The organism is Nocardia nova, assembly GCF_002933465.1.
Taxonomy (GTDB): Bacteria; Actinomycetota; Actinomycetes; order Mycobacteriales; family Mycobacteriaceae; genus Nocardia; species Nocardia nova_B.
Window position 1 is genome coordinate 344,854 of the sequence record NZ_PSZE01000001.1, and the last position, 57,237, is coordinate 402,090.

56 protein-coding genes (2 of these 56 cut by a window edge) are annotated in these 57,237 nt (G+C 66.8%); 26 read left to right on the forward strand and 30 right to left on the reverse strand.

Annotation, left to right across the window (positions count from 1 at the left end; translation table 11 throughout):
• The 10 genes from C5E41_RS01440 to C5E41_RS01485 all read right to left on the reverse strand — a co-directional run.
• Positions 1-1,000 carry the 5' portion of an MCE family protein gene (locus tag C5E41_RS01440; RefSeq protein ID WP_104374001.1) on the reverse strand. 425 nt of this gene lie to the left of the window's left edge, so 1,000 of the gene's 1,425 nt are visible here — the first part of the coding sequence; the start codon lies at positions 998-1,000; its stop codon lies off the left edge, out of view.
• A complete protein-coding gene (locus tag C5E41_RS01445; RefSeq protein ID WP_104374002.1) occupies positions 997-2,244 on the reverse strand; it encodes an MCE family protein in 1,248 nt (415 codons plus the stop codon). The genes C5E41_RS01440 and C5E41_RS01445 overlap by 4 nt, the downstream gene beginning before the upstream one ends.
• On the reverse strand, positions 2,241-3,506 hold the full coding sequence (locus tag C5E41_RS01450; RefSeq protein ID WP_104374003.1) for an MCE family protein: 1,266 nt from the start codon (positions 3,504-3,506) through the stop codon (positions 2,241-2,243). Before C5E41_RS01450 ends, C5E41_RS01445 begins: the two co-directional genes overlap by 4 nt.
• Positions 3,503-4,564, reverse strand: coding sequence for an MCE family protein (locus C5E41_RS01455; RefSeq protein ID WP_104374188.1), 1,062 nt, complete (start codon positions 4,562-4,564; stop codon positions 3,503-3,505). The genes C5E41_RS01450 and C5E41_RS01455 overlap by 4 nt, the downstream gene beginning before the upstream one ends.
• Positions 4,561-5,592, reverse strand: coding sequence for an MCE family protein (locus C5E41_RS01460; RefSeq protein WP_104374004.1), 1,032 nt, complete (start codon positions 5,590-5,592; stop codon positions 4,561-4,563). The genes C5E41_RS01455 and C5E41_RS01460 overlap by 4 nt, the downstream gene beginning before the upstream one ends.
• On the reverse strand, positions 5,589-6,806 hold the full coding sequence (locus C5E41_RS01465; RefSeq protein WP_104374005.1) for an MCE family protein: 1,218 nt from the start codon (positions 6,804-6,806) through the stop codon (positions 5,589-5,591). Before C5E41_RS01465 ends, C5E41_RS01460 begins: the two co-directional genes overlap by 4 nt.
• 5 nt (positions 6,807-6,811) lie before the next feature.
• Positions 6,812-7,663, reverse strand: a complete 852-nt coding sequence (locus C5E41_RS01470; protein ID WP_104374006.1) for an ABC transporter permease — start codon at positions 7,661-7,663, stop codon at positions 6,812-6,814.
• A gap of 4 nt (positions 7,664-7,667) precedes the next feature.
• Positions 7,668-8,432 (reverse strand): MlaE family ABC transporter permease, encoded by a 765-nt coding sequence (locus C5E41_RS01475; RefSeq protein ID WP_104374007.1) that lies wholly within the window; start codon positions 8,430-8,432, stop codon positions 7,668-7,670.
• Positions 8,433-8,711: 279 nt separating this feature from the next.
• A complete protein-coding gene (locus C5E41_RS01480; RefSeq protein ID WP_104374008.1) occupies positions 8,712-9,629 on the reverse strand; it encodes a 3-oxoacyl-ACP reductase in 918 nt (305 codons plus the stop codon).
• Positions 9,630-9,673: 44 nt separating this feature from the next.
• Complete coding sequence (locus tag C5E41_RS01485; protein ID WP_104374009.1) at positions 9,674-9,862, reverse strand: ferredoxin; 189 nt, start codon at positions 9,860-9,862, stop codon at positions 9,674-9,676.
• Positions 9,863-10,071: 209 nt separating this feature from the next.
• On the opposite strand from C5E41_RS01485, the gene C5E41_RS01490 reads away from it, so the two are divergent.
• From C5E41_RS01490 to C5E41_RS33610, 5 genes are all read left to right on the forward strand, one after another.
• On the forward strand, positions 10,072-11,265 hold the full coding sequence (locus tag C5E41_RS01490) for an acyl-CoA dehydrogenase family protein (RefSeq protein ID WP_104374010.1): 1,194 nt from the start codon (positions 10,072-10,074) through the stop codon (positions 11,263-11,265).
• A 76-nt stretch (positions 11,266-11,341) separates the two neighbouring features.
• Positions 11,342-12,439, forward strand: a complete 1,098-nt coding sequence (locus tag C5E41_RS01495) for an acyl-CoA dehydrogenase family protein (RefSeq protein WP_104374011.1) — start codon at positions 11,342-11,344, stop codon at positions 12,437-12,439.
• 184 nt (positions 12,440-12,623) lie between these two features.
• Positions 12,624-13,043 (forward strand): VOC family protein, encoded by a 420-nt coding sequence (locus C5E41_RS01500; protein WP_104374012.1) that lies wholly within the window; start codon positions 12,624-12,626, stop codon positions 13,041-13,043.
• A gap of 185 nt (positions 13,044-13,228) precedes the next feature.
• Entirely contained in the window at positions 13,229-13,351 is a 123-nt protein-coding gene (locus C5E41_RS34710) for a hypothetical protein (RefSeq protein WP_258080656.1), read from the forward strand.
• 247 nt (positions 13,352-13,598) lie between these two features.
• A complete protein-coding gene (locus tag C5E41_RS33610) occupies positions 13,599-13,742 on the forward strand; it encodes a hypothetical protein (RefSeq protein ID WP_156055884.1) in 144 nt (47 codons plus the stop codon).
• 24 nt (positions 13,743-13,766) lie between these two features.
• Here C5E41_RS33610 and C5E41_RS01510 read toward each other — a convergent pair whose 3' ends face one another.
• From C5E41_RS01510 to C5E41_RS01525, 4 genes are all read right to left on the reverse strand, one after another.
• Positions 13,767-14,756, reverse strand: a complete 990-nt coding sequence (locus C5E41_RS01510; RefSeq protein WP_104374189.1) for a sigma-70 family RNA polymerase sigma factor — start codon at positions 14,754-14,756, stop codon at positions 13,767-13,769.
• 247 nt (positions 14,757-15,003) lie between these two features.
• Positions 15,004-16,653, reverse strand: a complete 1,650-nt coding sequence (locus C5E41_RS01515) for an acyl-CoA synthetase (protein WP_104374013.1) — start codon at positions 16,651-16,653, stop codon at positions 15,004-15,006.
• Between the two features lie 217 nt (positions 16,654-16,870).
• Positions 16,871-18,412 (reverse strand): acyl-CoA synthetase, encoded by a 1,542-nt coding sequence (locus tag C5E41_RS01520; protein WP_104374014.1) that lies wholly within the window; start codon positions 18,410-18,412, stop codon positions 16,871-16,873.
• 30 nt (positions 18,413-18,442) lie between these two features.
• Positions 18,443-19,480: an LLM class F420-dependent oxidoreductase gene (locus C5E41_RS01525; RefSeq protein ID WP_104374015.1), complete on the reverse strand. Its 1,038-nt coding sequence runs from the start codon at positions 19,478-19,480 to the stop codon at positions 18,443-18,445.
• A gap of 104 nt (positions 19,481-19,584) precedes the next feature.
• Here C5E41_RS01525 and C5E41_RS01530 point away from each other — a divergent pair, with 104 nt between their 5' ends.
• From C5E41_RS01530 to C5E41_RS01545, 4 genes are all read left to right on the forward strand, one after another.
• Positions 19,585-20,595, forward strand: a complete 1,011-nt coding sequence (locus tag C5E41_RS01530; protein ID WP_181063056.1) for a Zn-ribbon domain-containing OB-fold protein — start codon at positions 19,585-19,587, stop codon at positions 20,593-20,595.
• Positions 20,596-20,607: 12 nt separating this feature from the next.
• A complete protein-coding gene (locus C5E41_RS01535; protein ID WP_104374016.1) occupies positions 20,608-21,639 on the forward strand; it encodes a thiolase domain-containing protein in 1,032 nt (343 codons plus the stop codon).
• A gap of 70 nt (positions 21,640-21,709) precedes the next feature.
• Entirely contained in the window at positions 21,710-22,876 is a 1,167-nt protein-coding gene (locus tag C5E41_RS01540) for a thiolase domain-containing protein (RefSeq protein ID WP_104374017.1), read from the forward strand.
• Between the two features lie 103 nt (positions 22,877-22,979).
• Positions 22,980-23,399, forward strand: coding sequence for a nuclear transport factor 2 family protein (locus tag C5E41_RS01545; protein WP_104374018.1), 420 nt, complete (start codon positions 22,980-22,982; stop codon positions 23,397-23,399).
• An 85-nt stretch (positions 23,400-23,484) separates the two neighbouring features.
• Here the strand turns inward: C5E41_RS01545 and C5E41_RS01550 are convergent, their stop codons facing one another.
• Entirely contained in the window at positions 23,485-24,669 is a 1,185-nt protein-coding gene (locus tag C5E41_RS01550; RefSeq protein WP_258080675.1) for a cytochrome P450, read from the reverse strand.
• Positions 24,670-24,882: 213 nt separating this feature from the next.
• Between C5E41_RS01550 and C5E41_RS01555 the strand changes: the two genes are divergently transcribed.
• A complete protein-coding gene (locus tag C5E41_RS01555) occupies positions 24,883-26,049 on the forward strand; it encodes a steroid 3-ketoacyl-CoA thiolase (RefSeq protein ID WP_104374020.1) in 1,167 nt (388 codons plus the stop codon).
• A 358-nt stretch (positions 26,050-26,407) separates the two neighbouring features.
• Positions 26,408-26,824, forward strand: a complete 417-nt coding sequence (locus C5E41_RS01560) for a helix-turn-helix domain-containing protein (RefSeq protein WP_014348820.1) — start codon at positions 26,408-26,410, stop codon at positions 26,822-26,824.
• A gap of 136 nt (positions 26,825-26,960) precedes the next feature.
• Here C5E41_RS01560 and C5E41_RS01565 read toward each other — a convergent pair whose 3' ends face one another.
• The 5 genes from C5E41_RS01565 to C5E41_RS01590 all read right to left on the reverse strand — a co-directional run bounded on the left by C5E41_RS01565 (position 26,961) and on the right by C5E41_RS01590 (position 32,182).
• Positions 26,961-27,986: a hypothetical protein gene (locus C5E41_RS01565; protein ID WP_104374021.1), complete on the reverse strand. Its 1,026-nt coding sequence runs from the start codon at positions 27,984-27,986 to the stop codon at positions 26,961-26,963.
• A gap of 108 nt (positions 27,987-28,094) precedes the next feature.
• Complete coding sequence (locus C5E41_RS01570; protein WP_104374022.1) at positions 28,095-28,607, reverse strand: ImmA/IrrE family metallo-endopeptidase; 513 nt, start codon at positions 28,605-28,607, stop codon at positions 28,095-28,097.
• 11 nt (positions 28,608-28,618) lie between these two features.
• The gene (locus C5E41_RS33145; RefSeq protein WP_146097435.1) at positions 28,619-30,067 is read right to left on the reverse strand and encodes a hypothetical protein; all 1,449 of its coding nucleotides are present in this window, start codon (positions 30,065-30,067) and stop codon (positions 28,619-28,621) included.
• A gap of 327 nt (positions 30,068-30,394) precedes the next feature.
• Positions 30,395-31,312 (reverse strand): SDR family oxidoreductase, encoded by a 918-nt coding sequence (locus tag C5E41_RS01585; protein WP_104374025.1) that lies wholly within the window; start codon positions 31,310-31,312, stop codon positions 30,395-30,397.
• 75 nt (positions 31,313-31,387) lie between these two features.
• The gene (locus tag C5E41_RS01590) at positions 31,388-32,182 is read right to left on the reverse strand and encodes an SDR family oxidoreductase (protein WP_439956335.1); all 795 of its coding nucleotides are present in this window, start codon (positions 32,180-32,182) and stop codon (positions 31,388-31,390) included.
• Between the two features lie 50 nt (positions 32,183-32,232).
• Here C5E41_RS01590 and C5E41_RS01595 point away from each other — a divergent pair, with 50 nt between their 5' ends.
• The 4 genes from C5E41_RS01595 (at position 32,233) to C5E41_RS01610 (ending at position 35,898) form a co-directional block, all read left to right on the forward strand.
• On the forward strand, positions 32,233-32,997 hold the full coding sequence (locus C5E41_RS01595) for an enoyl-CoA hydratase family protein (RefSeq protein WP_104374192.1): 765 nt from the start codon (positions 32,233-32,235) through the stop codon (positions 32,995-32,997).
• A gap of 150 nt (positions 32,998-33,147) precedes the next feature.
• Positions 33,148-34,029: a CoA transferase subunit A gene (locus tag C5E41_RS01600; RefSeq protein ID WP_104374193.1), complete on the forward strand. Its 882-nt coding sequence runs from the start codon at positions 33,148-33,150 to the stop codon at positions 34,027-34,029.
• A 19-nt stretch (positions 34,030-34,048) separates the two neighbouring features.
• Positions 34,049-34,807 carry a CoA-transferase subunit beta gene (locus C5E41_RS01605; RefSeq protein WP_104374026.1) on the forward strand — a complete coding sequence of 253 codons (759 nt, stop codon included), beginning with the start codon at positions 34,049-34,051 and terminating at the stop codon, positions 34,805-34,807.
• Positions 34,804-35,898 carry an NAD(P)H-dependent flavin oxidoreductase gene (locus C5E41_RS01610; protein ID WP_104374027.1) on the forward strand — a complete coding sequence of 365 codons (1,095 nt, stop codon included), beginning with the start codon at positions 34,804-34,806 and terminating at the stop codon, positions 35,896-35,898. The genes C5E41_RS01605 and C5E41_RS01610 overlap by 4 nt, the downstream gene beginning before the upstream one ends.
• A 138-nt stretch (positions 35,899-36,036) precedes the next feature.
• Here the strand turns inward: C5E41_RS01610 and C5E41_RS01615 are convergent, their stop codons facing one another.
• From C5E41_RS01615 to C5E41_RS01635, 5 genes are all read right to left on the reverse strand, one after another.
• Positions 36,037-37,188, reverse strand: a complete 1,152-nt coding sequence (locus C5E41_RS01615) for an acetyl-CoA C-acetyltransferase (RefSeq protein ID WP_104374194.1) — start codon at positions 37,186-37,188, stop codon at positions 36,037-36,039.
• A 45-nt stretch (positions 37,189-37,233) separates the two neighbouring features.
• Positions 37,234-37,896, reverse strand: a complete 663-nt coding sequence (locus C5E41_RS01620; protein ID WP_104374028.1) for a TetR/AcrR family transcriptional regulator — start codon at positions 37,894-37,896, stop codon at positions 37,234-37,236.
• A gap of 43 nt (positions 37,897-37,939) precedes the next feature.
• Positions 37,940-38,674 (reverse strand): hypothetical protein, encoded by a 735-nt coding sequence (locus C5E41_RS01625; protein ID WP_104374029.1) that lies wholly within the window; start codon positions 38,672-38,674, stop codon positions 37,940-37,942.
• A gap of 160 nt (positions 38,675-38,834) precedes the next feature.
• Complete coding sequence (locus C5E41_RS01630) at positions 38,835-39,629, reverse strand: SDR family oxidoreductase (protein ID WP_104374030.1); 795 nt, start codon at positions 39,627-39,629, stop codon at positions 38,835-38,837.
• Between the two features lie 75 nt (positions 39,630-39,704).
• Positions 39,705-40,886: an acyl-CoA dehydrogenase family protein gene (locus tag C5E41_RS01635; protein ID WP_439956344.1), complete on the reverse strand. Its 1,182-nt coding sequence runs from the start codon at positions 40,884-40,886 to the stop codon at positions 39,705-39,707.
• Positions 40,887-41,128: 242 nt separating this feature from the next.
• Between C5E41_RS01635 and C5E41_RS01640 the strand changes: the two genes are divergently transcribed.
• From C5E41_RS01640 to C5E41_RS01685, 10 genes are all read left to right on the forward strand, one after another.
• Positions 41,129-42,676 carry a FadD3 family acyl-CoA ligase gene (locus C5E41_RS01640; protein ID WP_104374031.1) on the forward strand — a complete coding sequence of 516 codons (1,548 nt, stop codon included), beginning with the start codon at positions 41,129-41,131 and terminating at the stop codon, positions 42,674-42,676.
• Positions 42,673-43,638 carry an enoyl-CoA hydratase gene (locus C5E41_RS01645; protein ID WP_258080657.1) on the forward strand — a complete coding sequence of 322 codons (966 nt, stop codon included), beginning with the start codon at positions 42,673-42,675 and terminating at the stop codon, positions 43,636-43,638. Before C5E41_RS01640 ends, C5E41_RS01645 begins: the two co-directional genes overlap by 4 nt.
• On the forward strand, positions 43,639-44,769 hold the full coding sequence (locus C5E41_RS01650) for an acyl-CoA dehydrogenase family protein (protein ID WP_104374032.1): 1,131 nt from the start codon (positions 43,639-43,641) through the stop codon (positions 44,767-44,769).
• A gap of 55 nt (positions 44,770-44,824) precedes the next feature.
• Entirely contained in the window at positions 44,825-45,829 is a 1,005-nt protein-coding gene (locus C5E41_RS01655; protein ID WP_104374033.1) for an acyl-CoA dehydrogenase family protein, read from the forward strand.
• 31 nt (positions 45,830-45,860) lie between these two features.
• The gene (locus C5E41_RS01660) at positions 45,861-46,979 is read left to right on the forward strand and encodes an acyl-CoA dehydrogenase family protein (protein WP_104374034.1); all 1,119 of its coding nucleotides are present in this window, start codon (positions 45,861-45,863) and stop codon (positions 46,977-46,979) included.
• 139 nt (positions 46,980-47,118) lie between these two features.
• Complete coding sequence (locus C5E41_RS01665; RefSeq protein WP_258080658.1) at positions 47,119-47,619, forward strand: MarR family winged helix-turn-helix transcriptional regulator; 501 nt, start codon at positions 47,119-47,121, stop codon at positions 47,617-47,619.
• Positions 47,620-47,627: 8 nt separating this feature from the next.
• On the forward strand, positions 47,628-48,881 hold the full coding sequence (locus tag C5E41_RS01670) for an MFS transporter (RefSeq protein WP_104374035.1): 1,254 nt from the start codon (positions 47,628-47,630) through the stop codon (positions 48,879-48,881).
• Positions 48,882-49,537: 656 nt separating this feature from the next.
• Positions 49,538-50,056, forward strand: a complete 519-nt coding sequence (locus tag C5E41_RS01675; protein ID WP_104374036.1) for a DUF6879 family protein — start codon at positions 49,538-49,540, stop codon at positions 50,054-50,056.
• Positions 50,053-50,886, forward strand: a complete 834-nt coding sequence (locus C5E41_RS01680) for a helix-turn-helix domain-containing protein (protein ID WP_258080676.1) — start codon at positions 50,053-50,055, stop codon at positions 50,884-50,886. The genes C5E41_RS01675 and C5E41_RS01680 overlap by 4 nt, the downstream gene beginning before the upstream one ends.
• A gap of 174 nt (positions 50,887-51,060) precedes the next feature.
• Positions 51,061-51,810: a DUF427 domain-containing protein gene (locus tag C5E41_RS01685; protein WP_104374037.1), complete on the forward strand. Its 750-nt coding sequence runs from the start codon at positions 51,061-51,063 to the stop codon at positions 51,808-51,810.
• 57 nt (positions 51,811-51,867) lie between these two features.
• On the opposite strand, the gene C5E41_RS01690 is transcribed toward C5E41_RS01685, so the two are convergent.
• The 5 genes from C5E41_RS01690 to hsaA form a co-directional block, all read right to left on the reverse strand.
• Positions 51,868-52,776, reverse strand: a complete 909-nt coding sequence (locus tag C5E41_RS01690; RefSeq protein WP_104374199.1) for an AraC family transcriptional regulator — start codon at positions 52,774-52,776, stop codon at positions 51,868-51,870.
• A gap of 233 nt (positions 52,777-53,009) precedes the next feature.
• On the reverse strand, positions 53,010-53,600 hold the full coding sequence (gene hsaB / locus C5E41_RS01695) for a 3-hydroxy-9,10-secoandrosta-1,3,5(10)-triene-9,17-dione monooxygenase reductase subunit (protein WP_104374038.1): 591 nt from the start codon (positions 53,598-53,600) through the stop codon (positions 53,010-53,012).
• Positions 53,601-53,623: 23 nt separating this feature from the next.
• Positions 53,624-54,499 (reverse strand): iron-dependent extradiol dioxygenase HsaC, encoded by an 876-nt coding sequence (hsaC, locus tag C5E41_RS01700; protein WP_104374200.1) that lies wholly within the window; start codon positions 54,497-54,499, stop codon positions 53,624-53,626.
• Between the two features lie 20 nt (positions 54,500-54,519).
• A complete protein-coding gene (hsaD, locus tag C5E41_RS01705) occupies positions 54,520-55,401 on the reverse strand; it encodes a 4,5:9,10-diseco-3-hydroxy-5,9,17-trioxoandrosta-1(10),2-diene-4-oate hydrolase (protein WP_104374039.1) in 882 nt (293 codons plus the stop codon).
• Positions 55,401-56,570: a 3-hydroxy-9,10-secoandrosta-1,3,5(10)-triene-9,17-dione monooxygenase oxygenase subunit gene (hsaA, locus tag C5E41_RS01710; RefSeq protein ID WP_104374040.1), complete on the reverse strand. Its 1,170-nt coding sequence runs from the start codon at positions 56,568-56,570 to the stop codon at positions 55,401-55,403. Before hsaA ends, hsaD begins: the two co-directional genes overlap by 1 nt.
• Before the next feature lie 226 nt (positions 56,571-56,796).
• On the opposite strand from hsaA, the gene C5E41_RS01715 reads away from it, so the two are divergent.
• Positions 56,797-57,237 carry the start of a Rieske 2Fe-2S domain-containing protein gene (locus tag C5E41_RS01715; protein ID WP_104374041.1) on the forward strand. The gene runs 780 nt beyond the window's last position, so only the first 441 of its 1,221 coding nucleotides appear in the window; its start codon is at positions 56,797-56,799; its stop codon lies off the right edge, out of view.

Consider the following 57,237-nt stretch of genomic DNA (forward strand, 5'->3'; position numbering starts at 1 on the left):
CCGGCGGCAGGAAGCCGGTGGTGCAGCCGGGCGGGTCGTTGAGCCCGAGCATGAAGTCGACCATGGCGCCGTATTGCGTGGGTCCGCGGATGGATGTCAGCAGCGCCGCCACCAGCTGCGGGTAGATCACCAGGATCTGTTCCACACCGGCGTGGTAGGTCACCCCGACCTGGCCGACGCTGGTCAGATTCGACAGCAGCAGCGGCAGCGTCGGCCGTAGATCCTGGAATGTCTGCGACACCTTTTGCGCGGCCGCGGGTGTGCGGTCGAGCAGCTGTCCCAGCGAGGGGTCGTGCTGCCGCAACTGATCGGTGACGGTCGCCAAATCCTTTGTCCACGAACGAATGGCGGCGTCGGACTGGTTCTGGGTGTCGAGCAGCGGGCCGATCTTGTCGAGCAGATCCTTGGTCTCGTCGGTGTTCTTCTTCGCCTCCTGCACCAGCAACGAGGCGGAGTCGATGAACTTCTGCAGATCCGGGCCCGCGCCGTTGAACGCGGTGAAGGCATCGTCGATGACCTGGCGCAGTTTGGTGTCGGCGACACTGCTGAGCAGCCGGTCGGCCTGGTCGAGCATATCGCCGACGTCCTGCGGAAGTTTGGTGCGCTGCACCGGGATCACCGAACCGTCGTGCAGATTCCCGCCGTGCGGATTCTCGGCCGGGACCAGATCCACGTACTGTTCGCCGATCGCCGACACGCTCTTGACGTAGGCATCGACATCACTGGGGATCGTGAAATCGCTGTTGATCGACAGCTTGGCGTCAACCCCCTCGGGGGTGAGCTTCACATCCTCGACCTTGCCGATGTTGGTACCGCGGTAGGCCACGTTCGCGGTCGGGTACAGCCCGCCGGTGGCCTCCAGCTTCACGGTCACGCCGTAGCGGCCGATACCGAACATGGCCGGCAGGTGGACGTAGACGCCCGCCATCACGACCAGGCCGATCACGGTCACGATCGAGAAGATCACCAGCTGAATCCGGACGAATCTGGTGAGTTTCATCGCCCCGCACCCCCTTGTTGCGGCGCGGGCACCGTCAGCCCGGGAATGGCGGGCAGATTCGGAATCGGCGGCAGGCCGGGAATACTCGGCGGCGGGGCCGCCGTGCCCGGCGCGGGCGGTGGCGGCGGCTGCATCGGCCCGGTGACCGGGTCACCCTTGCCCATCGCGGTATCGGGAGCGATCGTGCCGAGCGCGCCCTCGACCCCGCCGAAGCGTCCACCCAGCGGCGTACCGGTGAGGAAGTTCGAATCCAGCCGCGCGCCGGTGAGATCGACGGTCATCAGCAGGTTGAGGTAGTCGCCCTTGAGCGCCTTGTTCAAGTTCCGCATGGGGAACGGGAAGGTGAGCAGGATCTGCAGGGCGTCGGCCAATTTCGTTCCGGTGTCGGCCAGCGATTCCAGGGCCGGATGGAGATTGGCCAGATCCGCCTTCAGGTTGTCACCGCTCTCGGCGATCACCCGGCTCACCACATCACTGAGATCACCCAGCGCGGTAATGGTTTTGGTGATGTTCTCGCGGCGGTCGGCCAGCACGGTGAGGGCCGGATGCAGCTGCGTGACGGCCCGGGTCACCTGTTGCTTCTGGTTGTTCAGCTGCCCGGCGAAACGGTCCAGCCCACCCATCGCGTCGATGATGTCCTTGGTCTGACCGTCGAGGGTGCTGGTCAGCTGCGCCAGCTGCGGCAGCAGGTCGCGAATGGCATCCGACCGCCCGGAGAAGGTCTTGTTCAGCTCGTGGGTGATGGTCTCGAGCTGGGAGATACCGCCACCGTTGAGCACCACCGACAGCGACGACAGTGTCTGCTCGGTGGTGGGATAGACACTCGCGCGCGACAGCGGGATCACATCGCCCGGCTTCAATCGACCTTCCGGCGCAACGTCTTTCGGTGCCGACAACTCGACGTGGTTACTGCCGAGCAGGCTGGTCTGCCCGATCGCGGCCACCGCGTTGGCCGGCAGGTGCACACCCTTCTCGAGGCTCACCGTGACCAGCGCGTGCCAATCCTCGACCTGGATGTTCTTCACCGTGCCGACCGTGACGTCGTCCACCTGCACCGGTGAATTGCGGGTCAGGGTGGTGACATTCGGCATCTGGATCTTGATCTGCCAGGCACCCTCACCCGTTCCGGCCGCCCCGGGCATCGGCAGGGTGTTCAGGCCGTCCCACTCGCATCCGGTGGCGCCCAACAGGATCACCAGACCGACGGCGGCGCCGGCGAGTCGCATTCGTCCGCGTCGCATCATCGTCCTCCTCCCGGAATCGCGAGGCCGGCAAGTCCGCTGGGCACCTCGGCCGGGGCCTCGCCGGGCGCCGGATATTCGACGCGGTCGGCCAGGCTCGGGGGCGAGAAGGTCAGCTGGCTCGGGAAGGCCTGCTGCCCGGACGCCGGGTTCACCAGCAGCGGTGGGTAATTCATCATCAGTGAGTTGATCACCGGCGCCACCTGTTGCTTGCACAGGTCGGCGGTCCGCTGCGAACCGTTGTCCTCGAGCGCCTCGACGGCGCCACACAGGAACGCGAACGGATTGCGGAAGTTCGGCAGCACCACGGCGCCGGTCAGCGTGCCCTGCGCGGGCTTGTAGATCTGATAGAAGTTCGACAGCGCGACCGGGCCGGAATGCAGCACCTGCTCGAGTTCCGGACGCTTGTCGGCCAGGATCTGGGTCACTTGCGCCAGATTCTGCACACTCTCGGTGAGCTGGCCGCCGCGTTCGTCCAGGAAGCGCTTGACGTCGGCCACCGCGGAATCGAGATTGTCCAATCCGGCGCCGAGGTCGTCGGAGACCCCCGACAGCACCGAGGACACCGAGGCCAGCCGACCACCGAACTGCACGATCTGATCGTTGCTCTTGGAGAGCACGTCGACGAACTGCTGCAGGTTGCGGACGGTGCCGAAGAGGTCGGTGCGACCGTCGGACAACGTATTCAGCGTGCTCGACAACTCGTGCAGCGTGTCCCGCAGCGCCTGGGCATTGCCGTTCGCGAGATTGTCGGACGCGGTGTTGACGAACCGTCCGAACGAGCCCTGCTGATCCGCACCGATCGGCCCCAGGGCCTTGGACAGTTTGGTCAGCTCGGCCTTGATGTCGTCCCACTCCACCGGCACGGCGGTGTGCTCGATCGGAATGACGCCGTCGTCGTGCATCTTCGGGCCGCCGGTGTAGACCGGCGCCAACTGCACGAAGCGTGCCGAGACCAGGTTCGGCGAGACCGTGACGGCCTTGGCGTCGGCGGGGATGTCGACGCCGCGGTCGACCGTCATCGTCACCTTGGTCTTGTCCCGGCCCGGCTCGATCGAATCGATCCGGCCGACCTTGACGCCCAGCACCCGCACGTCGTCACCGGCGTACAGCCCGGTGGTGGACGGGAAATAGGCGGTGATGTGGGTCTTGCCGATATTGTTCACCGCGCCGTAGACGATCCAGCCCGCCAGCGCCACCACCAGGACGGCGGCCACGACGCGGACCCATTTCGGCACCTTCGTGATCGTGCGAATCGCGTTCATCGCGGCGGCTCCTGGATCGCGGGCCCGATCGAGGGCGGCGGGGTGGTCAGGTACTTCCAGAACGATTCGGGCACATGCTGGGGCCAGACCAGCGCGTCCACCAGCGGCTGCAACGTCATACTCGTGGCGTTGGAGACGTAGGCCTGGAAGTACGGGCCGCTGCCGACCTGTTCACCGAGCGCCGCCTCGAACGGACCGAGGGCGTCCAATGCCTTGTTCAGGTTGTCCTTGTTCCGCTCGAGCAGTTGCAGCACCGAATTCAACTTGTCCAGTGTGGGTTTCAGGCTCTGCTCGTTGTCGTTGACGAAGCCGGTCAGCTGCTGCGCGAGTCCGTTGACGTAGACGATCAACTGGCTCAGCGCGGTGCGCCGGGCGTCCAGCTCGCCGAGTAGGTTGTTGCCGTCCAGCAGCAGGGCGTTGATCTGGTTCGACCGATCCGCGAGCACCTTGGTGACGTTCTGCGCGTGCGAGAGCAGTTCGGTCAGCGCCTTGTCGCGCGCGTTCAGGCTGCGCGAGAGCTGCGTGATGCCGTCCAGGGCGGAACGCATCGGCGCGGGTGTGTCGGCGAAGGCGTCCGACAGCGCGTCGAGGGTCTTGTTGACCTGGTCGGTGTCGAGCCCCTTCACGGTATTGCTCAGATCGCCCAAGGCGTCGTTGAGCGAATACGGAGAGGTGGTGCGCTCCAACGGAATCGGCTGATCACTGCGCAGCGCGCCGGAACCCTGCGGATCGACCTCGAGAGATCTACGCCCGAGCAGGGTGTTGGTCTTGATCGCGGCGGTCGTCTTCTTCCCCAGGACGATGGATTCGTCGAGGCTGAACCGGACCTTCACCTTGGGACCGTCGAGGCTGACATCCTCGACCTGCCCGGAGCGGACACCGGCGACCTGAACCTGGTCACCGGTCACCAGACCGCCGGCATCGGCGAAATACGCGGTGAATTCGGCGCCGCTGCGAATGAACGGAAGCCGGTCGAACTGCAAGGCGGACAACGCGATCGCGACCGCCAGCACGACGCCGACGAGGCCGTGTTTGATGAGCGGGGAGGTCTGGTTCACTTCGTCGAACACCTTCCGGTCGTCTGCAGACCGGGCAGATTCACATGCATCGGCTTACCGTCCGGGCCGTCCACGAGGAAGTTCGTTCCACACACGTACATGTTCAGGAACGATCCGTACGAACCGAGTCGCACCAGCTCCTTGTAGGTCGCGGGCAGGTTCTGCAGGACCCATTCGACATCGTCGGACTTCTGGTCGAGGCTGTCCGAGACCCGGCCCAGCTGGTCGAAGGTCGCCTCGAGGTCCGGGCGGGCCTGCTTCAGCAGGTCGGTGAGATCTCCGGTGGCGCCGGCGAGTCGCGGCAGCGCCGCGCCGATCGGATCCCGGTCCGCGGCAAGGCCGCTCACCAAGCGCTGCAATTCGGTCAGCGTGGTGTCGAATTCCTTGTTGTGGTCGTCGATGGTGGCCAGCACCGTCTTCAGGTTCTCGATGACACTGCCGATCAGGGCATCCCGGTCGGCCAGGGTCTTGGCGAACGAACCGGAACTGTTCAGCAACGCGACGAGCACGCCGCCCTGCCCCTGGAACACCTGCAGCAGCGCCTCGGTCAAGGAGTTGACCTGTTGCGGGTCCAGACCGCGCAGCAGCGGCTTGAAACCACCCAGCAGCATGTCCAGATCGAGGGCCGGCTTGGTCTTGTCCAGGCCGATGGTGCTTCCGGGGTGCAGCACCTGAGCCGTACCCGGAGCGTCCATCAATTCCAGGTACCGGTCACCGACCAGATTCTCGTAGCGGATGGCGGCATGGGTGCTGACGTAGAGCTTGTACTGCCGGTCGACGTCGAAATCGACATGGGCCAGATGGTCCTTGCCGACCTTGACACTTTTCACCGAACCGACGGGCACACCCGCGATGCGCACCTTGGCCCCGGGCAGCATGCCCGAGGAACTGGTGAACACCGCGTGGTAGCCGTTCTCCCGGGCGAAGCGCATCTGCGAGAAGATGACGACCAGCAGGGCCAGCACCAGCACCATCACGAGCGTGAAGATTCCGAGTTTGACGCTGGTGGCGTGTGGTTTGAGCCTCACGGATTACCCACCCCCGGCAGGCCGGCGAACAGCAACTGGAAGACCCGGGGCCCGTTCAGATGGGTGGACAGTTCCGGTGTGTACACCCGTCCCGCGCTGGTGTCGGTGACCAGGAAGTTCGAGTGGCTACCGGGTTTGCGGTCGAGGATGCCCTCGCAATGCGGGCCGCCGGTCGCATTCACCTTCGGCAGATCCTTCGGATAGGAGTAGGGCGTGCCGCCCGGCATGAAGCTGGCGTTCAACGTCACCCACGGACCGGTCCCGCCGAAGATCTCGTTGGCTCGCGGAATCGCGCCCGCGACACCTTCGACCAGGCAGTACAGCGCCGGGTTGTATTCGTTGAGCAGTTCGGCCGTCGGGCGCAGCAGATCCAGTGCCGTCGACAGGCCGTTCTCGTTCTCCTTCAGCACCGCGCCCGTGGTGTCGGCCAGGCCGATCAGATTCAGCAGCACGGCGTCGAGGCTGTCCTTGTGGTCGACGATGGTCTTGCTCGTCACGGCCGCATTGTCGGTCGTGCGCAACAGGTTCGGCGCGGTGTCGGCGTACAGATCGGTGACTCCCACCGACGTCCGCAGATCGCGTTGCAGATCCGGCAGGCTCGGATTGATGTCGCGCAGATATTCGTCACTGTCGACCAGCAACTGACCGAGTTTGTCGCCGCGGCCCTGCAATGCCGTGCCGAGCGCGGTCAGCGTCGCATTCAGTTTCTCCGGCGCGATCTTGCCGAGCACATCGGTCAAATGCTGGAACAGCGTATTGAATTCGACGGTGACCGACTGCGCGGTCAGCGTGGCGCCGGCCCGCAGATGCTGCGCGGACGGGACCTCCGGCTCGACGAAATTCACGTATTTGGCGCCGAAGACGGTGGTGGACCGAATATCCACGGTCGCATTGGCCGGCACCATCTTCAGCTGATCGGGTTCGATCGCCAGGGTCAGCCGAGCCTGGTCGCCGGTATACGCGATATCGGAGACATGGCCGATCTGCACACCGCGAATCTTGACCTTCGCGTCCTTGTCCATCACCAGGCCGGCCCGCGGAGCGTCGAGATAGACCGGTTTCGACGTGCTGAATCCGCCCACGAACATCGTCAAAGCGACGGCGACGATCGCGGCCAGAAACAGAATCAGCGCCACCCCCGAAAGCTTGACACCCCATCCGGCGCCGAAAAACTTGCCGGCGCCTTCCTTTTCGACGAGTCTATTTGCCGCCATACCGCCTACCCGGAGAGATGGAAGTTGCCGGAGGTGCCGTAGATCGCCAGCGACATCAGCAGGGTCACCGACACCACTGCCACCAGCGAGGCGCGCACCGCGTTACCGACCGCGATTCCGACACCGACCGGTCCACCGGTCGCGTTGTAGCCGTAATAGGTGTGAATCAGCATGACCGCCAAGGCCATGAGGATCGCCTGGACGAACGACCACAGAATGTCACTGGGAATCAGGAATGTTGAGAAGTAGTGGTCGTATACACCGGCCGACTGGCCGTAGATGACGACCGTGGCGAAGCGACTCGCGACGAACGACGCGATGACCGCGAGCGCGTAGAGCGGAACGATCGCGATCATGCCCGCCAGCACTCGGGTGCCCACCAGGAAAGGCATCGGCCGGATCGCCATGGACTCCAGGGCGTCGATCTCCTCGGCCACCCGCATGGCGCCCAGCTGGGCCGTTGCGCCGGCGCCGATGGTCGCCGCGAGCCCGATGCCCGAGATCACCGGTGCCGCGATGCGCACGTTGAGGAATGCGGCGAAGAATCCGGTCAGCGCCTCGACACCGATATTGCCCAGCGAGCTGTAGCCCTGCACCGCGATGGTGCCGCCGGTGAACAGGGTGAGGAAGCCGACGATCACCACCGTGCCGCCGATCACCGCCAAAGCGCCTGTGCCCATGCTGATTTCGGCGATCAGGCGAATGGTTTCGGTGCGGTAGTGCGAGAACGCCTTCGGCACCGAGGCCAGTGACTTCGCGTAGAACTGGGCGTGATGCCCGATTCCGTCCATCGAACTCGAAACTCGCCGCACACGTCGAACAGTACGGGGGAAGCGGGACTGGATTACGAACGCCATCGGATCACCGCACCGTGAACTTGATGCCGACGGCGGTGACCACGACGTTCACCACGAACAGAGCCATGAAGGAGAAAACCACCGTCTGGTTGACCGCGTCACCCACACTCTTGGGACCGCCCTTGACGTTGAGACCGAGATAGCAGGCCATCAGACCGGCGATCAGACCGAACAGCGCGGCCTTGACTTCGGAGATCACCAACTCCGGCGTATGGGTGAGCAGGGTGAGCCCGTTGACGAAGGCGCCGGGGTTGACTCCCTGCAGAAGAACCGAGAACAGGAAGCCGCCGACGATGCCGATCGTCGAGACCAGGCCGTTGAGCAGCGCCGCGACGAACATCGAGGCGAGTACGCGGGGCACCACCAGGCGATGGATCGGATCGATACCGAGCACCTTCATGGCGTCGATTTCTTCTCGGATCGTGCGCGCACCCAGGTCCGCGCAGATCGCGGTGGCGCCGGCGCCGGCGACGATCAGCACGGTCACGATCGGACCGACCTGGGTGACCGTTCCGAACGCGGCGCCCGCGCCCGAGAGATCGGCCGCGCCGATTTCGCGCAGCAGAATGTTCAGCGTGAAGCTCACCAGAACCGTGAACGGGATCGCGACCAAGATGGTCGGGATGATCGACACCCGTGCGACGAACCACGACTGGTCGACGAATTCCCGTCGCTGAAATGGCGGACGTATCAAGGCCCGCGCCACAGCGGCCACGAGTTCGAAGAACCCGCCGACTGCACGCAACGGCACGGCAAGAACCTCGTTCATTCCGCGATTCCTCCTTGCCGACCCGTACGCACAACGCTGCGCCAGCGAGCCTACACACCTCTTCCGCTCCGAAGATTAGAACACGTTCACATCGAAACGGAAGAGAATTCGACTTTTTTGACCTGCTCTTTTCATCCGAACTTTCACTCGGAAGTTAGAACAGGTTCATACGGTGTACAGAATGCCTTTGTGAGGCACCCCACAACCTCCGACCCCCATGTCTACCAAGCGCGAGACCGCCGATCAACCGGAGTTGATCGGATGATCCGCACCGCATAATCAGCCGAGATCGTGCAGCGAACTCGCAGAAAACGTACGCCCGGCGGGGCGCTCGGCGAAGTAGGTGCCGAGTGTGTCGGCCAGCGCGTCCGCGCTCCATTCCGCACCGGCGGCATCGAAGCGCGCCTCGACGGTGGGCGCGGCCATCAGCGCGACCATCGGGCCGTACACGACGAACACCTGACCATTGATCGCGTCCGCGCCCGGAGAGGCCAGGTAGGCGACCAAACGGGCGACATGATCCGGAGACAGCGGGTCCACGTCCCCCTCGGGAGCGGCGGAGAAAACCGCTTCCGTCATCGCGGTCCGGGCCCGCGGGCAGATGGCGTTGGCGCGCACGCCGTATCGCGACAAACCACGCGAGGCGGACAGGGTCAGCGCGGTGATTCCGGCTTTCGCGGCCGCGTAATTCGGCTGCCCTTCCGGACCCAGCAAACCGGCTTCCGACGATGTGTTGATCAGGCGCCCGTAAATTGGAGCACCGGATTCCTTCGATTTACCGCGCCAGTAGGCGGCGGCATTACGCGACAACAGGAAATGGCCGCGCAGATGGACCGCGAGGACCGCGTCCCAGTCCGCGTCGGAAAGATTGAAAAGCATGCGGTCGCGGACGATTCCCGCATTGTTCACGACGATGTCCACACCCCCGAAGGTCTCGTCCGCGGTACGAATCAGAGCATCGGCGGTGGCACGCTCGGCCACATTGCCGACTACGAATTCCGCTTTCGCACCCAGCGCGCGAATATCGGCGAGGGTGGCGGCCACCGCATCACCCTCGGCCAGATCGTTGACCACCACCGAGGCGCCGGCCCCGGCGAGCGCCAGCGCTTCGGCCCGTCCGAGGCCCGCGCCGGCTCCGGTCACGATCGCTACCTTGCCGGACAGGTTCGTCCACGACTGATTCGACGATTCACTCACGCCGTGACTCTAGAACGTGTTTCAGTTATCGGCAAGCATCCGTGTCACTGCAACCGCAGGGCAGCTTTGGGGCACTGCGCGACAGCGGTCTCGACGTCGGAGAGCCGATCCTCGGGCACGTCCGCAGCGAGGATGTGCAGCTGGTCCTCATCGTCGAGTTCGAAGACGTCGGGGGCGATTCCGACGCAGATTCCATTGGCCTCGCACTGGTCGAAATCCACACTGACCTTCATTGACAACTCCTTCACCACCAGGTAGTGCCGAGCCTACAAGCCCGGCCGGGCCACTGCGGCCGAAGCGGCCGGATTCGGTTTCCATACTGGAACATGTTTCAGTAGATATGCAATGATCGACGTCAGGGCAGATCGGCCCGGGCGCTGATCGTCACAGGGGCGATGTCGTCACATCCGCCATCACCATCACCGAGTACGAGGTAACCGCCATGCGGATTGCTTATACCGAGCAACAGGAGCAGCTGCGCGCCGAGCTCCGCGAGTATTTCGCCAAGCTGATCACGCCGGAGCGCCGCGAGGCCTTGTCGTCGCAGACCGGTGAGTACGGGCACGGCAACGTCTACCGCGAGGTCGTTCGGCAGATGGGCCACGACGGCTGGCTCACCCTGGGCTGGCCCAAGGAATACGGCGGCCAGGATCGCTCGACGATGGATCAGCTGATCTTCACCGACGAGGCGGCCGTCGCGGGTGCCCCGGTGCCGTTCCTGACCATCAACTCGGTGGCGCCGACGATCATGCACTACGGCACCGAGGAGCAGAAGAAGTTCTTCCTGCCCAAGGTCTCCGCGGGCGAGTTGCACTTCTCCATCGGATATTCCGAGCCCGGCGCGGGCACCGACCTGGCGTCGCTGCGCACCACCGCGGTCCGCGACGGTGACGACTGGGTGATCAACGGCCAGAAGATGTGGACCAGCCTCATCCAGTACGCCGACTACATCTGGCTGGCCGCCCGCACCGACCCGACCGCCAAGAAGCACAAGGGCATCAGCATGTTCATCGTGCCCACCTCGGCCGAGGGCTTCTCTTGGACGCCCGTGCACACGATGGCCGGGCCCGACACCAGCGCCACCTACTACCAGGATGTGCGGGTGCCGCATTCGGCGATGGTCGGCCCCGAGAACGGCGGCTGGGCGCTGGTCACCAACCAGCTCAATCATGAGCGGGTGGCGCTGACCTCGGCGGCGCCGCTGGCGCTGGCGGTCGCGCAGACCACCGAGTGGGCGCGCGACACCAAGGATTCCAGCGGCGCGCGGGTGATCGACAACGAGTGGGTGCGGCTGAATCTGGCGCGCGTGCACGCCCAGGTGGAATTCCTGAAACTGCTGAACTGGGAGATCGCCTCCGGCGCCGATGCGGGCGGCGACGCCGCGCCCCGGCCGTGGGATGCCTCCACCTGCAAGGTGCTCGGCACCGAATTGGCCACCGAGGCCTACCGACTGCTGATGGAGATCCTCGGCCCGCAGGCCTATCTGCGACAGGACTCCCCCGGCGCGCAGCTGCGCGGACGGCTCGAGCGGATGCATCGCGCCTGCCTGATCCTGACCTTCGGCGGCGGCACCAACGAGGTGCAGCGCGACATCATCGCGATGACCGCCCTGAAACAGCCCGCCGCCGCCCGCTGAGCCGCGGACCGGTCGGAAACGTCGGAAACGGCGGAAACGTCGGAAACGGCGGAAACGTCGAAAACTAGGGACAACGATGGATTTCACACTTACCGAGGGGCAGCAGGATCTCGGGCGGCTGACCGGCGAGGTCTGCGCCAAACTGGTCACCGCCGACCGGCTGCGGGAATTGGACAAGGCCGAGGTCCGCTTCGACGAGCAGCTCTGGCGGTCGCTGGCCGAGACCGGAGTACTCGCGGCGGCGCTGCCGGAATCGGTGGGCGGCAGCGGCCTGGGCGCGCTGGAGCAGACCGCGATTCTGCGGGAGATCGGCAAATCCGCCGCCCCCGTTCCCTATCTGTGGTCGGTCGTCCTCGGTGCCGATGCGCTCGCCCACTGGGGTGACGAGGCGCAGCGCGAACTGGCGGCGAAAGCCGGTGCGGGCGAGACGATTCTGACCGTGGCGCTGTCGGAGGAACGCAACTGGGAGCCGGCGAGGCCCACCACGACCGCTACCGCGGATGGCGGCTGGAAGCTATTCGGCGCCAAGACGGTTGTTCCCTTCGCCGCGCAGGCCGCGCGAATCCTGGTGCCCGCCATGGTCTCCGGCAAGGCCGCGGTATTCCTGGTCGACCCGGCGGACGCGCGCATCACGCCGCAGCAGGTGGTCGACCGCAGTCCGCAGGCCGAGATCGAATTCGATTCCACCCCTGCCGAATTGATCGGCACCGTGGACGACGGCGCGGAAATCCTCGCGTGGCTGCTGAACCACGGCTGGCTCGGTCTGTCCGCACAGCAGCTGGGCACCTTGGAGCGCGCGGTCGAACTCGTCGCCGAATACGGCCGCGAGCGTGAGCAGTTCAATCGCAAGATCGGCAGCTTCCAGGCAGTCGCGCAGCGGCTGGCCGACGGCTACATCGATCTGCAGGGGCTGCGACTGGCGGTCACCCAGGCCGCGTGGCGGGTCGACGAGGGGCTGCCGGCGGACGCGGAGATCCACACCGCCAAGTTCTGGGCCGCCGAGGCCGGTCACCGCATCGCCCACACCGCCGTGCACGTGCACGGTGGCGTCGGTATCGACCGCGACCACATCGTGCAGTGCTACTTCACCGCCGCCAAACACAACGAATTCGCGCTCGGCGGCGCTACCGACCACCTGCGTGCGCTGGGCACCCTCCTGGCCGAGGCCCACTAACGCAGGCGCTCGCCCGGGCCGATCCGCCGCTCCACCGGTTCGGCCCGGGCGAGAATTTCTTTCCCGCCAATCACCCGCCGATCGACGGTAGCGTGCGCGCAGGCCGTCAACCTCTCGATGAGTTTCGATCCGTCTCGGCGTCTGTATGGGTGACAGCGGACGAACGCAGGTGAGAGGACCTCCCATGGCCAGCAAGATGATCTTCATCAATCTCCCCGTCGAGGATCTGGAGCGGTCCACCTCGTTCTACGAGGCGCTGGGCTGGAAGGTGAATCCGGACTTCACCGACGAGAACGCCGCCTGTGTGGTGGTCGACGACAACATCTGCCTGATGCTGCTGGTCCGGCAGTACTTCGATACCTTCACCAACTGCCCGATCGCCGACACCCGGGCGGCCACCGGTTCCATCTACGCGCTGTCGCTGGGCAGTCGAGCGGAGGTCGAGTCGCTGATCGCGGCCGCGGTGGGCGCCGGGGCCACGGAGGAGGTCAGCGAGGACAAACGCGCCCAGGAAGAGGCGGTGGGCATGTTCAGCCGCGCCTTCGTCGACCCCGACGGTCACCATTGGGAGGGATTCTGGATGGATTATCCGGGCGGCAACTGACCGGCCCCGGGTGAGCGACCGACCGGGTCGCTCACCCGGGCCTTCATGCCGTCTGCGCGTCCAGGAAATGGATGATCTTGGCGTGGAAGCCGGCCGGGTCCTCGTTCGTCGATGTACACCCGAATCGAGGATCTGTCGTACGGTCCAGTCCACCAGCGCCGGCGGCGCACTTGGCGTTCCCGGGCGTGGTCTGGCGTCCGCTGCGCAACCCGGAGCCGAGGATGCCGAGCTATCTCACGGTGCGGCCCGATCCCCCGCGGACCGAGTTGCGGGCACTCATCGAGGCCTGCCACACCGTCACCGATTGATCGCCTCATCGTCGCACAAATCCGCCCGAATCACCTCCGCCACAGCGGCTTTCGTCCCGCCATCGCACGATCCGCCGCAGCGCCCGGCTCGAACAGCGTGGGCCACCGAGCTACCCGCGCGCCACACGTTCGCCTCGGCCACCGGCGAACACCTCGCAACGGCGGCGCCGCGCCATGCCGGTATTCTTCTGTGGCGCAACCACTTCCGCCTCTCGTATGCTTGAATCCCGAGAGGCGGGGGGACAGGGTGAAACGTTCGCTGATGTTCGTCATGGCGGCCGTCGCGGCGCTCTCGAGCTACGACTACGCACGCTCCCCCGGACACATCGGCATGGCGGTGGCGGCCGGAGTTGTCATCACGATCTGGCTGACCGCCAAGGCGATCGACTGACACGCCTTCACGATCCACGACGGATCAGTCGCGCAACTCCGGCGGCAATCCGAACAGCGGGAACAACCGGTCGGTGTCGAGGAAGAAGTTCAGTCCACTGATCGCGGGACCGTCGAATTCCAGCACCGTGATCGACCAGGGCGAGAAGACCCCGGGTTCCTCGGTGGGTTTGTACTGACCGAAGGCCGGAAGTCCGTTGGCGCCCTCCAGGGGAACGAGCCGCGAACCCCGGCAGGCCGAGGGGCCCGGCGACTGCATGAACCGAGCGACGTTCTCCGGACCGGAGACCCACAGCTCGATGGGCGGCATCGACAGTGCCACGTCCTCTTTCAGCAGCGAGGTGAGCGCGTCCATGTCGTAGGCCTCGAAGGCGCGCACGAAGCCGTCGACGAGTTTGCGTTGACTGTCGTCGGATTCGTCGTAGCCGCCCGACTCCGAGGGCTGCACCTTCGACATCGTCGCGCGGGCCCGCTGCAACGCGCTGTTCACCGAGGCCGGCGACATCATCAACATCTCGGCCGTCTCGTTGGCCGAGAACCGCAGCACCTCCCGCATGATGAGGATCGCCCGCTGGGTGGCCGGCAGATGCTGGCAGGCTGCCACGAACGCCAGTCGCAGCGAATCCTTGGTGCTGGCATGCTCGGCCGGGTCGGCGCCGAAGGCCAGTGCGTTCGGAATCGGTTCGACCCAGACGTAATCCGGCTGCGGCGGCGGCAGCGGACTGTCCGGACTCGACGGTCCGGACAGGTCCATCGGACGGGCCCGGCGCTGGGGGCCGTCGAGCATGTCCAGGCAGATGTTCGTGGTGATCTTGTAGAGCCACGACCGCAGACTGGACCGCCCCTCGAACGAGTCGTAGGCCTTCCAGGCCCGAGTGAAAGTCTCCTGAACCGCGTCCTCTGCCTCGAACGAGGAACCCAACATCCGATAGGCGTAAGCACACAGCTCCCGCCGGTAACTCTCGAATTGCTGCAGCACGTCATCGACGGTGCCGACGGAAGCTTGTTCGCTCATGCGGATCACTGTGGCACAGGCCACCGACAGAAAACACCCCGGAAGTGGGGGCATCGACACGAACGCCGTGCTCAGCAGGCCGCGGCCACGCAATGGCACTCGACGGACGGCCGGCGGACGAACTTCACCGCGTTTCGGCACCGCGATATCGCCGTGCCCGGCGCTGTGATGCCGGGGCGCCCAATATCGATTGCCAGTTATTTACTTCGGCGAGCTATCTATTTTCGGCGTGGCTCGTGCGACGTAACTATTTCGACGAGGCCTGGGATTCCTCGTCGGCCGGCCGCGACCGGGCGTGTTCGTTGGCCCAGCGGTAGTCCGGCTTACCGGCCGGCGAACGCTTGATCTCGTCCACGAACCACAGGCTGCGCGGCAGCTTGTAGGAGGAGATCTCCTTGGTCAGCACCGGACGCAACTCCTCGAGCGTCGGACGCTCGGCGCCGCGACACTGCACGACCGCGGCCACCCGCTGCCCCCAGCGCGCGTCCGGCACACCGATCACCAGCGCGTCGAAGATCTCCGGATGGCACTTGAGCGCGCCCTCGACCTCCTCCGGGTGGATCTTCTCACCGCCGCTGTTGATGCTGACCGAACCGCGGCCCAGCATCGTCACGGTGCCGTCCTCCTCGACCCGGGCGAAGTCGCCGGGGATCGAGTAGCGAACGCCGTTGAACTCCTTGAACGTCGCGGCGGTCTTCACCGGATCGTTGTAGTAGCCGAGCGGGATGTTGCCGGTCCGCGCCAGCACGCCCACCTGACCGGAGCCGGGCGCGACGGGATTGCCCTCCTCGTCGATGACCGCGGTGGAGGCGTCGATCTTGACCCGGGGACCACCGGTGTGGGTGGCGCCCTTGGCCGCCACCGACAGCCCGCCGAAACCGGTCTCCGAGGAGCCGATGGAATCGGTGATGACCGTATTCGGCAGCAGCTCGATGAACTCGTCCTTCAGCGCCGGGGAGAACAGCGCCGCACTGCTGGCCATCGCCCACAGATTCGAATGCCGGTACGGCTCACCGGTTTCCGGATTGCCTTCCTTGAGCGCGTCCAGCATCGGCCGCGCCATGGCGTCACCGGTGATGAAGATGAGGTTCACGCCGTGGCGGTCGATCGCCTGCCACACGGTGTGGGCGCCGAACTCCGGCAGCATGATCGTCTTGCCACCGTCGAACAGGCCGTGGAAGGTCGCCGACTGCGAACCGCCGTGGATCATCGGCGGGATCGGGTAGCGCACCATCTGGCCGCCGGCGGCACCGGCCTTGGCCTGCTGCCACTCGTCTTCGATCGCTTCGCCGGTGACGAAGTTGATACCACCGCCGAGCACCCGCCACCAGTCCTCGTGCCGCCACATCACGCCCTTGGGCATGCCGGTGGTGCCGCCGGTGTAGATCATGAAGATGTCGTCGTTGGAGCGGTCGCCGAAGTCGCGTTCACCGCGCGAAGCCGCCAGTGCCGCTTCGTATTCCACCGAATCCGCGGGCAACGGCCCCTCGGCTTCGGTGCCGTCGTTCACGGCGATGACCGTCTTCAATTTCGGCGTGTTCGGCCGCACGGCCGATACCTTGTCGCTGTAGCGACGTTCGTGAATCAGCGCGACCATATCGGAATTGTCGACAATGTATTGCAACTCGTTCTCGACGTATCGGAAGTTCACGTTGATCATTACTGCCCGCGCCTTGAAGATCGCGACCATGGCCTCCACGGCCTCGATCGTGTTGCGCGAGTAGATGCCGACCTTGTCACCCGGTTGCACGCCACGTTCTTGCAGGTAGTGCGCCAATCGGTTGGCCCGGTCCTCCAGCTCGGCATAGGTCACCGAGCAGACGTCGTCGGCCAGCGCGACACGGTCCGGCACGAGGTCGATGGTGTGTTCGACAAGGTCCGCTATGTTGTAGCTCACAGGACCAAAATAGAACGTGTTCTTACGCCTGACAAGGCTCGATTTACACGGTTTACTAATTCCGTCGAATCGGCAACGGTTTCTGCCGAAACGCGTATTCTGCAACGCCGACGAGCCCGCCGGGCATTGCCGGGCGGGCCCCTCGGTGTCGCGACCGAAGACGCCCCGCACAGGGCAGGACGGAAAGGGCGTCCGGACTCGATCGGCGAGACTGCGGCTACGCGGGCACGTAACGCTCGCGCAGCTTGCGCTTGTACAACTTGCCGTTCGGATCGCGCGGCAGTTCGGGCAGGTAGTCGATGCTCTTGGGCAGCTTGTACTTCGCCAGGCGAGCCGCGGCGAACTCCATCAGCTCCCGGGTCAGCTCGTCGTCGGCCGCGACTCCTTCGGCCGGCTGCACGACGGCCTTCACCTCCTGACCCCAATCCGGGTGCGGGATGCCGAAGACCGCGACGTCGGCGACCTTGGGGTGAGTGATCAACTCGCCCTCGATCTCGGCCGGGTAGATGTTCACACCCCCGGACAGGATCAGATCCGAGCGCCGGTCGTGCAGGAACAGGTAGCCGTCGGCATCCATATGCCCGATATCGCCGACGGTGAACAGATCGCCCACCCGCGCGTCCTCGGTCTTCGACTTGTCCTTGTGGTACTCGAAGTTGGAGCCCCCCATCTTCATGTACACCTGGCCGACCTCGCCGGGCGCGACCTCGTTGCCGTCCTCGTCGAGCACCTTCACCACCGCGTACGGCCATGCCTTGCCCACCGAACCCGGCTTGCGCAACCACTCCTCGCCCGAGATCGACGTGCCGCCGCCCTCGGTGGCCGCGTAGTACTCGGTGACGACCGGGCCCCACCACTCCAGCATCTTGCGCTTGGTCTCCTGCGGGCACGGCGCGGCACCGTGGATCATGCACCGCAGCGAGGAGACGTCGTAGCGCGCCCGCACCTCCTCCGGGAGGGCGAGCAGGCGGTGGAACTGGGTGGGGACCATGTGGCTGTGGGTCACCCGATGGGTGTCGATCAGCCGCAGCATCTCCTCCGGATCCCACTTGTCCATCAGAACCACCTTGTGCCCCAGCTGAATCGAGATGGAGGCGAAGTTCAGCACGGCGGTGTGATAGAGCGGCGAGCCGCAGATGTGCACGTGGTCGTCGAAGGGCTGGATGCCGAAGAGTCCGAAGAAGCCGGTCGCCTGCGGGCCCACCACATCCGGATCGGCGCCGGTCAGCGGGCGGCGAACCCCCTTGGGGCGTCCGGTGGTTCCCGAGGTGTAGAGCATCGGCGCACCGGTGGTCCGGACGTCGGGGCGTCCGGACTCCCCCTCGCCGAGCTCAGCCAGGGGCTGGAAACCGGCGATGGCGCCCACCGAATAGCGCGCGCTCGCAGGCACATTCGCCTCGTCGGCGGCGATCGTCGCGGCGTCGGCGAAACGCTCGTCGGCGATGAACACCTTCGCCTCGCTGTCGCCGAGGATGTAGGCGATCTCCGGACCGGTCAGATGCCAGTTCACCGCGACGATGTACAGCCCGGCCTGATAGGCCGCGAAGTACACGCCGAGCGCATCGGTGGTGTTGTGCACCATCGACACCAACACGTCGCCGGGCTGTAACCCCTTGGCTTGCAAGCCTCTTGCGAGACGGTCGGCCTGGTCGGACAACTCCCGGTAGCTGACCTCCCGCCCCGACGGATCGACGACCGCGATCCGATCAGGGTCGGTGGCAGCGATATTCCACAGTCCCAGCTTCTGCGCCGGCTCCATCGAAGTCACTCCTCGAATCTAGAACGTGTTCTACATCTGAACAAGGGGGGCGAGGCGGTCCAGCTGCGCCACGTCGCGAACCGTCACCAGGAGCATTCCGACGCCCGCCGCCTCCCAGACCTTCAGCTGGGAGCGCACATGGTCCTCGTCGCCGATGATGGCGGTATCGAGGATCAGCTGGTCCGGAATCACGGCGGCGGCCTCGTCCTTGCGGCCGGAGCGGAACAGCCTGGTGATCTCGTCGACCTCGGCGCCGTAACCCATCCGGCGGTAGACCTGGGCGTGGAAATTCAGCTCCTCGGCGCCCATGCCGCCGATGTAGAGCGCCATCACCGGCTTGATCCGATCGATCTCGGCGCGGGCGTCGTCGGTGACGATCACCTGGCAGCTCGCCGCGATCTCGAAGTCCTCCCGAGAACGCCGGGCACCGGGACGGGCAAACCCCTCGTCGAGCCATTCGTCGTACATTCCGGCAAGTCGCGGGGTGTAGTAGATCGCCAGCCAGCCGTCGGCGATCTCGGCCGTCAGCGCCACGTTCTTGGGCCCCTCGGCGCCGAGCCAGATCGGCAGATCCGCACGTAGCGGGTGAGTTATCGGCTTGAGCGGTTTACCCAGGCCGGTCGACCCCGGCCCGTCGTAGGGCAGCCGGTACTGCGCGCCCCGACTCACCACCGGCGCCTCCCGGGCCAGCACCTGGCGGATGATCCCGACATACTCGCGGGTGCGCTGCAATGGTTTGGCGAACGGCTGGCCGTACCAGCCCTCCACCACCTGCGGGCCGGAGACGCCCAGGCCCAGGATGTGGCGACCACCGCTGAGGTGATCGAGCGTCAGCGCGGCCATCGCGGTCGCGGTGGGGGTGCGAGCGGACAGCTGCACCACCGACGTCCCGAGCCGCACCCGGCGCGTGGACGCGCCCCACCAGGCCAGTGGAGTGAAGGCATCCGAGCCCCACGACTCGGCGGCGAAGACCGCGTCGAACCCGGCCTCCTCGGCGCCCACCACCAACTCCCCGGCGTTGGGCGGCGGTCCCGCACCCCAATATCCGAGCTGCAATCCGAAGCGCATCGTCGACTCCTTCCACCGAGCCCGTTGCCGGGCACCTTTCCAGGTAGCCCTTGCCACCAGAATAAGAACCTGTTCTACTCGATATCGTGACCAATGGGAACACCATGACCGGCGTAATCGCGAAAGGCAGCGGTCCGGAAGCGGAACCCGCACCCGAGGTACTCGGCGCCGAACTACGGATGAAGTTCGACTACACCCGATCGGTCGGGCCGACCATCGGCCGGTTCCTGACCGGGCTGCGCGAGGGCCGGATCGTCGGCGTCCGCGGCAGCGACGGCCGGGTGATCGTGCCACCGGCGGAATTCGACCCGGTGACCGCGGAACGGCTGACCGACTTCGTCGACGTCTCCGGTGTCGGCACGGTGCAGAGCTGGAGCTGGGTCGCCGATCCGCTGCCGGGGCAGCCGTTCGACCGCCCCTTCGCCTGGGCGCTGGTGAAATTCGACGGCGCCGACACGGCGTTGCTGCACGCTCTCGACGTGTCTTCTCCCGACGAGGTGCACAGCGGATTGCGCGTGCGGGTGCGCTGGGCCGCCGAACGCAGTGGCAGCATCCACGACATCGCCTGTGTCGAACCGGGCGAGACCTCCTCGGCCCCAGCCGGTTCCACCTCATCGGATGCCGATGCGGCCGAGCCGGTCACGGGCATCATCACCCCCATCGACCTGCGCTACAAGCACACCGCCTCGCCCACCGAGACGCGGTATCTGAAGTCGCTGGCCGAGGGTCGCCTGATCGGCGGTCGCGCCGACGCCGAGAGCAAGGTGTACTTCCCGCCCCGCGGCGCCGACCCGATCGACGGCCGTCCGACCGACGAGATGGTCGACCTGCCCGACACCGGCACCATCACCACGTTCTGCATCGTGAACGTGCCGTTCATGGGACAGAAGATCAAGCCGCCGTACGTCACCGCGTACGTACTGCTCGACGGCGCCGATATTCCGGTGCTGCACCGGGTGCTGGGCTGCGATCCCAGCGAAGTCCGCATGGGTATGCGCGTGAAGGCGGTGTGGAAGCCGCGCGAGGAGTGGGGTTACACGCTGGAGAACGTGGACCACTTCGAGCCCAACGGCGAGCCGGACGCGGACTACGACAGCTACCGGCACCACCTCTAGGAGCGAAACACCTTGAGCGACAACGCAACAGATATCGCGGTGGTGGGCTTCGCCCACGCCCCGCATGTCCGTGAAACCTACGGCACCACCAACGGTGTCGAAATGCTGGTCCCGTGCTTCCGGCAGCTGTACGACAAGCTCGGCATCGGCGTGTCCGATATCGACTTCTGGTGCTCGGGATCCTCCGATTACCTTGCCGGACGCGCTTTCTCGTTCATCTCCGCGATCGACTCGATCGGCGCCGTGCCACCGATCAACGAATCGCACGTCGAAATGGACGCCGCCTGGGCGCTGTACGAGGCGTGGGTGAAGCTGCGCTCCGGACAGGCCGAGACCGCCTTGGTCTACGGCTTCGGCAAGCCTTCGGCCGGCACGCTGCGGCAAGTGCTGACGATGCAGATGGATCCGTACCTGGTGGCCCCGCTGTGGCCGGACGCGGTCTCTGTGGCCGGACTGCAGGCCCGGGCCGGGCTCGACGCGGGGCACTGGACCGAGCGCGATATGGCCGCGGTCTCGGCCGCCGACGACGCCGAGATCGAGAAGCGGCTCACCGCACCGTATGTCGCGAATCCGCTGCGCGAACACGACATCGCGCCGATCACCGACGGCGCCGCCGCGATCGTGCTGGCCCGCGGCGACAAGGCCCGCGAGCTGTGCGAGCGTCCGGCGTGGCTGACCGGTATGGCGCATCGCATCGACACTCCGATGATCGGCGCCCGCGATCTGACCACCTCCCCCTCCACCGCGGCCGCGGCCAAGGCGGTGCTCGGCGGAGATGCGAGCGGATTCGACGTCGCCGAACTGCATGCGACCTACAGCCACGAACAGCTGATTTTGAAGCAAGCCATCGGGCTGAGCGAGTCCACCCGCATCAACCCCTCGGGTGGCGCACTGGCGGGTAACCCGATGTTCGCCGCCGGTCTGGAGCGAATCGGCTACGCGGCCAACGAAATCATGAACGGCACCGCCGAACGAGCCCTCGCACACGCCACCAGCGGTCCGGCGTTGCAGCAGAACTTGGTGGCCATCCTGGAGGCCCGATGAACGACAATGCGCAGCCCGTGCATCGGGCCGACCGGGTGCGGGTGTCCCGCATGACACTGGAGGCAGGACGATGACCAATCAAGCAGCCGTACTCGGCACGGGCCAAACTCATCACGTGACGAAACGGACCGATGTCTCGATGGCCGGTATGTGCCGCGAGGCAATCGATCGCGCACTCGAAGATGCCGATCTGACGATGGCCGATATCGACGCGGTAATCGTCGGCAAGGCGCCGGATCTGTTCGAGGGCTCGATGATGCCCGAGCTGTTCATGGCGGATGCCCTGGGCGCCACCGGAAAACCGCTGCTGCGCGTGCACACGGCGGGTTCGGTCGGCGGGTCGACCGGCGTCGTGGCCGCCAACCATGTGCAGGCCGCCGTGCACCGCCGGGTGCTGGCCATCTGCTGGGAGAAGCAGTCCGAATCCAATGCCATGTGGGCCCTGTCGAATCCGGTGCCGTTCACGATGCCGGTCGGTGCCGGTGCGGGCGGGTATTTCGCGCCGCACGTGCGCGCGTACATCCGCCGGGCCAACGCTCCCCTGCACATCGGCGCGATGGTGGCGGTGAAGGATCGCCGCAACGGCGCGAAGAATCCGTTCGCACACCTGCGCCAGCCCGATATCACCATCGAATCGGTACTCGCGTCCCAAATGCTCTGGGACCCGGTGCGTTTCGACGAAACCTGCCCGTCCTCCGACGGCGCGTGCGCGATCGTGATCGGCGACGAGGAGTCGGCGAAGGCGGCAGAGGCCTCGGGCAAGAAGGTCGCGTGGGTGCACGGCACCGCCATGCGCACCGAACCGCTGGCCTACTCCGGCCGCGACCAGGTCAATCCGCAGGCCGGACGCGACGCCGCGGCCGCCCTGTGGAAGCAGGCCGGGATCACCAATCCGCTCGAGGAGATCGACGCGGCCGAGATCTATGTCCCGTTCTCCTGGTTCGAGCCGATGTGGCTGGAGAACCTGGGCTTCACACCCGAGGGCGAGGGCTGGAAGCTGGTCGATGCGCGCGAGACCGAGATCGGCGGGAAACTACCGGTCAATCCCTCGGGTGGCGTGTTGAGTTCCAATCCGATCGGCGCATCCGGCATGATCCGCTTCGCAGAGGCGGCCAAGCAGGTAATGGGGCGGGCCGGCGATTACCAAGTCGAGGGTGCTCGAAAAGCCTTCGGCCATGCCTATGGTGGCGGATCACAGTACTTCTCGATGTGGGTAGTGGGCTCGGAACCACGGTGACGCGCAATTCCACCGGCATTTCCGGGCGGCCGGATTGCCCGCGGAAAGCACATTTGCAATTCCATCAGCAAATTCACCGATACCGCCGAGCCGGGAGTTCGACATGACCGCTACCACCACCGAACATCCGGCACGCCTCGCCGGCCGGGCCTCACAGGCCGCGGTACGCGCCCGGGACAAGGACGCGTGGCTGGCACTGTTCGCCACCGACGGCATCATCGAGGATCCGATCGGCCCCTCGGTCTTCGACCCCGAGGGCGTGGGCCACCGCGGCCACGAGGCCATCGCGGCGTTCTGGGACAAAGCCATCGCCCCCACCGAATCCATCGACTTCCTCTTCGGGGACTCCTTCGCCTGCGGCAACGAGGTGGCCTTCACCGGACTGATCCGCACCCAGCTGGGCGGACACGTCATCGACGCCGAGGGCGTGTTCACCTACAAAGTCGACGACGGCGGGAAGATCGTGGCCCTGCGGGCGTTCTGGGAAACCGATCGCGCGATGGGTACCATGCGCGAGCAGTGAGGCAGTACCGCACGAACAAGTGCCGCACGAACAACAGGGCGGGCACCCATCGGGTGCCCGCCCTGTCCGTGTTTCAGGGGGCGAATCAGGCTTTGGTCTTGTAGTCGACCTGGAATTCCTTGATGCCGTTGAGCCAGCCCGAGGTCAGGCGCTTGGGGTCGCCGACCATGGTGATATCGGGCAGGTGGTCGGCGATGGCGTTGAAGATCAGGTCGATCTCCAGCCGGGCCAGGTTGGCGCCGATGCAGAAGTGGGCGCCGGTGCCGCCGAAGGACAGGTGCGGATTCGGATCGCGAGTGATGTCGAAGGTGTACGGGTTCTCGAACACCTCCTCGTCGAAATTGGCCGAGCGGTACAGCAGCAGGACACGCTGGCCCTTCTTGATCTGCACTCCGGACAGTTCGGTGTCGACCAGCGCGGTCCGCTGGAAGGAGCTGACCGGTGTCGCCCAGCGGATGATCTCGTCCGCGGCGGTGGCGGGGCGCTCGCGCTTGTAGAGCTCCCACTGTTCCGGGTTCTCCAGGAACGCGTGCATGCCGTGGGTAATGGCGTTGCGGGTGGTCTCGTTACCCGCGACGGCCAGCAGAATCACGAAGAAGCCGAACTCCTCCGAGGTCAGGGCCTCACCGTCGATATCGGCGTTGACCAGCGTGGTGACGATGTCGTCGGCTGGCTCCGCCTTCCGCGCCTCGGCCATCTGCCAGGCGTAGCCGAGGATCTCCATCGATGACATCGCGGGGTCGGCATCGCTGTCGGGATCGTCGTAGCCGGTCATCTCGTTCGACCACTTGAAGACCTTCATCCGGTCTTCCTGCGGGACGCCGATCAGTTCGGCGATCGCCTGCAGCGGCAGCTCACAGGCCACCTGGGTGACGAAGTCGCCGCCGCCGCTGGCCGCGGCCGCGTCGACGATCGATTTGGCGCGGGCGGACAGCTCCGCGCGCAAGCCGTTGATAGCGCGCGGGGTGAAGCCCTTGGAGATCAGCTTGCGCAGTTTGGTGTGTTCGGGCGCATCCTTGTTGATCAGGATGTGGCGCTGCAACTCGATCGCCTCGCGCGGGATGTCGTCGTTGAAGCGGGGAATCGCGGTGTTCTCGTAGGTGGAGAAATCGTCGCGCCGCGAGACCTCCTTGACATCGGCGTGCTTGGACACGACCCAGAAGCCATCGTCGTGGAACCCTCCGACCTCCGGAGACTGCGGGTTCCACCAGATCGGCGCGGCCCGGCGCAGCTCCGCGAACTCTTCGACGGGAATGCCGCGGGCCCACATATCGGGATCTGTGGCGTCGAACCCCTCTGGGAGGTTCGGAGCTACATGGGTGTCAACCACCAGTTGTCTCCTTCGACTAACTGAAACACGTTCTATCTTCATTGCAGCATAGGTGGTATCAGTAGTAAAGAAGCCATTGTCCGCCCTCAGTACATCCACAGAACTTGTTCCAGTTTCTGTGCTGATACGGATCCTGTTCGAAAGGTTGAAGTTATGGGCATCCCCGTCATCGTCGAGGCCGCGCGCACCCCGATCGGCAAACGCAACGGCTGGCTGGCCGGGCTGCACGCCGCCGAGGTGCTCGGCGCTGCCCAGCGCGGCGTCCTCGAGCGCGCACAACTCGATCCGGCACTGGTCGAACAGGTCATCGGCGGCTGCGTCATGCAGGTCGGCGAGCAGGGCAACAACGTCACCCGCACCGCATGGCTGCACGCCGGACTCCCCTGGCAGGTGGGCGCGACTACGATCGACTGCCAGTGCGGGTCCGCCCAGCAGGCCAACCACCTGATCGCCGGGCAGATCGCCCAGGGGGCGATCGACATCGGCGTCGCCTGCGGCGTCGAATCCATGAGCCACGTCCCGCTGGGCGCGAACGTGGGCGAGAACGCCGGGCCTCGCCGCCCGGCGAGCTGGGACATCGATATGCCCAACCAGTTCGAGGCGGCCGAGCGAATCGCCAAGCGGCGCGGCATCACCCGCGACGATGTCGACGAATTCGGTGTGCGCTCACAGCGTTTGGCCGCGCAGGCCTGGGCGGAGGGGCGCTTCGATCGCGAGGTGCTGACCATCGCCGGCGCCCCGCAGGTCGACAAGGAGGGCACCCGCACCGGCGAGACGCTCGACGTCGACCACGACCAGGGATTGCGCGAGACCAGCCGGGAGAGCCTGGCGAAGCTGAAGCCGGTGCTGGAGGGCGGGATTCACACCGCCGGCACCTCGTCACAGATCTCCGACGGTGCCGCCGCGGTGCTGCTCATGGAGGAACAGGCCGCGGCGCGCGCCGGACTGAAGCCGCGGGCGCGCATCGTCACCCAGTGCCTCGTCGGCGCCGAGCCGGAGTTCCACCTGGACGGTCCGGTGCAGGCGACAACGCGGCTGCTGGAGAAGTCGGGCATGAGCATCGCCGATATCGACCTCGTCGAAATCAACGAGGCCTTCGCCTCGGTCCCGCTGTCGTGGGCGTCGGTGCACAAGCCGGATATGGACCGCGTCAATGCCAACGGCGGCGCGATCGCGATCGGACATCCGGTCGGCAGCACCGGCTCTCGGCTGATCACCACCGCCCTGCACGAGCTGGAACGCTCCGACAAGTCCATCGCAATGGTCCTCATGTGCGCCGGTGGCGCACTTGCGACCGGAACAATCATCGAGCGGTTGTAATACCGAACAGATTTCATCCGTAGTTGAATGTTCATCCTCACAGGTCCGAGACGTGTCGTACGCCACACAAAACGCGATACAGACAAAAGGATGAGATGTCAGCTATCTTCCGGTTATCAATGCCCCGTTGAACGAGACTCGTTCGACGGGCCAGAACCGGAGCGTACTGCCCCTCGACCAGCGAGGGCGCGGTGCCCCGCAAACGCGTCGACGCTGAACAGTTCCCGGACGGCCGACCTGGAAGCTTCAAGGAAATCCTGAATCAGGCGTAGGTTTTCAGTTACTCAGCCGCTAATATCAATGATACGTATCCGAGATAACGACTGTTAGTACAGCGAAGGGAATTGGGCGGCTCACAATGGCTGATTTCGCGGCGCGGCTGAACAAGCTGTTCGAAACCGTGCATCCCCCGGGGCGTAAGCCGCACACCAATGCCGAGGTGGCGGCAGCGCTCACCGCCTCCGGGCATCCGATCTCGAAACCGTATCTCTCGCAGTTGCGGTCGGGTCAGCGGACGAACCCCTCAGATGAGACGGTTGCCGCACTGGCAAAGTTCTTCAAGGTCAAACCGGACTACTTCTTCAACGACATCTACGCCGCCAAGATCGACCATGATCTGGAGTTGCTGTCCCAGCTGCAGGGCTATGGACTGCGTCGGCTGTCGAGCAGGGCGTTCGATCTCTCCGAAGAGTCACAGAACCTCCTGACCTCGATGGCCGAAAAGCTCCGGGCGAGTGAAGGTCTGCCCGAGGTTCCACCGGACGGCACGGAATAGCAAGTTAGACAAGGCAACACAGTGCGGCACTCGGAACCGCACTGTGTTGTCTTGTGACCTGAGACCGAAGCGGCGACGCTTCGGTCTGCGCTGTGCGATCGGACCGCCCGCCCAATCGGTCCGACCGCGTCGATGGTCAATCCGCCTGTGCGAATGCTGATTTCCGGTCGATCGCGGTGCGCTCGAAGGCGCGGGCGATCGCCTGCACCCAACCGCGCGGGCTCAATCCTTCCGGCGGTGCGATCCAGCGGGCATCGACGATCTCGTCACCGAGCGGATTGCGTGCCCAGCGGGCCACCCGCTCGGCACGTTCGGTGACCGAACGCGCGGGCACTCCGGCCGCGGCCAGCTCCATTCCGCCGCCGGTCTGCAGATACAGCGCATCCATGATCTGCGCGACCTGATCGGAAGCCTTGAGCTGAGTGGCCGACACCGTCTGCTCGTGCGCCACCACCTCCGGGAAGCGCTCGATCATCGTGCGGTGAAGGGTCCGAATCTGGCGCAGCAGCAGGCGCGCCCGCACCCAGAGCTCGATCACGATCCACACCGCGCCGACCGCGATCAGCAGGCTCGCAAGCTGCCAGGCCGGCCAGAACCAGCCCGGATCGCCGGGGCGCACGGGCTGTTCACCGATCGCCAGACGCCGAATCGACAGCGCGGCAAGCACTCCCGCGACCACCGTGCCCGCGGTGTAGAGCGCGATACCGCGGCCCAGCGCCGTCCAGTCCAGATTGCGCAGACCGGTCACGGCGACGAAGACACAGCCGAGCAACGTCATCACCCAGCCGAACAGAATCGACCACCCGATGGTGGCGGCGATGACCAGCGCCCCGAAACCGTAGACCATCCAGGCGATTTGGCGCAGATTCCGGCGCGAGACCACCGGCCAGGCGGCGGCCGCGACCACCGACGTCGCGACCGCGAACAGCAGCCAGGTCGCCACCACCAGCCGGTCGGCCAGGGCCTGGCCGTTGATCCCGTGCGGCAATGCGTGATCCACCGCGACCGCGATCTCCGGGATGCCGAGGGTGGCCGCGGCGGCCACCGCAGCGACCGCGATCACGATCGCCACCCGGGCCGTGGTCGCGGGCTTGACCAGGACACGACCGATGCGGGCACCGGCCGCCATCCACACCAACAGCGCAGTCAACCAGAACGTCATGCTTCTACCCCGTGCCTGTCGTCGGATGTCCGAGGAGCCCCTCGCCCATCCGAGTCCTTTTGCCGATGACCGACGCGCCCTCCGTGGTTACGCACGCTGCCGCCTCGGTCATCCGAGAGCCTCGTCGAATCGCAGCACCGAGACACCGGCGCCGCGGTTGTTGAAGACGCGCAGGCGGGTCATCAGCATGCTGGCGAAGGTCTCGGCCTCCCACTCGTACTGGTCGTCCTGCCCGTCGTCGACGATCTGCTGATGCGCGCGCTGGGACAGCATGTAGGCGATCAGGTCGTCGCTGGCCTCGAGCGTCACCTCGGCGGCCGGTTCACCCGGGTGGTCGAAGACCACATGGCCCAGTTCGTGCGCGAGGGTGTGGTCGCGGCTGGGCAGGGCGGCGGCCAGCACGATCACGTCCTTGTCCGGATAGCTGCGGCGCTGCCCGCAGACACCCGGTCCGAGCTGGGCGTCGGCGATTTCGATCAGGCGGCCGCGTTCGGCGGAGATCGCGAGGACCACCTCCTCCAAAGTGGTGGCGTCGAAATCGGCGGCGACCGCGCACACCGCGTCGACGGCGGCGGCGACGCGGCGGTAGGAGCGGCCAGTCTGAATCCGGCTCTCGGTCATCTCGCGCCCCCTCAGGCCCTCGGTCCGAAGAATTCCGCGCGCGCGGCCTCGACACGCGCCTGCGCGGCCGAGGCGCTCTGGAAACTCACCGCGCCGGAGCCGGCCGCGGCCAGCGCCATGGCGATCACGCCGCCGAGCACGGCCAGCGTCTTGACCTCGGGCAGGCCGCTACTCGCCGCGGTAGGACGCACAGCAGGATCCGACTGGGCCAGTGCGGGCGCCGGAGCCGCCGGGGCCGGCGCCGGTGGCGCGGCCGGTGGTGCGGCCGGTGGTGCGGGCGGGACCGCGGCCGGTGCCGGAAGTGCCGCGACGACCGGTGCGCCCGGCACTGCGGGGACGGCGGGGACCGGCGGCACCGGCGGAATGGCGAGCGGAGGAGCTGCCGGTATCGGAGGGGGCGGAACCGGTTGCAGCAGAAGCAGAAGCAGCAGCGGCGACATCGCGGCGGCCGAACCCACGGCAGCCGAACCCGTGATCGCGGAGCCGGTGCCGAGCAGTGTTGCCAGCGCGGAACCTGTTGCGGCGGAGCCTGTCCCAGCGAGGCCGGCAAACGCGGATCCGGTGGCGGCGGACCCGGTACCGAGCAGCCCGGCCAGCAGCGCACCGGTTCCGGCGGCGGCCGACCCGGTGGTCGCGAGAGCGGAACCCGTTGCCGCCGAACCCGTTGCGGCAGCAGCCGATCCGGTACCGGCGGTCGCGGAGCCAGTTCCGGCGAGGGCGGAGCCGGTTCCTGCGAGGGCGGAGCCGGTGGCCGCGCCCACCGAACCCGTTGCGGCGGATCCGGTTCCGCCCAACGCCGATCCGGTCAGCGCGGAGCCGGAAGCGGCCGAACCCGCGGCCGCCGATCCGACCGCGGCCGAGCCGGTGCCGAGGATGCTCGCCAGGCCCGCAAAGCCTTCACCGACAACCGGAGTCGGCGTGATGGGCGGCGGTGGCGCGGAAACCCGCGACGGCGCCGTCGTCGACGACGTGGTCGAGCGTCCGGGGATGGTCAGGTGGCCGTCGTACTGGCCGTCGTCGGACGGAGTGGGGCCCGCCGAACCGGACGGACCCTGCTGTGCCACCCCTGCACCGGCCGCCACCGGATGGGACACCGGCGTTCCCCTGCCGGGCGCGTCACCGGGCCACGACATTTCGGCGTCCGGCCGAGGTGCGGCGACGCCGGGCCGGTCGGAGATCGAGGGGTCCGGCGGGGACGCGGTCGGTCCCTGTTGCCGTTCGCGACCCGTCCCGGGAGCAGACGCGTTCGGACCGGAAACCGCGACGCCCCGGGCGGGCTCCGCGACTGCGGCGCCCGCGGCGGTCGGCGCGCCGGGTGGCGAGCTGTGCGGGGCGGTCGGCGAGGGCCGCGGCGCAGCGGGTGCGGTCGGTTGAGCGTTGGCCACCAGGGGGCCGAGGACCCCGCAACTGCCGATCAAACCGGCTACCGCCACAACGCGCGCGATGCGACCCATGGTCATGCGCTTGCCTTCCCTCAACTTCTCAGCGCAGATTTCTCCCCGGTCGCGACAAATCTCCGGGACCGAACGAATGCGGGCCCATCTTAACTGCCGACAGTTTGCTCGCGCAGCGAGATCATGGGAGCACGATCACCGGTCACGGCGCGGTAACCGGAATCGCCCGCCGTAATGACCATGCCAACTTACCATCGACGAGCCGCAAACGCGACGTCATCGACACGGGCACAAGGGAATTCACACGCCTGCGCCGGCGGATCGCGGCCGCGGTAAGGGGGCGGCGGGACGCGATCTCACCGGCACGGATCGTTGCTGTGCGGGTTGCGGGGCTCAGGCCCCGTAGACCGGCTCGGGATCGGCTGCCTTGGCAATCAACTCACGTACCACCGGACCCAATTCGGACGGCTGCCACCGTGCACCGCGATCCTCGGCGACACCATGGCGCCAGCCGTCGGCCAACGCCACCTTTCCACCCTCGACCTCGAACATGCGCCCGGTGACACCGGCCGAATCCGGGCTGCCCAGCCAGACCACCAGGGGCGAGACGTTTTCCGGCGCCATCGCGTCGAAGCCGTCGTCGGGGCGGGCCATCATATCGGCGAAGACGGTTTCGGTCATGCGGGTGCGCGCGGACGGAGCGATGGCGTTGACGGTGACCCCGTAACGTCCGAATTCCGCTGCGGCAGTGATGGTCAGGGCCGCGATACCGGCCTTCGCCGCCGCGTAGTTGCCCTGTCCGACGCTGCCCTGCAGACCGGCACCCGAGCTCGTGTTGATGATGCGGGCGTCGCGGGCACGACCGGCCTTGGATTCCGCGCGCCAGTACTCGATGGCATGACGCATGGTCGCGAAGTGACCCTTGAGATGGACGCGGATCACAGCATCCCACTCGTCCTCGGCCAGGTTGACCAGCATCCGATCGCGCACGATACCGGCGTTGTTCACCACCACATCGAGGCCGCCGAAGGTCTCCACAGCCTGGCTGATCAGCCGCTTCGCACCGGACCAGTCCGCCACGTCGTCACCGTTGACGACGGCCCGGCCACCGGCCTGCATGATCTCCTCGACCACTTGGGCGGCGGGCGAATCGGCACTGGGGGCGCCGTCCAGTTCCGCGCCCAGATCGTTGACCACCACGTTGGCGCCCGCCGCGGCGAAGGCCAACGCGTGGGCCCGGCCGATACCGCGGCCGGCGCCGGTGACGATCACGGTGCGTCCTGCACAGATCCGCTCGGAGTTGTCGGTCATATCTGCTGCTCTCATTTCCTCGGTGCGGTAGGGGTTTTCGTCGCGAAGCGGGGCCCGGTTGCCGAGTGGCGGCTGCTATCGCGCGGCCGGTTGCGCGTCGTTGACGGTCGCCGCGTCCAGGAAGGCGGGACGTTCCCCGCCCCCGTGCACGATGAGCGATCCGCCGTTGACGTAGCCGGCCAGCGGGGAGGACAGGAAGACCGCGACCCGGCCGATGTCCTCGGGTGTCGCCAGCCGCCCCAGCGGCACGGTCGCCGCCACGGCGGCGATCCCGGCATCGTCGCCGTAGTGCAGATGGCTGGATTCGGTGCCGACCATCCCGACGATCACCGAATTGACCCGCACCTTCGGCGCCCACTCGATCGCCAGCGAGGACACCAGACTGTCCAGACCGGCCTTGGCCGCGCCGTAGGCGGCGGTGCCGGGCGAGGGACGATGGCCGCTGACGCTCGAGATCATCACGATCGAACCGCCCTCGGGCTGCTGCTGCATCACGGCATTGGCCGCCTGCGAAACCACCAGGGGGGCAAGTAGGTTGAGCTCCACGATCTTGGCATGGAAATTGCGGGAGGCGGTGGCGGCGGGGGCGAACGGCGCGCCACCGGCATTGTTCACCACATGGTCGATCCGGCCGTGGCGCTGCACGATCGTCTCGATCAGCCCGGTCACCGCCTCGCCGTCGCGCACGTCGCACGGCAGGAATTGGGCGGTACGACCGGAACTCTCGATCGCCGCCTCACCGGGGCGGCGGGCACACACCACGACGGTCGCGCCGGCGTCCAGATACACCCGGCTGATGCCGGCGCCTACGCCCTTGACCCCGCCGGTCACGAGAACTACCGATCCGGACAGGTCCACTTCGATTGCCACCGTGCTAACCTACCAAGCACTTGCTTGTTTTTCCAATGAATGGACATGCGATGGGGATCAACCGTCACACCGAGACCTCGGGTATCGAGGTCGTCACGATCGACTATCCGCCGGTCAACGCGCTGCCCACCGCAGGCTGGTTCGGCGTGGCCGATGCGATTCGCGAGGCCGGGCGCGACCCGGAGACCAAGGTCGTCGTGCTCCGCGCCGAGGGCCGCGGCTTCAACGCCGGAGTCGACATCAAGGAGATCCAGCGCAACCCGGGCCATCAGACCCTCATCGATGCCAATCACGGCTGCTACGACGCCTTCGGCGCGGTCTACGAATGCCCGGTGCCGGTGATCGCGGCGGTGAACGGCTTCTGCCTCGGCGGCGGCATCGGCCTGGTGGGCAATGCCGATGTCATCGTCGCCTCCGACGACGCCACCTTCGGGCTGCCCGAGGTCGAGCGCGGCGCACTGGGTGCGGCCACCCACCTGGCCCGGCTGGTCCCCCAGCACATGATGCGCACGCTGTTCTACACCGCCTCCACCGCGACCGCGCAGCAACTGCACCATTTCGGTTCGGTGTACAAGGTGGTCCCGCGGGCCGAACTCGATTCCGCCGCACTGGAAGTGGCGAAGAACATCGCCGCCAAGGACGGGCGGGTCATCCGGGCCGCCAAGCGCGCGCTCAATGGCATCGATCTGCAGGATGTGCACCGCAGCTACCGCTTCGAGCAGGGCTTCACCTTCGAGCTGAATCTCGCCGGTGTGGCCGATGAGATCCGGGCGCGGTTCGACGAGGATCTGGCTGCCAAAAAGGAGGCACGATGAGCCACAATGCGCAGCCCGCGCATCGGGCCGACCGGGTGCGGGTGTCCCGCATGACACAGCAGGAGGCACGATGAGCCACAATGCGCAGCCCGCGCACCGGGCCGACCGGGTGCGGGTGTCCCGCATGACACAGCAGGAGGCACGATGAGCATGCGCGACAAGCGGATGTCGTTGGAGGAGGCCGTCTCCCAGCTGCGCAGCGGGATGACCATCGGCCTCGGCGGCTGGGGTTCGCGGCGTAAGCCGATGGCGTTCGTGCGGGCGCTGCTGCGCTCGGACGTCACCGACCTGACCGTGGTGACCTACGGCGGGCCGGATCTCGGTCTGCTGTGTTCGGCGGGCAAGGTGCGCAAGGCCTACTACGGATTCGTATCCCTCGATTCGGCGCCGTTCTACGATCCCTGGTTCGCCAAGGCGCGCACCGGCGGTGAGCTGATTTCCCGCGAAATGGACGAGGGCATGGTCAAATCCGGCCTGCAGGCGGCCGCGGCCCGGCTGCCGTTCCTGCCCACCCGCGCCGGGCTGGGCTCGGACGTGCTGAATTTCTGGGACGGTGAACTCCGGACGGTGCGGTCGCCGTATCCGGATGCCGACGGCCGTACCGAAACCCTGGTCGCGATGCCGGCGCTCACCCTCGACGCCGCGTTCGTCCACCTCGACATCGGCGACAAGCACGGCAATGCCGCCTACACCGGCGTCGACCCGTACATGGACGATCTCTACTGCCTGGCCGCCGAGCGGCGGTTCCTGTCGGTGGATCGGCTGGTCGAGACCGAGGAACTGGTGAAAGCCGTGCCGAACCAGGCGATCATCCTCAATCGCATGATGGTCGACGGCGTCGTGGAGGCGCCGGGCGGCGCGCACTTCACCTTCTCCGGCAGCTACGGCCGCGACGAGAAGTTCCAGCGCCATTACGTCGAGGCGGCCGAGGATCCCGAGACCTGGGCGGCCTTCAAAGCCCGCTATCTGGACGTCACCGAGGACGAATATCGTTCCGCGGTAGCCGAATTCGCTGTGGAGCAGGCGAAATGACCGAGAACGAGGAGCGCCGATGAGCGAGACCACCACTGTCACCCGCGCCGAGGTGTGCGCGCTCGCCTGCGCCGAAATCTTCCGGGGCGCGGGCGAGATCATGGCCAGCCCGATGTCGCCGACCCCCACCATCGGGGCGCGGCTGGCGCGGTTGACCTTCGAGCCCGATCTACTGATCTCCGACGGCGAGGCCCTCTTCCTGGCCGAAACCCCCGCACTGGGCGCCAAGGCTCCCACCGAGGGCTGGATTCCGTTCGGCAAGGTGTTCGACGTCGTGGCTTCCGGGCGGCGGCATGTCGTCATGGGCGCCAATCAGATCGACCGCTACGGCAACCAGAATCTGTCCGCCTTCGGCGCGCTGCAGCAGCCGAGCCGGCAGATGTTCGGTGTGCGCGGCGCACCGGGCAACACCATCAACCACGCGACCAGCTACTTCGTGCCCAAGCACAGCAAGCGCGTGTTCTGCGAGACCGTCGATATCGTGTGCGGAATCGGTTACGACAGGATCGATCCCGAGAATCCGGCGTACCGGTTCCACCACCTGCATCGGGTGGTCAGCAATTTGGGCGTGTTCGACTTCGGCGGTCCCGGCCACACCCTCCGGGCGCTGTCGCTGCATCCGGGGGTGAGCGCCGACGAGGTCGCCGAGAACACCGCGTTCGAGGTAGCCGGACTGGACAGCGCCGAGGTGAGTCGCACGCCCACCGAGGAAGAACTGCGGATCATCCGCACGGTGCTGGATCCCAAGGGGATCCGGGAAAGGGAAGTGGACTCGTGAGCGGCCGACTGCGGACTCCGCTGACCGAACTGGTCGGCATCGAGCATCCGATCGTGCAGACCGGGATGGGCTGGGTGGCCGGGCCGGGTCTGGTCGCCGCGACCGCCAACGCCGGCGGCCTGGGCATCCTGGCCTCGGCGACGATGACGCTCGAGGAACTCGAGGTCGCGATCGCCAAGACGAAGGCCAAGACCGACAAGCCCTTCGGTGTGAACATCCGCGCCGACCTGTCCGACGCGCCCGACCGGATCGAGTTGATGATCCGCGAGGGCGTGAAGGTCGCCTCGTTCGCGCTGGCCCCCACGAAGGAATTGATCGCGCGCCTGAAGGACAACGGTGTCGTGGTCATGCCGTCCATCGGCGCGGCCAAGCATGCGATCAAGGTCGCCTCATGGGGGGCGGACGCGGTGATCGTGCAGGGCGGTGAGGGCGGCGGACACACCGGTTCGGTGGCTACCACGCTGCTGTTGCCCTCGGTACTGGACGCGGTCGACATTCCGGTCGTGGCCGGTGGCGGATTCTTCGACGGCCGCGGGCTGGCCGCCGCCCTGGCCTACGGCGCGGCGGGCGTCGCGATGGGAACACGGTTCCTCCTCACCCAGGATTCGAGTGTGCCGGATTCGGTGAAACAGCAATACCTTTCGCGCGGCCTGCAGGACACGGTCGTCTCGCTGAAGGTCGACGGTATGCCGCACCGCGTGCTCAACACCGAACTGGTCGACAAGCTGGAACATTCGGGCAGCTATCGCGGCCTCGTCGCCGCGGTCTCGAACGCCGTCAAGTTCAAGGGTATGACCGGTATGAAATGGTCGACCATGATCAAGGACGGCCTTGCCATGCGCAAGCAGAAGGACCTCACCTGGTCCCAGGTGATCATGGCCGCCAACACTCCCATGCTGCTGAAAGCTGGTCTGGTGGAAGGTAATACACAGGCGGGTGTGCTGGCATCAGGCCAGGTGGCCGGCATCATCGACGACCTGCCCACGGTGGCCGAGCTGATCGACCGCATCATCGACGAAGCATTCGCGCGGATCGACACGATCGCCGCGCTGCGTGACGGCGCCGAGGCGAACCCCGGCCCGTCGGCGTAACCGAAGACGTTCGGCGGTAAGGAAAGGCCGCCTCGCCGATGCCGGCGGGCGGCCTTTCCGGTTCGCGCTACCCCCTCGACAGATACCGCACCTCGACCCCTTCCGGAACCGTTGTCGCCGGACGAAAGGCGAAGCGGCTCAGCGGATTCGCTCGATGATGGTGACGTTGGCGGTACCGCCGCCCTCGCAGATGGTGAGCAGCCCGTAGCGGCCGTTCACGCGCTCGAGCTCGTTGAGCAGAGTGGCGAACAGCTTCGCGCCGGTGGCGCCGAGCGGATGCCCCAGCGCGATCGCGCCGCCGTGCACGTTCACCTTGTCGGGGTTCGCGCCCGTCTCCTTCAGCCAGGCCAGCACCACGGAGGCGAACGCCTCGTTGATCTCGACGACATCGATATCGTCGATGGTCAGCCCGGTCTGCTCCAGCGCCCACTTGGTCGCCGGGATCGGGGCGGTGAGCATGTAGATCGGGTCGGCGCCGCGGGCACTGACGTGGTGGATGCGGGCGCGCGGCTTCAGGCCGTATTCGGTGACGGCCCAGTCGGAGGCCAGCAGGGTAGCGCTGGCGCCGTCGGAGATCTGACTGGCGACCGCGGCGGTCAGGCGGCTGCCCTCGCTGAGCGGCGCGAGTCCGGCCATCTTCTCCAGGCTGGTCTCGCGCGGGCCCTCGTCGATCCAGAAATCGCCGACCGGCACGATCTCGCGATCGAAGGCGCCCTCCGCGATGGCCTTGCGGGCGCGTTCGTGGCTGCGAAGTGCCCAGTGCTCCATATCTTCTCGGCTGATGTCCCACTTCTCGGCGATCAGCTGCGCGCCGTTGAACTGCGAGACCTCGCCGGTGCCGTAGCGGTGGTCCCAGCCCTTGGCGCCGACGAACGGCGAGTCGAAACCATATTCCTTACCGGCCAGCATGGCGGCCGAGATCGGAATGGCGCTCATGTTCTGCACGCCGCCGGCGACGATCACCTCGGCGGTGCCGCTCATGATGGCCTGGGCGCCGAAATTGATCGCCTGCTGGCTGGAGCCGCATTGACGGTCCACCGTGACGCCGGGAACCTCCTCCGGGTATCCGGCCGCCAGCCACGCCGTGCGGGCGATGTTGCCGGCCTGCGGGCCGATGGCGTCGACACAGCCGAAGATCACATCGTCGACATTGCCGGGGTCGATGGCGTTGCGGCCCAGCAAACCCTGCAGTGCCGCCGCGCCGAGATCGGCGGGATGCACACCGGCCAGCGCACCGCCGCGCTTACCGATCGGCGTCCGCACGGCATCGATGACATAGGCCTCGCGCACCGGTGCGTACCGGCGGCGATCGGACGGTGTGGACATGTAACGCTCCTATTCGGATGTGCCGGATTCGGCGCCGGACTGCGATCCTCCGGAATAAACTGCGCCGGAACGGTTCTCAGGGTTGGTGAGTCCATCGAGCACGATGGTCAGATATTGCTTGGCGAGAATGTCCGCGGTGATGCGGCCGCCGGGCCGATACCACCGCACCGCCACCCAGACGGTGTCGCGCAGGAACCGGAACGCGAGCTCGACATCGAGTTCGGGGCGGAAGCTGCCGTCGCGCACGCCCTCGGTGAGCACATTGCGCCACAGCTCCCGGAATTCCCGGTTGTATTCCGAGATGTACTCGAAACGCGGTGTGCCACTAAGTCTTTTGGCCTCGGCCTGATAGATCGCGACCGCCGAATGCCAGCGGTCGAACGATTCACAGGAGGTGATGACCAGCGCCTCGAGCGTGGCTCGCGGCGACAGGCTGGAGGCGACGATCTCGCGGTAGCGGCCGAACAGATCGTCGAGGAAGCCGCGCAGGATCTCGTCCACCATCGCCTCTTTCGAGTCGAAGTGGTGGTAGAGACTGCCGGATAGAATCCCCGCCGCATCAGCGATATCGCGGACCGTGGTCGCCCGCAGGCCGCGCTCGGCGAACAGGCCGGCGGCCAGGCCGAGCAACTCGTTGCGGCGTGCGGATTTGGAGGCCTCGGATGCGGTCACTCGGCCATAATACAACCAAGCATTTGCTTGTTCTACGGGTGGCTCACCGAATGGAGTAGCGCAGCGGCGAGGACACCGACAGATCGGCGAGCAGCCGATCGCAGATCTCCAGTGCTGGGATACCGGCCCGTTTCATCCGCGCCACCAGCGCGAGCCGCCGCTCACAGCTATCCCATTCCACGAGGAGAGGTCCCCGGCCGGGCCCCGCGTCCACGGTCGCCATCGCCCGCGGCGGGCCGGCCGGATCCGGGATCTCGCTGAGTTTGAGCACGATGCCGCGCCGCCACGCCAGATAGGTGTCGCGATCGGCGACGCCCTCCAATTTGCCGGTGGCCGCGGCCAGCCCTCGATCGATGCCGTCGGCGAAGGCGAGGCGATCGAACCGGAACCGCCGGCAGCGCCGGACCACCTCCAGCAGATCGGCGCGTACCTCGCACAGCAACGCGGTCTGCTGCCGGCGACGTTCCCCACCGGGATCGGCCTCCCCCGGGCCGCAGCCGGCGCCGATGTGCCGCACTCGCCGCCGATCGCGGGCCATATCCGCACGCAGGGCGGCACGCGGATCCCGTGCCACCTCGGCCTCGTCGACCTCGTGCTCATGCAGAATCTGCGCGGCGCGCGTCGCGGTCGCGTGCGCATCGGGGTGATCGAGCAATTCCGCACCGAGGGTGAGAGCGGCGAGCACGACGCTGTCCTGCCGCCGCCGCGCGAGCACCACCTCGCGAATCAACTCGAGTTCCAGTACGTCGTTATCTTCCTGTCGACCGTCCAGACCCATGGGTCGTGGTCCCTTCGAACTGTCGGAACCGGACGTTCTCAGGATCGCACAGGTGGGGCCGATCGGCGGCAGTGTTTTTTTGCCTCTGCTTCGCTGCGGCGGGTTCTCGGCCCCCCTGGGCCGAGACCCACCAGGGTCTACCTCTCGCAGAGGCTTCTTTTCAAGCGCGCTGGCTGCTTACCGAGACGACCTCGCCGGTCAGGTAGGAGGTGTAGTCGCTGGCGAGCATCGCGATGGTGGCCGCGACCTCCCATGGCTCGGCGGCCCGGCCGAAGGCCTCGCCCGCGGCCAGGCGATCGAGCAGTTCGGTGGAGCTCACCTTGTCCAGGAATGGGTGGCGGGCGATGCTCGGCGCGACCGCGTTGATCCGCACCCCCAGTTCCGCGGCCTCCACGGCGCTGCAGCGGGTCAATGCCATGACACCGGCCTTGGCGGCGGCGTAGTGGGCCTGGCCGTGCTGAGCCCGCCAGCCGAGCACGCTGGCGTTGTTGACGATCACGCCGCCGTGGCCCGCGGTGCGGAAGTAGTTCAGCGCGGCGCGGGTGCAGCGGAAGGTGCCGTTCAGGGTGATGTCCAGGACGCGGTCCCACTGTTCGTCGGTCATGTCGACGACGGGCGTCTCGCCACCCAGCCCGGCGTTGTTGACCATGATGTCGATGCGGCCCAGCCGCTGCGCGGCGGCGCGGATCAGCTCGTCGACCTGTTCGGTACTGGTCACATCGCAGACCACCGAGGCGACCTTGCGCTGCGGGAATTCCGCGGCCAGCTCCTCCTCGGTCTGCTTCAGCCGCCGTTCGTGCCAATCGGAGACCACCACGTCGGCGCCCTCGTCGAGCATGCGGCGCGCGGTGGCCGATCCGATACCCGTGCCGGCGGCGGCGGTGATCACGGCGACCCGGCCGGCGAGCAGTCCGTGACCGGAGATCGGCTGGGGCGGAACCGAGAGATCAGGCACTGTAGGTCCTTCCTTACGGCCGAACAGCGGCTTCGGCCAATGGCTTCCGGCCGAGCGTTCGGCCGGGCGGGATGGTCAGCGGGCTTCCCGGGGCAGGCCGAGCACGCGTTCGGAGATGATGTTGCGCTGCACTTCGTTCGAGCCGCCGTAGATCGTGTCGGCGCGGGTGAACAGATAGAGGCGCTGCCATTGGTTCAGGTCGTCCGCGGGGTGCGGATCGAGGGCGGAGCCGGTGCCGCCGACCGGGGGCCGGGCGATCAGCCCTTCGGCGCCCAGCACGTCCATAGCCAGTTCGCCGAGGCCGCGATGCCAATTGGCCCACAACAGCTTCGACACCGAGGCCTGGCCAGCGGCGGTGCGGGCATCGACATTCTGATGCGCCGACTCCAAGGTCCGCAGGGCGTGTGCGCGCAGCACGCGCAACCCCACCCACGCCTGGTCGATGCGCTCGGCCAAGGCCGGATCATTCAGCGCGCCATTGGCTTTCGCCACCGCCTCCAAATTCGACAGTTCGCGCGCGAAGCGGATCTGCTGGCCGACCGTGGAGATGCCGCGCTCGAAGGTCAGGGTGCCCATGGCGACCCGCCAGCCCTCCCCGGGCTTGCCCACCACCAGATCGGCGGCGGTGCGGGCGTTGTCGAAGAACACCTCGTTGAATTCGGCGGTTCCGGTGAGCTGGATGATCGGCCGCACCTCGATACCGGGCTGCTTCATCGGCACCAGCAGATAGGACAGGCCGTGGTGGCGGGTCGAGCCAGGTTCGGTGCGGGCTACGACGAAACACCAGTCCGACAGATGCGCCAGCGAGGTCCAGATCTTCTGGCCGTTGATCGCCCATTCGTCACCGTCGAGCCGGGCGCTGGTCGCCACGTTCGCCAGGTCCGAACCGGCCCCGGGCTCGGAATATCCCTGACACCATAGTTCGGTGACCGAGCGGATGCCGGGCAGGAAGCGCTGTTTCTGCTCCTCGGTGCCGAAGGCGAGCAGCGTCGGCCCCAGCAGCTCCTCCCCCAGGTGCGAGACGCGCGCCGGGGCATTCGCGCTCGCGTACTCCTCGTGGAAGATCACCTGCTGGCGCAGCGTCGCCGCCCGGCCGCCGTACTCGACCGGCCAGCCCAGGCAGGTCAGCCCCGCCGCGGCGAGGTGGCGGTCCCACTCCAGCCGCTCGTCGAAGGCTTCGTGCTCACTTCCGGGCCCGCCGAGCCCGCGCAGCTCGCGGAACCGCCCGTTCAGGTTCTCGGCCAGCCATTCCCGCACTTCGGCGCGGAATTGCTGGTCGGCTGCGTTTTCCGTACCGGGGGCCGCCGTGCCGGAGGCATCCGCGCCGGCGGCGGAATCGGGGGTCTGGATCGCACTCACTCCGGTAGAGTAACCTACCAAGCACTTGCTTTGTAGGGCGGTGAGCCCCGCAGTGCGAATCGACCGGCGGATCGAGCCGTCAGCAGGTCGGAAAACCGACGGGCAGACCCGTCGACCAGCTGGTAGAAGACGAGGACGACGTGACACCCCCTGTGCAGACCACCCCCCTCGCCCTGCACGAAGCCGCGCGCATCCACGGCGGTGCACCGGCGGTCAGCGACGGTGAGGTGCACCTGAGCTGGGCACAACTACTCGACGCGGTGCGGCAGACCGCCGGGGCGCTGATCACGCGCGGAATCCAGCGCGGCGACCGGATCGCGATCTGGGCGCCCAACACCTGGCACTGGGTGGTGGCCGCGTTGGCCACGCACTACACCGGCGCCGCACTGGTACCGCTGAACACCCGCTACGTCGCCGACGAGGCCGCCGATGTGATCGCCCGGGTGAACGCGCAGGCACTGTTCATCGCCGACCCGTTCCTGGGCCGGCAGCGCCTCGCGGAATTACGCGCCGCCGCACCGGAATTGGCGGTCGGCACCGTCATCGTCATTCCGGCGGAGGGCGAATCGACCTACGACGATGCCGTCGTCTGGTCGCAACTGGCCGAACTGGCCGCGCAGACCCCGGTGGAGAAGGTCATCGCGCGCGCGGAATCGGTCGAGCCCGAAGACATCGCCGACATCCTGTTCACCTCGGGCACCACCGGCCGCAGCAAGGGCACGCTCGTCGCCCAGCGCCAGGCGCTCGATGTGGTGCGGGCCTGGGTGGAGCGGTCGACGCTGAACAGTTCCGATCGCTATCTGGTGATCCCGCCGTTCTTCCACAACTTCGGCTACAAGGCGGCCATCCTCGCCTGCCTGGTCACCGGCGCGACCATCGTCCCGCAGGCGACCTTCGACGTGCCGCAGACGATGCGGATGGTGCAGGAGCAGGCCATCACCGTCTTGACCGGTCCGCCGACGATCTACCAGACCATCCTGGAACATCCCGCCCGCGCCGATTTCGATCTGAGCAGCCTGCGGGTGGCCGTCACCGGCGCGGCGACCGTACCGGTGGTGCTGGTCGAGAGAATGCGCAGCGAACTGGAATTCGAGGTGGTCGTCACCGCGTACGGCCTCTCCGAATCCTCCGGCTTCGGCACCATGTGCCTGCCCGACGACGATCCGGAGACCATCGCCAACACCTCCGGTGTGGCCATGGCCGGATTCGAGGTGCGCATCGGCGATCACGGCGAGGTGTTGCTGCGCGGGCCGAACGTGATGGCCGGCTACCTCGACGATCCCGAGGCCACCGCCACAGCCATCGACGCCGACGGCTGGTTGCACACCGGTGACGTCGGAATCCTCGACGAGCGCGGCTATCTCACGATCACCGACCGGCTCAAGGACATGTACATCTCCGGCGGCTTCAACGTCTATCCGGCCGAGATCGAACAGACCCTGGCCCGGCTCGACGGCGTCGCCGAATCCGCCGTGATCGGGGTGCCGGACGAGCGGATGGGCGAGGTCGGCAAGGCCTACATCGTGCGCCGGGCGGGCGCCGAACTGTCCGAAGACGACGTCGTCGCCTACGCGAAGAAGACCCTGGCCAATTTCAAGGTGCCGCGATTCGTGGAGTTCCGGGACCGGCTGCCCTACAGCGCCGCCGGCAAGGTCCTCAAACGGCAACTACGTGAGGAGATCTCGTGACCACAGACGCGACCCCCGCGCCGATTCCGGACGAGGGCGAGGTCGTCACCTACGAGCGCCGCGGTCCGATCGCCCTGGTCACGATGAACCGGCCGGACTACCGCAACGCCCAGAACTCGGTGATGACCTATGCGCTCGACGCCGCCTTCACGCGGGCGGTCGAGGACGCCGAGGTCAAGGTGATCATCCTGGCGGGCAGCGGAGAACACTTCAGCGCCGGCCACGACATCGGCACGCCCGGACGCGACCACCACATCGCATACGACAACAAGGCCGCGCTGTGGTGGGACCACGTCGACCGGCCCGGCGGCGATCAGCGCTTCGCCCGGGAGCTCGAGGTCTACCTCGGTATGTGCCGGCGGTGGCGGGAGATTCCCAAGCCCACCATCGCGATGGTGCAGGGCGCCTGCATCGCGGGCGCGATGATGCTGGCCTGGGTGTGCGACATGATCGTCGCCGCCGATGACGCGTTCTTCTCCGATCCCGTTGTCCGGATGGGCATTCCGGGCGTCGAGTACTTCGCGCACCCGTGGGTGCTGGGCCCGCGGCGGGCCAAGGAGGTGCTGTTCACCGGTGAGCGGTTCAGCGCCGAACAGGCCTACGAATGGGGCATGGTGAACCGGGTCGTGCCTCGCGCCGAATTGGAATCGCACACCCTCGAGCTGGCCGAGAAGATCGCCACCATGCCGCAATTCGGCCTGGCATTGACCAAGAAGGCCGTCAATCAGTGCGAGGACCTGATGGGCATGCGCGCCGGCATGGATTCGGTCTTCGGCCTGCACCACTTCGCCCACGCCCACAACGCCGAGGTCGGCACCGACTCGCTGGCCGGCATGACCGCCAAGTCGATGAAGGCCGCAGCGTCCGAGGGCCGTGGTCGCGGGCCCTCCGTGGTTACGCAAGCTACCGCCTCCGGGCCTGACTCGACCACCGCAACGACCGCAGAACGGAGCGGTAAGTAGATGGATCTCGAACTCGATTCGGCCGCAGCGCAATTCCAGCTCGAAGTACGGGAGTTCCTGCGCGCGAACGTCCCCGCCGAACCGCTGCCATCGATGGACACCCGGGAGGGTTTCGAGGCGCATCGCGCCTGGGAGCACTCCCTCGCCGATGCCCGGCTGTCGGTGGTGTCGTGGCAGCGCGAATACGGCGGGCGCGACGCCTCGCTGCTCGAGTGGGTGCTGTTCGAGGAGGAGTACTATGCCGCGGGCGCGCCCGGACGGGTGAGCCAGAACGGCATCTTCCTGCTGGCCCCCACCCTGTTCGAACACGGCACGCCGGAACAGCTCGAACGCATCCTGCCGAGAATGGCTCGCGCCGACGACATCTGGGCGCAGGCGTGGTCGGAGCCGGAGGCCGGGAGCGACCTCGCGGGCATTCGCTCCAGCGCCAAGCGGGTCGAGGGCGGCTGGGTGCTCAACGGGCAGAAGACCTGGAGTTCGCGAGCCTCCTTCGCGGACTGGGCCTTCGGCCTGTTCCGCAGCGATCCGGAGGCCGAACGGCACAAGGGCCTCACCTATGTGATGTTCCCACTGTCCGCGGACGGCGTCACCGTGCGGCCCATTCCGCAGCTCGACGGCGAGCCCGGTTTCGCGGAGATCTTCCTGGAGAATGTCTTCGTCCCCGATCGCGATGTGATCGGCGAACCGGGCGCGGGCTGGCGGGTGGCGATGAGCACCTCCAGCAATGAGCGCGGCCTGTCACTGCGCAGCCCCGGCCGGTTCAACGCCACGGCCGCGCGATTGATCGACCTGTGGCGCGAGACCGCCGATCCGGCCGACACCGCGGCCCGCAATCGCGTGGTCGACGCGTGGATCGGCGCGGAGGCCTACCGGCTCAACACGCTCGGCACCGTGACCCGGTTATCGGAGGGCGGCAAACTCGGCGCGGAATCGTCGATCAACAAGGTCTTCTGGTCCGAACTCGATATCGCGATGCACGAGACCGCCCTGGATCTGCTCGGCGCCTCGGCCGAGCAGAGCAGCGCCTGGACCGACGGCTACCTGTTCTCGCTGGCGGGCCCGATCTATGCCGGCACCAACGAGATTCAGCGCAATATCGTCGCCGAGCGCCTGCTCGGGCTACCGCGTTGAGATCCGCCGTGTGCCACCCCGCCTCCCCGCGCCGCACCCCCGAATGGACCCATCGATGAGATTTGCACTGTCCCCCGAACAACGCGACTTCGCCGACAGCCTGCGCAAGATGTGTGATGCCGCGGGCACGCCCGCCGTCATCCGCAATTGGAACGGCGGCGGCGCCCGTGGCGGCCGGGCACTGATCCGGCAACTGGCCGGCGCGGGCGCCCTGGGCCTGGCCGTGGCCGAGGAATACGACGGGATGGGGGCCGAGACCATCGACCTAGTGGTGGCGTGCCGGGAATTCGGCCGGGCCGCGGTACCGGGCCCGGTGATCGAGACCGCCGCGGTGATTCCGGCGCTGTTGCAGGCGCTCGACGATTCGGGTCCGGCGCGGCGATGGCTGCCGAGCTTCGCCGCAGGTGAGACGCTCGGCACCATCGCGCTCTCGCCGCAGACACCGGTCCTCGACGCCGATTCCGCCGATGTGGTGCTGGTCGTGGACGGTGACAAGCTGTGCACGGCTCGTCGCGGCGACCGGATCGAATCGGTGGACGCGGCGCGGCGGCTGTATCCGGTGAGCCCGGACGAGGTAGTGGCACAGGGCGATTCGGTGCTCGCCGCGGCGGAGACCGCGTTCGACGCCGGTGCGCTGGCGGCGGCGGCCCAGCTGCTGGGCGCGGGTCTCGCGATGCTGGCCACCAGCGTCACCTATGTGATCCAGCGGCATCAGTTCGGGCAGCCGATCGGGCGCTACCAGGCCATCAAACATCATCTGGCCGATGCGAGGATCGGCCTCGACATGGCCGAACCGCTGCTGTACCGCGCGGCGCTGAGCTTCGGCACCGCCGACCGCGCCCGCGACGTCTCGGCGGCCAAGTTCGCCTGCGCGGAGGCCGCGTACCGGACGGCGCGAATCGCCCTGCAGGTGCACGGCGCCATCGGTTACACGGCCGAATGCGATCTGTCGCTGTGGCTGACCAAGGTGACTGCCCTGCGATCCGCATGGGGCACCGCCGATTTCCATCGCGCCCGGATCGCGGCGGCGCTGTGTACGCCGGTGGCGGCCGGCGCGTGAACCACCGAGACGACGAGACGGGAGTACGGCGATGACCGATACCGCGGAACTGCAAGAATTGGCCGCAACCGTACGCGCGGTCCTCACCCGCCACGGCGACCGGGCCGCCCTGCGGCGGGCGATCGACAGCGAACTCGGCTACGACGAGCGGTTGTGGCAACTGCTGTGCGAGCAGGTGGGTGTGGCCGCGCTGGCGATTCCGGAAGAGTACGGCGGCGTCGGCGCCGATATCGACACGGCGCTGGTGGTGATCGAGGAACTCGGGCGCACACTGCACAACCCGCCGATGCTCGGGTCGGCGGTCCTCGGCGTCCAGGCCGTGCTCGCGACGGGTGATGCCGCCGCGGCACAACGATTGCTCCCCGGGGTCGCTGAGGGCACCCGGACGCTCGCTGTGTGCTGGGCGGACGAAAAGGGCTGGGCGGACGAAAAAGGCTGGGCGACAGGCGCAGTCGGAAGTGCACGCGTGGCTCGCGGACCCGCGGGATACGCGGTGCGGGCCGACGGCGACACACTGACCGGGACCGCGCACTACGTTCTGGACGGTGCCGATGCCGACACCCTGCTCGCGGTGACAGCCGACGGACTCTACGAAATCGACGCCACCGCACCGGGAGTCACCCGCACCGTGGTGCGGACCATGGATCCGACCCGGCGCCTGAGCACCGTCGCCTTCGACGGCGCGGCGGCCACCCGGCTGGGCGGGGATGCGGGCGCGATCGCCGCCCGTCTGCGGGCGGTCGCCTGGACCGCCCTGGCCGCCGAACAGGTCGGCGCGGCCGATCAGTGCCTCGACACGACCGTGGAGTACAGCAAGTCGCGCGTGCAGTTCGGCCGCCCGATCGGCAGTTTCCAGGCACTCAAGCACCGCATGGCCGATATGTACGTGCTGGTGGAGTCGGCCCGCTCGGCCGCCTACGCCGCGATCGCGGATCTGGATCGCCCGGTGACGGCGGAGACGACGCTCGACCTCGAGTCGGCGCGCATCCACTGCTCGCACGCGTTCCGTTCGGTGGTGTCGGAGACCGTGCAGATGCACGGCGGTATCGCCATCACCTGGGAGCACGACGCGCATCTGTATTTCAAGCGGGCGCACGGCGATGCCGAACTGTTCGGGATGCCGGGGCGGCCGCTGGCTCGCCCGGCCTGATCTGCATCGGCCGGCCCCGTCCGCGCCGACCCCCAGATAGGACCCTGCTGACCTGCGAAAACCCGGTGTGCGCGATCTCACGCCAAGATAGATAGTTAGGCTATGTACATACATAGTTAGCTTATGTAACATAATTTTCGTGCAGTCGAACGAGTCGCCCGCCCTCCCCGATCCGGCCCGGAGCTCGGTCTCCGCCCCGGATCCGGCCGAGGTGCTCTTGGTCGACATCGCCGTCGCCGCCGCGCGGCTCACTCGACTGGCCGGCACGCTGGGAACCCGAGCGCTCCCGCGTGCGATGGTGCGGGCGCTGTCCACGCTCGAAGAGCACGGTCCGCTGCGAATCAGCGAATTCGCGGAGATCGACGGTTGCTCCCAGCCCTCGGCAACCGCGCTGATCGGCCGGCTGACAGCCGCCGGACTCGCCGCACGCACCAAGGACCCCGACGACTCCAGAGCCGTGGTCGTCGAGCTGACGCCGGCGGGGCGCGAACAGTTGTCCGTGTCCCGTCGCGCGTTCGGCACCGCCCTCGCGGCCCGGTTGCCCGACTTCGGCATCGACCGGCTCAGCCATCTCGAAAGTGAACTGACCGATCTCCTCGAAGCCCTGAAATCGGCTGCACCGCACACAGTCTCGAAGTAGGAGCGTTGATGAGCACCACTCTCTCATCGCCGACCGCGACCGAGGCGACGACCACGCCGAAGACCAAGCAGCCCACATCGGTATGGGCAGTGGCTTTCGCCTCGGTCATCGCCTTCATGGGTATCGGCCTGGTGGATCCGATTCTGAAACCGATCGGCGAACAGCTGCACGCGTCACCGTCGCAGGTCACCCTGCTGTTCACCAGCTACATGCTGGTCACCGGTGTCGCGATGCTGATCACCGGCGTGGTGTCGAGCCGCTTCGGCGCCAAGAAGACGCTGCTCGCCGGCCTGGCCATCATCGTAGTCTTCGCCGCGCTGGCGGGGTCGTCGGGAACGGTCGGGCAGATCGTCGGCTTCCGCGCCGGATGGGGTCTGGGTAACGCGCTGTTCATCGCGACCGCATTGGCCACCATCGTGGGCGCGGCCAGCGGCGGGGTCGCCCGCGCCATCATTCTGTACGAGGCGGCACTGGGCATCGGTATCGCCGCCGGGCCGCTGCTCGGTGGATTCCTGGGCGGATTCAGCTGGCGCGCACCGTTCTTCGGTGTCGCCGTCTTGATGGCGGTGGCGTTCGTCGCGATCGTCGTGTTGCTGCCGGAGATGCCGAAACCGGCCCATCACACCTCGATCACGGCCCCCTTCAAGGCTTTACGGCACCGGGGACTGCTGCTGGTCAGCATCACCGCACTGCTCTACAACTACGGCTTCTTCACCTTGCTCGCCTACACCCCGTTCCCGCTGAACATGGGCACCTATTCGATCGGGTTCATCTTCTTCGGCTGGGGTCTGCTGCTGGCGCTGGCTTCGGTGGTCTTCGCGCCGCGACTGCAGCGCATGTTCGGTACCGTGCCGATGATCGCGACCGCGCTCGCGCTGTTCGCCGCCGATCTGGCCGCGATGGCGATCTGGGCCGATCACAAGCCGGTGCTGATCGTGGGCACCGTACTGGCGGGCCTGTTCCTCGGCGTGAACAACACCCTGATCACCGAGGCCGTGATGATCTCCGCCCCGGTGGAACGCTCCACCGCCTCGGCCGCCTACAGCTTCGTCCGGTTCGTCGGTGGCGCCGCCGCCCCGTATCTGGCCGGCAAGCTCGGCGAACATCAGATGGCCCTGCCGTTCTGGGTCGGCGCCGCGTGTACCGCGGTCGGCGTCCTGGTGCTGCTCGGCGGCCGCTCGGCCCTGTCCCACATGGACGAGCACGACCCGGCCGAACACAGCCCGGCCGAAGCCGAAGCCATCACCGTCGGCGACGACTGACCGAACTCGTCGTCCCGAGCGGCCCACCCCGTCGCCGGGACGGCACCCGCCGCTGCGGTACCCCTTCTCTGACCGCAACGGCGGTGAGCCGGAATCCCCTCGCGAAACCCGCAGGGGATTCCGGCCTTTCCCTATCCCCGTCCCGGTAGGGCCGGACCGCCCAGACGCCCCCCGACCACCGGCAACGCGACGACGACAATCCACGCGACGGTGAGCACGCGGCTATGCCTCCTATCGACGCAGCGACCGGAGAACTCGTCCGCACGTCTCCTGATCGGCCGACTCGACCGGGTGAACAGGTGGGGGAACATCCAGCGCACTCGAAACACGCTGCGGCAGAAGTCGACTCATGAGCTCGAGATACACCCCACCCGAGTCGCCGTCCCCGTAGGCGACCGCCTCCAGCACGCCACCGGGAAACACGAAAAGCCTTGCGCACCTTTTCCTTGCGTCCATGTAGTCTCCGTCCCCTCATGTGCCTTGGCATGGCACCCGGCACCGGGGAAGTCGTTTCAGCCCGGTGCTGAGGCCCGGTCAGAACCGTAGGAACCACCCTCGGCCACGGTCTACGATCATGCACATTCGTGCACAAGGTGGATTTTTGCTGTGCATCAAGGACATTCACACGCCACAATTAGTCCCGTGGGTGCAACTTCATGCACGATGCAACGGAGGTAGCCGATGAAGGGTTCCCGGACCTACTCCGGACCTGCAAGCGGGAAGCGTTCCATCTCGAAGTGCTCGACTCGTACGTCGAGCCGGGAGAGAGTGAACCGCTCCAGCGATTCCCGACCGGGGAGCCGGACGATTACGCGTGGTTCACACCGTGGACCGATCTGGTCAGGGAGACGGTCAGCCAGGGCGTCGCAGTGACGCGGATTCGTATCGTGTCCGTACCGCACACCGACTACACGAGGTTCTCCATGCGGGTCGCAGAACTCAACACCGCCGCCGGAGAAGATATCCGGTATCTACCGCGGCACGATGCCGGGGAAGTGCCACCCGATGATTTCTGGCTGTTCGATGACGAGACGGTCATCTTTTCGGCGTTCGGAGACTCCGGCGGTTGGTCGGGTGCGATGACCACCGACCCGGGCATCGCCGAATACGCGGTGGGGCTGAAACAACGGTTCTGGTCGCTCGGTACCCCGTTTCGGGATTACGTCACACAGTGACCGGCTCTGTTGACCAACAGCGTTTCGCTGCCGGGTTGTCCGGTGCCGAACTCGCACGGCGTAACGAATGGGACCCCTCGAAGGTCTCGAAGATCGAGTACGGCCGGATCAAACCGTCCCTGGAGGACATCTCCGCGTATTGCCGAGACTGCGGCGCACAGGACCAGCTGGCTGACCTGCACGCCACCCGTCAGAACATAGATACCGCGTACCTCGAATGGCGGAAAGTCCTCGGCACCGGAACCAAGCGACGGCAACAAGCGTCGATAAAGTGGGAATCCGAGTCCCGGATACTTCGATCATTCGAGCCATCGTTGATTCCCGGCCTACTCCAGACCGCCGAGTACGCCACCGGGATTCTCCGCAAAGTCATCGAATTCCAACAGATACCCGATGACTTGGACGCCGGTGTGGCCAAGCGGATGGAACGTCAGCAAGTCCTGTACAAGCGAGATCACCTGTTTCATTTCCTCATCGGGGAACAGGCCTTGTACACCACGGTCGGAGGCAACGAGGCAATGCTCGGTCAGCTGGACCGGCTGCTGGCCGTCCACGGCGTGCCCCGGATAACCATCGGAATTATCCCATTCATGGCGCCGTTCGAGACGGCCACGACCGGTTTCCTGATGTTCGATTCGACGATGGTTCTGGTCGAGACGGTAACCGCAGAGTTGAACGTCACCCAACCCCGCGATATTCGGGTGTACCGCCGGACGTTCGACACACTGGCTGCTCAGTCCGTCACCGGTGAAAAGGCTCGGACGCTGATTCACAGAGCTATTCGCGCACGAGATTCGCCCAGGCCGATACCGTCATCGGATCACCTGTGACCGGTCCACAAAGGTACGTCTCGGAAAACCACCGGGCAGGCGAAGACATCCGGTATCTGCCCCGGCACGAAGCGGGCACGGATGCTGGTACGCAGAGCATTGGGCGCATGGTCCTTGTCATGGGCATCGGCCGGTGCCGTATACCGCGTCACCTTCCGCGCGTACCGTGGTGAAATGACCGAGACCAATCGGGGGCGGGTACGGACCGAGGCGGGGCACCGGCGGATCCGGGCCTATGTGGGCGGGCACGTCGTCGCGGACACCATTCGTCCGCTGCTGGTGTGGGAGAGTCCCTACTACCCGACGTACTACGTGCCGGTCGAGGATGTTCGCGCGGAGCTGGTCGCGACCGGATCGACCAAGCACTCCACGAGTCGCGGCGAGGGCGACATCTACGACGTGGTGATCGGTGAAACCACCAGACCCGCTGCGGCCCTTCGCTATCCGGAGTCGCCGATCCCGGAGCTGCGTGAGCACATCCGCTTGGAGTGGGAACAGATGGATCGGTGGTTCGAGGAGGACGAGCCGATCTCCGTTCATCCGCGCAATCCCTATACGCGCGTCGACATCCTGGCCAGTTCCCGCACGGTGCGGGTGGAACTCGGCGGAGAGGTGGTGGCGGAATCGGATTCGCCGCACATCCTGTACGAGACCGGACTCGTCCCGCGCTACTACCTGCCGCTGACCGATGTGCGGATGGATCTGCTCACGCCCTCGGCCACCACGACGAGTTGTCCCTACAAGGGCACCGCCGAGTACTACAACATCCGCATCGGCGAGACCGAATATCCCGATCTGGTCTGGTACTACCGCACTCCCCTGCCGGAGAGTCAGAAGGTTGCCGGGCTGGTCTGCTTCTACAACGAGAAGGTCGAACTGTACGTCGACGGGGTCCGGCAGGAGCACTCGACCCCGTTCAGCTGAATCACGGCGCTACCTCTGGCCCAGCGGCACCGGGCTTTCCAGACGCATTCGGCCTCCTCACACCGCGAGGACGGGCGGCAGCTCCTCGGCGCGGCGATAACGCCCCGGAGCAAGGGTGTATTCGCGCTTGAACGCCTTGGCGAACGCGAACTCGGAACCGTAGCCGACGCGGTGCGCGATCGCCGCGATCGGCAGGTCGGTCTCGCGTAGCAGGCGTGCGGCGGTGAGCATGCGCCAGCGGGTCAGATACGACAGCGGCGCCTCACCGACGGTTGCGGCGAACCGGCGGGTCAGGGTGGCGCGGGATACTCCCGCCACCGCGCTCAGCTCGGGAACGGTCCAGGCCCGCGCGGGGTCGGCGTGGATGGCGCCCAGCGCGGCCGACACCGCCGGATCGGCGAAAGCGCCTGCCCAGCCGGAGGTTTCGGCCCTCTCGTACCAGGAGCGCAGAACGAACAGCAGCAGCGTATCCAGCAGCGCGGGTACCGCGGCATCGGTACCCGGCCGTGGTTCGGTGAGCTCGCCGACGAGCAGATCCACCGCGGCACGCAGTGCCGGGTAGCGGTCCGGATCGGCGGGCAGGTGCAGGAAGTCGGGCAGTTGATCCAGCAGCGGATGACGGCGACTCCGGCTGACCTCGTATGCCCCGCACAGCAAGCTGGTCCGCGATCCCGGCCCGGGGATATCACGCGGCTCACCCGGGGTCGCCACCTCGGTGATCGCGCTGTGCGGACTGTCCGCTATCACATGCGCGGCCCCGCGCGGCATGAACAGCACATCGCCCGGCCCCATCTCCACCGGTTCCGAATCCGGTGCCAGCAACCAGCATTCACCCTGCAGCACGATGTGGAATCCGGCGCCCGGCACCAGCGGATACCGCCTCCCCCACGGTGCATGCCGCACGAACAATCCCGAGGCGGGCATCCCGGTCCGCACCGCCGCCACCGTCTCACTCAAGATATCCACACTGCCCCACTCGGCCGATCTCACACCGCGACGATCACCAGCATCCTGACCGATCCGGTCACGGTCAACGCACCGGCACGGCAGCGCCCAGCACCGCACCACCGATCTGTCACCGTCCGACGCCGACATGCGGGCCCACGACCCGTCCGACGTATTCCGGATCCCGGCCGGCCACGCGAAACAGCGGAGGGCGGCCACCGGGAAAGGTGCCCGCCCTCGACGATCGCCCGGACCTACAACCAGGTGTCCAGGGTGGTGGTGGTGAGGAAATGTTCGAGGTCGGCTCGCCACGGGGCCGGGGTCGTCTTCTCGGGTTCGATGGCGGTGTACTGGCCGCGGTAGAACAGCAGCGGCCTGCCGGAGTCCGTGGACTCCGACAGGGCCTGTACCCGGCCGATCACGATGTAGTGATCGCCGCCGTCGACGACGCTGTCCACCGTGCACTGGATCGTGGCCAGCGCGTCGTCCAGGACCGGAAGTCCCAGATCCGAAGTGCTCCAGCCGATTCCGGCGAACTTGTCGGGTTCGCGGGAACCGAAGCGGGCACACACCTGCTGTTGTTCCTCGGCCAGGACGTTCACACAGAAGCGTCCGGACTGCTCGATCGCGGCCCACGACCGCGATCCCGTGGTGGGGCAGAACAGCACCAGCGGCGGGTCGAGGGAGAGGGCGGCGAAGGACTGACAGGCGAAACCGATCGGCGCCGGCGCGGCGTCCTCGGTTTCGATGCAGGTGGTGATCACCGTGATGCCGGTGCAGAACTGCCCCAGCACGTTCCGGAACAGCCGGCCGTCGATTTCCGGGTATTCGTCCGTGGCGGTCATGGTTGTCGCCCTCTCCGCGCTCGCTACTTGAATCCCACCGTGAAGTCGTGACCCCACAGGCTCACCGCGGTGGATTCCCGCGCGATCCAGGAATGGTCGTCGACTTCCAAACCTTCACAACCGAATTCGATATCGAATCCGCCGGGGGTCTTCATGTAGAACGACAGCATCTTGTCGTTGATGTGCCGGCCGAGCGTGGCCGACATCTTGACCTTCTTACGCAACGCCCGGTCCAGGCAGAGCCCCACGTCGTCGGAATTCTCCACCTCGACCATGAGGTGCACGATGCCGGTCGGGTTCGGCAGCGGCAGGAACGCCAGCGCGTGATGCCGGGGATTGCAGCCGTAGAACCGCAGCCACGCCGGGTCACCGTCGGCGGGCCGGCCGACGACCTGCGGTGGCAGCCGCATCGAGTCGCGCAGCCGGAAGCCGAGCACATCCTGATAGAAGGCCTGCGCTTGGGCATCGTCGTTGCAGGTCAGGACCACGTGGCCCAGACCCTGTTCAGCGGTGACGAACTTGTGGCCGTAGGGGCTGACGAAACGCCGGGCCAGATACTGGGCGCCGTAGAACGCCTCGAGCGTATTACCCGAAGGGTCCTGGAAGCGGATCATGCCCTCGACGCGCCGCTCCGCGAGCTCGTCCTTGGTCCCCTCGTCGAAGGCGACGTCGGCCTTGGTCAGGGTCTCCCGAAGCCGTTGCAGCGCGGGCGCGTCGGTGACCTCCCAGCCGGAGACCTGCAGGCGGTCCTTCTCGCCGGGCACGATCACCAGGCGAGCGGGGAAATCGTCCATCCGCAGGTAGAGCGCGTCGAGGTTGGGGCCGTCCGCCTCCATCATGCCGAGCACCTCGAGCCCGTACTTGCGCCAGGCGGCCACGTCGGTCGCCTCGATGCGCATATATCCCAGCGCACGAATACTCACTTCTGCTCCTTCGCGCCGAAGAGGAAATCGGTTGCCAGCCGGTTGAATTCGTCGAACTTCTCCAGCTGCGCCCAGTGCCCGCAGCCACCGAACACGTGCAGCTGCGCGCGCGGAATGGTCTTCAGTGCCACCAGCGCACCGTCGAGCGGATTCACCCGATCCTCACGGCCCCAGATGAGCAGCACCGGCTGGCGCAGCTTGTACGCCTCGCGCCACAACATGCCCTTCTCGAAATCCGCACTGGCGAAGGACTTTCCCATCGCCCGGGTCGCGGCCAGCGCTTCCGGGGTGTTGGCGGAGGCGAATCGCTCGTCGAGCAGTTCCGGCGTGATCAGCGACTGGTCGAAGACCATGATCCGCAGGAACTTCTCCAGGTTGTCGCGGGTGGGCTCGACGTTGAACTTGCCCAGCGCCTTGACGCCCTCGGTGGGGTCCGGGGCGAACAGGTTGGTGCTCAGCCCGCCCGGACCCATGAGGACCAGCTTGCCGGCCCGGTCCGGATAGTCGAGCGCGAAGCGCACGGCCGCACCGCCGCCGAGTGAATTGCCCAGCAGGTGAACGCGTTCGGTGATGCCGAGGGTGTCGAGCAGATCCTTCAGCGCCGAGGCGCTGTGCACGAAGTACTGCGGGTGGTCGGTCGGTTTGTCCGACTGCCCGAAGCCCGGCTGATCCACGGCCAGCACGTGGAAGTGCTGCGCCAGCACCGGGATGTTGCGCGCGAAGTTGGACCACGACGAGGCGCCCGGTCCGCCGCCGTGCAGCAGCACGATGGTGGGGCCGTTGCCCTCGCCGGCCTCGTGGTAGTGCAGCTGCAGATCGGGGCGCACCTGCGCGAACTTCGAGGTGGACTCATAGGTCAGCTCCGAAACGGCGGTCATCACACCATCCCGTCGGTGACCGGCAGCCCGAACGCGTGCGTGCCGTACATCATGTAGGCGCGCTCGGGATCGTTGGCGGCGTGCACGCGACCGGCGTGCGCGTCACGCCAGAACCGCTGCAGCGGAGTGCCGTTCGCCAGTGCGGTGGCGCCCGAGCTCTCGAACAGTTTGTCGATAGAGGCGATCGCTCGGCCGGTGGCGCGGACCTGATCGCGACGCGCCGCGACGCGCAGGTCGAACGGAATCTCCTCGCCAGCGACCAGGAGCTTGTACTCGTCGGCCACATTGCCCGACAGCTGACGCCACGCGGCGTCGATATCACTGGCGGCCTCGGCGATGCGCACCTTGGCGAACGGGTCGTCCTTGGCCTTCTCACCGGCGTAAGCCGCGCGCAGGCGCTTGCCCTGGTGCTCCACGTGCGCGTCCAGCGCACCGTAGGCCATGCCGACGATCGGCGTGGAGATGGTGGTGGGATGGATGGTGCCCCACGGCATCTTGTAGACCGGATCCGTGTTCTGTTGCAGGCCCGGCGCGGTCAGGTCGTTCATGCTCTTGTAGCTGAGGAACCGGTGCCGCGGCACGAAGACGTTCTCCAGCACCAGCGTGTTGGAACCGGTGCCCTTGAGGCCCACCACATTCCACACGTCGTCGATGCGGTAGTCGGTGCGCGGAACCAGGAAGCTGCCGAAGTCGACCGGCTTGCCGTCCTTGATCACCGGGCCGCCGACGAAGGTCCAGGTGGCGTGATCACTCCCCGACGACCAGGCCCAGGAGCCGTTGACGAGGTAGCCGTCGCCGCTCTCGGTCACCACGCCGGCGCCCATCGGGGCGTAGGAGGAGGAGATGCGGACCTGGGTGTCCTCGCCCCAGACCTCCTCCTGTGCCTGCTGGTCGAACAGCGCCAGATGCCAGTTGTGCACGCCGATGATGCCGGCCACCCAGCCGGTGGAACCGCAGGCGCTGGCGATCTTGCGCACGGTGTCGTAGAACACGACGGGATCGGCGGCGTATCCGCCCCACTGGCGCGGCTGCAGCAGCTTGAAGAAACCGGTCTCCTGCAGCGCCTTCATGGTCTCGTCGGGAATCCGGCGCAGATCTTCTGCCTCCTGCGCCTGTTCGCGCAGCTTCGGCAACAGCGCTTCGACCCGCTCGGTCACTTCTTGCGTCATCTCGGGGGCTGCTCCTGCCTGATCGAAATCGGAACGGGTGTATCGGTCGCTTTCCGTTCTGCGGAACCGATACTTGTCTTGAGACTAGAACACGTTCTTATTTATGTCGAGAACGGGTGTTCATTGTCCCACAACGAACACCTTTGCCTGGTAGCCAACGGAATAGCTGGCGCTGAGCCGCTCGATTTTGTAACGTGTTCTAGTACTTCCAGAGGAGGGATGACCGATGGCTGAAACCGCACAGCGGAGCGGGAAGGTGCGCGAGATCGACGTGGGCTCGACGCCCACCCGGTATGCGCGGGGCTGGCACTGCCTGGGCCTGACCGAGACGTTTCGCGACGGTAAGCCGCATGCCGTCCAGGCGTTCGGCACCAAACTCGTGGTGTGGGCCGACAGCAACGACGAGCTGAAGGTGCTCGACGCCTACTGCCGCCACCTCGGCGGCGACCTCAGCATGGGTGAGATCAAGGGCGACTCCATCGCGTGCCCGTTCCACGACTGGCGGTGGGGCGGTAACGGCCGCTGCACCTCCATCCCGTACGCGCGCCGGGTGCCGCCGCTGGCGCGTACGCGCGCCTGGACGACGCTCGAGCGCAACGGCCAGCTGTACGTGTGGCACGACCACGAGGGCAACCCCCCGCCGGACGACGTCACGATCCCCTACATC

Bases quoted from the DNA above. Each gene is read 5' to 3' on its own strand.
- C5E41_RS01445 (WP_104374002.1), bottom strand. From the start codon at position 2,244: ATGATGCGACGCGGACGAATGCGACTCGCCGGCGCCGCCGTCGGTCTG.
- C5E41_RS01450 (WP_104374003.1), bottom strand. From the start codon at position 3,506: ATGAACGCGATTCGCACGATCACGAAGGTGCCGAAATGGGTCCGCGTC.
- C5E41_RS01465 (WP_104374005.1), bottom strand. From the start codon at position 6,806: ATGGCGGCAAATAGACTCGTCGAAAAGGAAGGCGCCGGCAAGTTTTTC.
- C5E41_RS01470 (WP_104374006.1), bottom strand. From the start codon at position 7,663: ATGGCGTTCGTAATCCAGTCCCGCTTCCCCCGTACTGTTCGACGTGTG.
- C5E41_RS01475 (WP_104374007.1), bottom strand. From the start codon at position 8,432: ATGAACGAGGTTCTTGCCGTGCCGTTGCGTGCAGTCGGCGGGTTCTTC.
- C5E41_RS01485 (WP_104374009.1), bottom strand. From the start codon at position 9,862: ATGAAGGTCAGTGTGGATTTCGACCAGTGCGAGGCCAATGGAATCTGC.
- C5E41_RS01490 (WP_104374010.1), top strand. From the start codon at position 10,072: ATGCGGATTGCTTATACCGAGCAACAGGAGCAGCTGCGCGCCGAGCTC.
- C5E41_RS01495 (WP_104374011.1), top strand. From the start codon at position 11,342: ATGGATTTCACACTTACCGAGGGGCAGCAGGATCTCGGGCGGCTGACC.
- C5E41_RS01500 (WP_104374012.1), top strand. From the start codon at position 12,624: ATGGCCAGCAAGATGATCTTCATCAATCTCCCCGTCGAGGATCTGGAG.
- C5E41_RS01510 (WP_104374189.1), bottom strand. From the start codon at position 14,756: ATGAGCGAACAAGCTTCCGTCGGCACCGTCGATGACGTGCTGCAGCAA.
- C5E41_RS01520 (WP_104374014.1), bottom strand. From the start codon at position 18,412: ATGGAGCCGGCGCAGAAGCTGGGACTGTGGAATATCGCTGCCACCGAC.
- C5E41_RS01525 (WP_104374015.1), bottom strand. From the start codon at position 19,480: ATGCGCTTCGGATTGCAGCTCGGATATTGGGGTGCGGGACCGCCGCCC.
- C5E41_RS01530 (WP_181063056.1), top strand. From the start codon at position 19,585: ATGACCGGCGTAATCGCGAAAGGCAGCGGTCCGGAAGCGGAACCCGCA.
- C5E41_RS01540 (WP_104374017.1), top strand. From the start codon at position 21,710: ATGACCAATCAAGCAGCCGTACTCGGCACGGGCCAAACTCATCACGTG.
- C5E41_RS01545 (WP_104374018.1), top strand. From the start codon at position 22,980: ATGACCGCTACCACCACCGAACATCCGGCACGCCTCGCCGGCCGGGCC.
- C5E41_RS01550 (WP_258080675.1), bottom strand. From the start codon at position 24,669: ATGTGGGCCCGCGGCATTCCCGTCGAAGAGTTCGCGGAGCTGCGCCGG.
- C5E41_RS01555 (WP_104374020.1), top strand. From the start codon at position 24,883: ATGGGCATCCCCGTCATCGTCGAGGCCGCGCGCACCCCGATCGGCAAA.
- C5E41_RS01560 (WP_014348820.1), top strand. From the start codon at position 26,408: ATGGCTGATTTCGCGGCGCGGCTGAACAAGCTGTTCGAAACCGTGCAT.
- C5E41_RS01565 (WP_104374021.1), bottom strand. From the start codon at position 27,986: ATGACGTTCTGGTTGACTGCGCTGTTGGTGTGGATGGCGGCCGGTGCC.
- C5E41_RS01570 (WP_104374022.1), bottom strand. From the start codon at position 28,607: ATGACCGAGAGCCGGATTCAGACTGGCCGCTCCTACCGCCGCGTCGCC.
- C5E41_RS33145 (WP_146097435.1), bottom strand. From the start codon at position 30,067: ATGACCATGGGTCGCATCGCGCGCGTTGTGGCGGTAGCCGGTTTGATC.
- C5E41_RS01585 (WP_104374025.1), bottom strand. From the start codon at position 31,312: ATGACCGACAACTCCGAGCGGATCTGTGCAGGACGCACCGTGATCGTC.
- C5E41_RS01595 (WP_104374192.1), top strand. From the start codon at position 32,233: ATGGGGATCAACCGTCACACCGAGACCTCGGGTATCGAGGTCGTCACG.
- C5E41_RS01600 (WP_104374193.1), top strand. From the start codon at position 33,148: ATGCGCGACAAGCGGATGTCGTTGGAGGAGGCCGTCTCCCAGCTGCGC.
- C5E41_RS01605 (WP_104374026.1), top strand. From the start codon at position 34,049: ATGAGCGAGACCACCACTGTCACCCGCGCCGAGGTGTGCGCGCTCGCC.
- C5E41_RS01625 (WP_104374029.1), bottom strand. From the start codon at position 38,674: ATGGGTCTGGACGGTCGACAGGAAGATAACGACGTACTGGAACTCGAG.
- C5E41_RS01650 (WP_104374032.1), top strand. From the start codon at position 43,639: ATGGATCTCGAACTCGATTCGGCCGCAGCGCAATTCCAGCTCGAAGTA.
- C5E41_RS01655 (WP_104374033.1), top strand. From the start codon at position 44,825: ATGAGATTTGCACTGTCCCCCGAACAACGCGACTTCGCCGACAGCCTG.
- C5E41_RS01660 (WP_104374034.1), top strand. From the start codon at position 45,861: ATGACCGATACCGCGGAACTGCAAGAATTGGCCGCAACCGTACGCGCG.
- C5E41_RS01670 (WP_104374035.1), top strand. From the start codon at position 47,628: ATGAGCACCACTCTCTCATCGCCGACCGCGACCGAGGCGACGACCACG.
- C5E41_RS01675 (WP_104374036.1), top strand. From the start codon at position 49,538: ATGCACGATGCAACGGAGGTAGCCGATGAAGGGTTCCCGGACCTACTC.
- C5E41_RS01685 (WP_104374037.1), top strand. From the start codon at position 51,061: ATGACCGAGACCAATCGGGGGCGGGTACGGACCGAGGCGGGGCACCGG.
- hsaB (WP_104374038.1), bottom strand. From the start codon at position 53,600: ATGACCGCCACGGACGAATACCCGGAAATCGACGGCCGGCTGTTCCGG.
- hsaC (WP_104374200.1), bottom strand. From the start codon at position 54,499: ATGCGCATCGAGGCGACCGACGTGGCCGCCTGGCGCAAGTACGGGCTC.
- hsaD (WP_104374039.1), bottom strand. From the start codon at position 55,401: ATGACCGCCGTTTCGGAGCTGACCTATGAGTCCACCTCGAAGTTCGCG.
- hsaA (WP_104374040.1), bottom strand. From the start codon at position 56,570: ATGACGCAAGAAGTGACCGAGCGGGTCGAAGCGCTGTTGCCGAAGCTG.